48 protein-coding genes (2 of these 48 only partly in view) are annotated in these 57166 nt (G+C 64.0%); 20 read left to right on the top strand and 28 right to left on the bottom strand.

What is annotated here, in order from left to right; genetic code table 11:
* Positions 1 to 188: the 5' end (the start) of a tryptophan halogenase family protein gene (locus tag V6M89_RS15970; protein ID WP_332854082.1), read on the bottom strand. 1384 nt of this gene lie to the left of the window's left edge; only the first 188 of its 1572 coding nucleotides appear in the window; its start codon is at positions 186 to 188; the stop codon falls past the left edge of the window.
* Between the two features lie 252 nt (positions 189 to 440).
* Between V6M89_RS15970 and V6M89_RS15965 the strand changes: the two genes are divergently transcribed.
* Positions 441 to 2888 carry a TonB-dependent receptor gene (locus V6M89_RS15965; RefSeq protein WP_332854081.1) on the top strand — a complete coding sequence of 816 codons (2448 nt, stop codon included), beginning with the start codon at positions 441 to 443 and terminating at the stop codon, positions 2886 to 2888.
* 270 nt (positions 2889 to 3158) lie between these two features.
* Here V6M89_RS15965 and V6M89_RS15960 read toward each other — a convergent pair whose 3' ends face one another.
* Together V6M89_RS15960 and V6M89_RS15955 are read right to left on the bottom strand one after the other, a co-directional pair.
* Positions 3159 to 4535: an MFS transporter gene (locus V6M89_RS15960; RefSeq protein ID WP_332854080.1), complete on the bottom strand. Its 1377-nt coding sequence runs from the start codon at positions 4533 to 4535 to the stop codon at positions 3159 to 3161.
* 103 nt (positions 4536 to 4638) lie between these two features.
* A complete protein-coding gene (locus V6M89_RS15955) occupies positions 4639 to 5979 on the bottom strand; it encodes a GH1 family beta-glucosidase (protein ID WP_332854079.1) in 1341 nt (446 codons plus the stop codon).
* A gap of 231 nt (positions 5980 to 6210) precedes the next feature.
* On the opposite strand from V6M89_RS15955, the gene trmB reads away from it, so the two are divergent.
* Positions 6211 to 6891, top strand: coding sequence for a tRNA (guanosine(46)-N7)-methyltransferase TrmB (gene trmB, locus V6M89_RS15950; RefSeq protein ID WP_116992035.1), 681 nt, complete (start codon positions 6211 to 6213; stop codon positions 6889 to 6891).
* On the opposite strand, the gene V6M89_RS15945 is transcribed toward trmB, so the two are convergent.
* Genes V6M89_RS15945 through V6M89_RS15930 form a run of 4 tightly spaced genes read right to left on the bottom strand, consistent with a single transcriptional unit; the run spans position 6892 to position 10883 of the window.
* Positions 6892 to 7626: a substrate-binding periplasmic protein gene (locus tag V6M89_RS15945; protein WP_332854078.1), complete on the bottom strand. Its 735-nt coding sequence runs from the start codon at positions 7624 to 7626 to the stop codon at positions 6892 to 6894.
* The gene (locus tag V6M89_RS15940; protein WP_332854077.1) at positions 7626 to 8135 is read right to left on the bottom strand and encodes a hypothetical protein; all 510 of its coding nucleotides are present in this window, start codon (positions 8133 to 8135) and stop codon (positions 7626 to 7628) included. The genes V6M89_RS15945 and V6M89_RS15940 overlap by 1 nt, the downstream gene beginning before the upstream one ends.
* Before the next feature lie 40 nt (positions 8136 to 8175).
* Positions 8176 to 9957 carry an amidohydrolase gene (locus V6M89_RS15935; protein WP_332854076.1) on the bottom strand — a complete coding sequence of 594 codons (1782 nt, stop codon included), beginning with the start codon at positions 9955 to 9957 and terminating at the stop codon, positions 8176 to 8178.
* Between the two features lie 29 nt (positions 9958 to 9986).
* Complete coding sequence (locus V6M89_RS15930) at positions 9987 to 10883, bottom strand: DMT family transporter (RefSeq protein WP_332854075.1); 897 nt, start codon at positions 10881 to 10883, stop codon at positions 9987 to 9989.
* Positions 10884 to 11007: 124 nt separating this feature from the next.
* On the opposite strand from V6M89_RS15930, the gene V6M89_RS15925 reads away from it, so the two are divergent.
* Positions 11008 to 11931, top strand: a complete 924-nt coding sequence (locus tag V6M89_RS15925) for an AraC family transcriptional regulator (RefSeq protein WP_332854074.1) — start codon at positions 11008 to 11010, stop codon at positions 11929 to 11931.
* Here V6M89_RS15925 and V6M89_RS15920 read toward each other — a convergent pair.
* Positions 11928 to 13406 carry an FAD-dependent oxidoreductase gene (locus V6M89_RS15920; RefSeq protein WP_332854073.1) on the bottom strand — a complete coding sequence of 493 codons (1479 nt, stop codon included), beginning with the start codon at positions 13404 to 13406 and terminating at the stop codon, positions 11928 to 11930. The two genes, V6M89_RS15925 and V6M89_RS15920, sit on opposite strands and share 4 nt — an antisense overlap.
* A 71-nt stretch (positions 13407 to 13477) precedes the next feature.
* Here V6M89_RS15920 and V6M89_RS15915 point away from each other — a divergent pair, with 71 nt between their 5' ends.
* Positions 13478 to 14119, top strand: a complete 642-nt coding sequence (locus V6M89_RS15915; RefSeq protein ID WP_332854072.1) for a TetR/AcrR family transcriptional regulator C-terminal domain-containing protein — start codon at positions 13478 to 13480, stop codon at positions 14117 to 14119.
* On the opposite strand, the gene V6M89_RS15910 is transcribed toward V6M89_RS15915, so the two are convergent.
* Positions 14034 to 14627 carry a DUF1993 domain-containing protein gene (locus V6M89_RS15910; protein ID WP_332854071.1) on the bottom strand — a complete coding sequence of 198 codons (594 nt, stop codon included), beginning with the start codon at positions 14625 to 14627 and terminating at the stop codon, positions 14034 to 14036. The two genes, V6M89_RS15915 and V6M89_RS15910, sit on opposite strands and share 86 nt — an antisense overlap.
* Before the next feature lie 13 nt (positions 14628 to 14640).
* The gene (locus V6M89_RS15905; RefSeq protein WP_332854101.1) at positions 14641 to 15564 is read right to left on the bottom strand and encodes a LysR family transcriptional regulator; all 924 of its coding nucleotides are present in this window, start codon (positions 15562 to 15564) and stop codon (positions 14641 to 14643) included.
* A 123-nt stretch (positions 15565 to 15687) separates the two neighbouring features.
* Between V6M89_RS15905 and V6M89_RS15900 the strand changes: the two genes are divergently transcribed.
* Positions 15688 to 16335 carry an NADPH-dependent F420 reductase gene (locus V6M89_RS15900; RefSeq protein ID WP_332854070.1) on the top strand — a complete coding sequence of 216 codons (648 nt, stop codon included), beginning with the start codon at positions 15688 to 15690 and terminating at the stop codon, positions 16333 to 16335.
* 161 nt (positions 16336 to 16496) lie between these two features.
* Positions 16497 to 18230 carry a putative bifunctional diguanylate cyclase/phosphodiesterase gene (locus V6M89_RS15895; protein ID WP_332854069.1) on the top strand — a complete coding sequence of 578 codons (1734 nt, stop codon included), beginning with the start codon at positions 16497 to 16499 and terminating at the stop codon, positions 18228 to 18230.
* A gap of 12 nt (positions 18231 to 18242) precedes the next feature.
* On the opposite strand, the gene recQ is transcribed toward V6M89_RS15895, so the two are convergent.
* The 3 genes from recQ to V6M89_RS15880 all read right to left on the bottom strand — a co-directional run bounded on the left by recQ (position 18243) and on the right by V6M89_RS15880 (position 23239).
* Complete coding sequence (gene recQ, locus V6M89_RS15890) at positions 18243 to 20066, bottom strand: DNA helicase RecQ (RefSeq protein ID WP_332854068.1); 1824 nt, start codon at positions 20064 to 20066, stop codon at positions 18243 to 18245.
* 40 nt (positions 20067 to 20106) lie between these two features.
* A complete protein-coding gene (locus V6M89_RS15885; RefSeq protein ID WP_332854067.1) occupies positions 20107 to 20943 on the bottom strand; it encodes an undecaprenyl-diphosphate phosphatase in 837 nt (278 codons plus the stop codon).
* A gap of 178 nt (positions 20944 to 21121) precedes the next feature.
* Positions 21122 to 23239 carry a M36 family metallopeptidase gene (locus tag V6M89_RS15880; RefSeq protein ID WP_332854066.1) on the bottom strand — a complete coding sequence of 706 codons (2118 nt, stop codon included), beginning with the start codon at positions 23237 to 23239 and terminating at the stop codon, positions 21122 to 21124.
* Positions 23240 to 23442: 203 nt separating this feature from the next.
* On the opposite strand from V6M89_RS15880, the gene V6M89_RS15875 reads away from it, so the two are divergent.
* Positions 23443 to 23790, top strand: a complete 348-nt coding sequence (locus tag V6M89_RS15875; protein ID WP_332854065.1) for a hypothetical protein — start codon at positions 23443 to 23445, stop codon at positions 23788 to 23790.
* On the opposite strand, the gene V6M89_RS15870 is transcribed toward V6M89_RS15875, so the two are convergent.
* The 4 genes from V6M89_RS15870 to V6M89_RS15855 form a co-directional block, all read right to left on the bottom strand.
* On the bottom strand, positions 23742 to 26303 hold the full coding sequence (locus V6M89_RS15870) for a cation-translocating P-type ATPase (RefSeq protein WP_332854064.1): 2562 nt from the start codon (positions 26301 to 26303) through the stop codon (positions 23742 to 23744). The two genes, V6M89_RS15875 and V6M89_RS15870, sit on opposite strands and share 49 nt — an antisense overlap.
* A 136-nt stretch (positions 26304 to 26439) precedes the next feature.
* Entirely contained in the window at positions 26440 to 28845 is a 2406-nt protein-coding gene (locus tag V6M89_RS15865; protein ID WP_332854063.1) for a TonB-dependent receptor, read from the bottom strand.
* A 94-nt stretch (positions 28846 to 28939) separates the two neighbouring features.
* Complete coding sequence (locus V6M89_RS15860; protein WP_332854062.1) at positions 28940 to 31126, bottom strand: glycoside hydrolase family 88 protein; 2187 nt, start codon at positions 31124 to 31126, stop codon at positions 28940 to 28942.
* A 19-nt stretch (positions 31127 to 31145) separates the two neighbouring features.
* On the bottom strand, positions 31146 to 31967 hold the full coding sequence (locus V6M89_RS15855) for an NAD-dependent epimerase/dehydratase family protein (RefSeq protein ID WP_332854061.1): 822 nt from the start codon (positions 31965 to 31967) through the stop codon (positions 31146 to 31148).
* 157 nt (positions 31968 to 32124) lie between these two features.
* Between V6M89_RS15855 and V6M89_RS15850 the strand changes: the two genes are divergently transcribed.
* The 6 genes from V6M89_RS15850 (at position 32125) to gudD (ending at position 41212) form a co-directional block, all read left to right on the top strand.
* Complete coding sequence (locus V6M89_RS15850) at positions 32125 to 33120, top strand: LacI family DNA-binding transcriptional regulator (RefSeq protein ID WP_332854060.1); 996 nt, start codon at positions 32125 to 32127, stop codon at positions 33118 to 33120.
* Between the two features lie 204 nt (positions 33121 to 33324).
* Positions 33325 to 35199 (top strand): hypothetical protein, encoded by a 1875-nt coding sequence (locus tag V6M89_RS15845; RefSeq protein WP_332854059.1) that lies wholly within the window; start codon positions 33325 to 33327, stop codon positions 35197 to 35199.
* A 7-nt stretch (positions 35200 to 35206) separates the two neighbouring features.
* Positions 35207 to 35587: a 5-carboxymethyl-2-hydroxymuconate isomerase gene (locus tag V6M89_RS15840; RefSeq protein ID WP_332854058.1), complete on the top strand. Its 381-nt coding sequence runs from the start codon at positions 35207 to 35209 to the stop codon at positions 35585 to 35587.
* Positions 35588 to 35703: 116 nt separating this feature from the next.
* Positions 35704 to 37614, top strand: a complete 1911-nt coding sequence (locus tag V6M89_RS15835) for a glycoside hydrolase family 2 protein (RefSeq protein ID WP_332854057.1) — start codon at positions 35704 to 35706, stop codon at positions 37612 to 37614.
* Positions 37611 to 39848 carry a glycoside hydrolase family 3 N-terminal domain-containing protein gene (locus V6M89_RS15830; protein WP_332854056.1) on the top strand — a complete coding sequence of 746 codons (2238 nt, stop codon included), beginning with the start codon at positions 37611 to 37613 and terminating at the stop codon, positions 39846 to 39848. The genes V6M89_RS15835 and V6M89_RS15830 overlap by 4 nt, the downstream gene beginning before the upstream one ends.
* A 17-nt stretch (positions 39849 to 39865) precedes the next feature.
* Positions 39866 to 41212 (top strand): glucarate dehydratase, encoded by a 1347-nt coding sequence (gudD, locus tag V6M89_RS15825; protein WP_332854055.1) that lies wholly within the window; start codon positions 39866 to 39868, stop codon positions 41210 to 41212.
* Between the two features lie 6 nt (positions 41213 to 41218).
* Here gudD and V6M89_RS15820 read toward each other — a convergent pair whose 3' ends face one another.
* Together V6M89_RS15820 and V6M89_RS15815 are read right to left on the bottom strand one after the other, a co-directional pair.
* The gene (locus tag V6M89_RS15820) at positions 41219 to 41920 is read right to left on the bottom strand and encodes a substrate-binding periplasmic protein (protein WP_332854054.1); all 702 of its coding nucleotides are present in this window, start codon (positions 41918 to 41920) and stop codon (positions 41219 to 41221) included.
* 49 nt (positions 41921 to 41969) lie between these two features.
* Positions 41970 to 42866, bottom strand: a complete 897-nt coding sequence (locus V6M89_RS15815; protein ID WP_332854053.1) for a LysR substrate-binding domain-containing protein — start codon at positions 42864 to 42866, stop codon at positions 41970 to 41972.
* A gap of 413 nt (positions 42867 to 43279) precedes the next feature.
* Between V6M89_RS15815 and V6M89_RS15810 the strand changes: the two genes are divergently transcribed.
* Entirely contained in the window at positions 43280 to 44887 is a 1608-nt protein-coding gene (locus V6M89_RS15810; protein ID WP_332854052.1) for a M64 family metallopeptidase, read from the top strand.
* Between the two features lie 9 nt (positions 44888 to 44896).
* Here V6M89_RS15810 and V6M89_RS15805 read toward each other — a convergent pair whose 3' ends face one another.
* The 3 genes from V6M89_RS15805 to V6M89_RS15795 are packed head-to-tail and all read right to left on the bottom strand — an operon-like array spanning position 44897 to position 46965.
* Entirely contained in the window at positions 44897 to 45175 is a 279-nt protein-coding gene (locus V6M89_RS15805) for a YkgJ family cysteine cluster protein (RefSeq protein WP_332854051.1), read from the bottom strand.
* Between the two features lie 12 nt (positions 45176 to 45187).
* Complete coding sequence (locus V6M89_RS15800; protein WP_332854050.1) at positions 45188 to 45952, bottom strand: alpha/beta fold hydrolase; 765 nt, start codon at positions 45950 to 45952, stop codon at positions 45188 to 45190.
* Positions 45949 to 46965: a M14 family zinc carboxypeptidase gene (locus tag V6M89_RS15795; protein ID WP_332854049.1), complete on the bottom strand. Its 1017-nt coding sequence runs from the start codon at positions 46963 to 46965 to the stop codon at positions 45949 to 45951. The genes V6M89_RS15800 and V6M89_RS15795 overlap by 4 nt, the downstream gene beginning before the upstream one ends.
* A gap of 125 nt (positions 46966 to 47090) precedes the next feature.
* Here V6M89_RS15795 and V6M89_RS15790 point away from each other — a divergent pair, with 125 nt between their 5' ends.
* The gene (locus V6M89_RS15790) at positions 47091 to 47573 is read left to right on the top strand and encodes a hypothetical protein (RefSeq protein WP_332854048.1); all 483 of its coding nucleotides are present in this window, start codon (positions 47091 to 47093) and stop codon (positions 47571 to 47573) included.
* Positions 47570 to 48373, top strand: a complete 804-nt coding sequence (locus V6M89_RS15785; protein ID WP_332854047.1) for a DUF2145 domain-containing protein — start codon at positions 47570 to 47572, stop codon at positions 48371 to 48373. The genes V6M89_RS15790 and V6M89_RS15785 overlap by 4 nt, the downstream gene beginning before the upstream one ends.
* Here the strand turns inward: V6M89_RS15785 and V6M89_RS15780 are convergent.
* Positions 48357 to 49289: a LysR family transcriptional regulator gene (locus V6M89_RS15780; protein WP_332854046.1), complete on the bottom strand. Its 933-nt coding sequence runs from the start codon at positions 49287 to 49289 to the stop codon at positions 48357 to 48359. The genes V6M89_RS15785 and V6M89_RS15780 overlap by 17 nt on opposite strands.
* Before the next feature lie 95 nt (positions 49290 to 49384).
* Between V6M89_RS15780 and V6M89_RS15775 the strand changes: the two genes are divergently transcribed.
* Both V6M89_RS15775 and V6M89_RS15770 read left to right on the top strand, forming a co-directional pair.
* Positions 49385 to 49831: an ester cyclase gene (locus tag V6M89_RS15775; RefSeq protein WP_332854045.1), complete on the top strand. Its 447-nt coding sequence runs from the start codon at positions 49385 to 49387 to the stop codon at positions 49829 to 49831.
* 15 nt (positions 49832 to 49846) lie between these two features.
* A complete protein-coding gene (locus V6M89_RS15770) occupies positions 49847 to 50419 on the top strand; it encodes a flavodoxin family protein (protein WP_332854044.1) in 573 nt (190 codons plus the stop codon).
* A 40-nt stretch (positions 50420 to 50459) separates the two neighbouring features.
* Here the strand turns inward: V6M89_RS15770 and V6M89_RS15765 are convergent, their stop codons facing one another.
* The 5 genes from V6M89_RS15765 to V6M89_RS15745 form a co-directional block, all read right to left on the bottom strand.
* Positions 50460 to 51158: a substrate-binding periplasmic protein gene (locus tag V6M89_RS15765; protein ID WP_332854043.1), complete on the bottom strand. Its 699-nt coding sequence runs from the start codon at positions 51156 to 51158 to the stop codon at positions 50460 to 50462.
* Between the two features lie 209 nt (positions 51159 to 51367).
* The gene (locus V6M89_RS15760) at positions 51368 to 52201 is read right to left on the bottom strand and encodes a response regulator (RefSeq protein WP_332854042.1); all 834 of its coding nucleotides are present in this window, start codon (positions 52199 to 52201) and stop codon (positions 51368 to 51370) included.
* Positions 52201 to 54276 carry an ATP-binding protein gene (locus V6M89_RS15755; RefSeq protein WP_332854041.1) on the bottom strand — a complete coding sequence of 692 codons (2076 nt, stop codon included), beginning with the start codon at positions 54274 to 54276 and terminating at the stop codon, positions 52201 to 52203. Before V6M89_RS15755 ends, V6M89_RS15760 begins: the two co-directional genes overlap by 1 nt.
* Positions 54277 to 54322: 46 nt before the next feature.
* A complete protein-coding gene (locus V6M89_RS15750) occupies positions 54323 to 55054 on the bottom strand; it encodes a Crp/Fnr family transcriptional regulator (RefSeq protein ID WP_332854040.1) in 732 nt (243 codons plus the stop codon).
* Between the two features lie 263 nt (positions 55055 to 55317).
* On the bottom strand, positions 55318 to 55533 hold the full coding sequence (locus V6M89_RS15745; protein ID WP_332854039.1) for a cold-shock protein: 216 nt from the start codon (positions 55531 to 55533) through the stop codon (positions 55318 to 55320).
* 398 nt (positions 55534 to 55931) lie between these two features.
* On the opposite strand from V6M89_RS15745, the gene V6M89_RS15740 reads away from it, so the two are divergent.
* Both V6M89_RS15740 and V6M89_RS15735 read left to right on the top strand, forming a co-directional pair.
* On the top strand, positions 55932 to 56318 hold the full coding sequence (locus V6M89_RS15740; protein WP_332854038.1) for a response regulator: 387 nt from the start codon (positions 55932 to 55934) through the stop codon (positions 56316 to 56318).
* Between the two features lie 244 nt (positions 56319 to 56562).
* Positions 56563 to 57166, top strand: the 5' end (the start) of a protein-coding gene (locus V6M89_RS15735; protein WP_332854037.1) for a bifunctional diguanylate cyclase/phosphodiesterase. Its footprint extends 2279 nt past the window's final position; 604 of the gene's 2883 nt are visible here — the first part of the coding sequence; its start codon is at positions 56563 to 56565; the stop codon falls past the right edge of the window.

Here is a 57166-nt window from a genome sequence, read left to right as displayed (position 1 = left end):
ATCGAGGGGAAGGTGCCTTCGCCGACGCCGATGATGCCGATCTCCTTCGATTCCACCAGCGTGATGCGCACGCTGTCCGGGTCCGCGCCGGCGCCCAAAGTGCGGGCCAGGAAGGCTGCAGTCAGCCAGCCGGCGGTGCCGCCGCCGACGATCAGGACGTTTTTGACTGGTGCTGGTATCGATTTCATTTTATTTTTGTCTCCGTCCGTAGAGTGGGCCGCCCCGTGAAACGCCGTCTGGCATGTCAGGGAAACAACGCCGCTACAATTTTTAAATTGACATCCGTGATTTGAATTATGTACCATGAAATCGATTTCACAAATAACGAAATCGTTTTCAGTGAATTTGAAAACGTTTTCAAACAACATGAAATCGATTTCTACGATGATAAATGTGGCACCGCCCAACCCCCTCGGCGATCGCTACGCAAAAGGAGACTTATGAACGTCCACGTACCGCAGTCCGGGAAGCGCTTGCCGTCCCCGATCCAGTTGGCCATCCTCGCCCTGATGGCCGGCACCAGCGTCGCCGCCTATGCGGCCACCCCGGCCGAAACGCCGGCCGCCGAGCAGGCCTCCGCCGCTACCGCCGCCGCCGACAAAAGCTCCTCGACCATCACCGAGGTGTATGTCACCGCGACCAAGCGTTCCACTTCGCTGCAAAAGACCCCGGTCGCGGTGACCGCGCTGAACGCCGCGGTGCTGGACGATAACCACGTGCAGACCTTGCAGGACGTGGTCAACCTGGTGCCAGGCTTTGCCGCCACCGGCCAGGGCGACCACGGCGTGATCACCATGACCTTGCGCGGCATCGGCAACGACAGCGCCAAGACCGAATACGCCGATCCTGAAGTGGCCAGCTTCGTCGACGGCATCTACTCGCCGCGTCCTGAAGGCGCGACCGCGCTGCTGTTCGACCTGGACGCGATCGAAGTGCTGCGCGGCCCGCAAGGCACGCTGTGGGGCCGCAACTCGACGGTCGGCGCAGTCAATATGCAGACGGTGAAACCTGAAATCGGCAGCAACTCCGGCAACTTCGAAGCGGGCTACGGCAGCTACGCCCGCCTGGGCGCGCGCGGCGCGTTCAACATCCCGATCAGCGACACCATGGCGATGCGCGTGGCGGTGGTGCACGAGCAGCACAACGGCTACGTCAACTACCAGACCGCGCCCAACCTGTCGCTGGCGGACCAGCACACGGCGGCCGATCCGGTCATCGCCAAGTGGAACGCCGCCCATCCGGGCAACCCGATCGCCTTCCAGCCGATCAACACCAACCTGTTTGTCAACAACAATCAGAAGTACAGCGCGCAGGACCAGAGCGCGGCGCGCCTGAGCTTCCTGTGGCAGCCGGCGCCGGGTCTGAAGTGGAACGTCGCGTACGAGCACTATATGGACCGCGGCACGCCGAGCATGAACCTGATGCAGACCCCGCGCGCAGGGCAGGACTTCTGGTCGGCGCTGATCGATACGGCGCCTAGCGTCAACCGCGATTCGCACTCGCTGCGCAGCCGTGTCGACTACGAGATCAACAAGGACATCAGCCTGGCCTACATCGCTGGCTACTCGCGCTTCAATGGCTCGTCGACCTTCGACCAGGATGGCGGCGCCAACATCCCGACCAGCTTCACCAGCAACGGCAGCTACCAGGCCAATAACACCGTCTGGTCCAAGTACAAGAACTATAGCCACGAACTGGAAATCCAGTCGACCGGCAAACGCGATGTGGACTGGCTGCTTGGTTTGTACTACGCGAATGAAGACAATGGCATCCGCTTCGACATCCCGATCATGAACGGCACCCAGCAGGGCACCGTGGGCTGGCAGGGCTCCTTCATCCAGCCTAAGGAAACTGTGGAATCGAAGTCCGTGTTCGGCCAGACCACCTGGAATCCTAGCGATGCCTTGCACGTGACCGGCGGCCTGCGCTACACCTCGGACGAACGCAAGAACATCGGCGGCACCAACAACGGCTGGAGCAATTCGGATGCGCCGCAGATTCCTGTGAGCCCTTCGATGAATCCACTGGGCGGCGGCACCGGCTTCACGACTTATCAGCGTAACGACGGTGTGTTCAACGACCACAAGCTGACTGGCCTGGTACGCGTGAGCTACGAGATCGACAAGAACAACATGGTCTACGCCAGCGTATCGACCGGCTACAAGTCGGGCGGTTTGCAGGACGGCGGCGTGCCATATGGTTCCGAGACGCTGACCAATTACGAAGTCGGCTCGAAGAGCACCTTCCTGGGCGGTACGGTACGGATGAACAATTCGGCGTACTACGAGAAGTTCAAGGGCTTCCAGTTCAGCGCACCGGTGACCTATGCGGACGGCACCCGCGGCCTGGCGACCAGCAATGCCGAAGGCGCCAAGGTATGGGGCATCGAGACGGAAATCGCCGCCAAGATCACGCCTGTGGACCGTGTGCAGTTCACCGCCGCGTACACCAACGCCACGCTGAAGCATCTGATCGGCGGCAGTAACGACTATGTGCTGCCGGCTTGCACGGCTCCTGGCATCACCAATCCGTGCCTGGACGTCACCGGCAACACCATGCCGCACTCGCCGAAGTTCAGCGCGCAGATGATGTACCAGCACAGCTTCGCGCTGGCCAACGGCACGCTGATTCCACGTATCAGCGCGCACTATGAAACGGCCAGCTGGTTGAGCGTGTTCAACCTGGGTGAGCCGGACAAGCAGAAGGCCTACACCCGTACCGATCTTGGCCTGCGTTTCGACGCCGATTCGAAGTGGTACTTCGACGCTTACATCCGCAACGCGGAAGACGCGAAGATCAAGACCAGCGCGATGAACGCCAACGGCCCGTGGCAAGCGCAGTACCTGCCGCCGCGCACCTTCGGCATCAACGTCGGCAAGTCGTTCTAAGCAAAGAGTTTTTCATGTAGTTCCAGTGTTGTTGTAGTGGTCTTCCAGCCCCTCGTCCTGAAAAGGCCGAGGGGTTTTTTTATACGTTCACCCCGCACGTCGTTCCCGCGAAAGCGGGAACCCATACACAGTTTGCGATCGCAGTACAGGGCACGTAAGAGATGGCTCCGCATAGACCGCGACGGCGGACCGTCCCGCCTGCGCGGGAATGACGGAAAAAAAGGCCGGCGCTTGTTTGGCGCCGGCCTTTTTGTTTGCTGCCTTGCAGATTTAGTCTTTGTGGTGGAACGGTGCGTACCAGGTGACGATGAACGATGGGATCGTGGCGGCCATCACCAGCCAGAAGTAGTGCACATAGCCTAAGGCCTGCTGCAAGTGGCCGCTGACGATGCCGGTGACCATCATGCATAAGCCCATCAGGCCCGTGCCGAAGGCGTAGTGCGTGGTGGTGTATTTGCCCGGCGCCAGCTGCTGCATCAGGTAGATCATGAAGCCCACCGAACCGAAACCAAAGAAGAACTTCTCGATCGCCACGCCGGCGCTGATGATCAGCAGGTCGTGCGGCTGGTAGATGCTCATCAACAGGAAGGTGACGTTGGGGATGTTGACCGCGCAGCACAACACGAACAAGGTCGCCGGCAGCCCGCGTCGCGCGACGAAGATCCCGCCCAGCAGGGAACCTAGCAGCACCGCGATCAGGCCATAGGTGCCGTAGATCAGTCCCAGCATCTCGTTCGACAATCCCAGTCCGCCCTGCGCCACCGGATCGACCATGAAGAAGGGCCCGATTTTTTCCAGCAGCCCGATACTGAGCCGGAACAGGAACGCAAACGACACCATCAGCCACACGTCGCGCTTCTGGAAGAAGGTGACGAAGGAATCCTTGAGGATGAAGGCCGCTTCGGCCACCGACTTCGGTGCGTTCTCCGCCTTGGCGCCGTCCGGCATCACGCGCATATGCCACAGCGCCGCGACGATGGTGATCGCCGCGACGATGAAGAAGATGATGCGCCACGATTCGATCCACTCCGGCCCGAACACCCCGGCCTGGTGATGGAAGTAGTGCGTATGCAGCCAGCCGCTCAGATACACCATGCCGCCCGAGGCGACGATGGGACCGATGTTCCAGCTCAGGCTCTGGATGCCGCAGAACAGCGACTGCGTCTTGGCGTCCAGCGAGGTGACGTACACGCCGTCGGACGCGATGTCCTGCGTGGCGCCGACCAGCGACAGCACGCCGAACATGAACACCATCACCACCATGTAGTCCGGCAGCGACATCGCCAGCGCCACGCCGGCGAAACCCAGGCCGATGATCAGCTGCGCGCACAGCACGAAGAACTTCTTGGTGCGGTACATTTCAACGAAGGGCGCGAACAGCGGCTTGATGGTGTAGGCCAGGATCAGGTAACTGGCGTACTGCGCGGCCTGGCCGTTGTCCATGCCCAGGTTCTTGAACATGATGGAGGTGACGCTGGTGAGCATCATGTAGGTCAGCGCCATCGCGAAATAGCCGCTGGGGACCCACAGCATCGGCGTGCCGCGCGCGAACATGGCGCGCAGTAGCGATGGCGGTGGGCTGGCGGCGGCGGAAGCCTGCGGTGCTTGCTGTTCCTGCGGTGGCACGGCGGATGGTGCGGTTTGCATGATGTCGTCCTCGTTATTCTCGTTGGAGTGTAAAGCATCAGGCTCTGTGGCCTGTAGAAAGGAAAACGCCGGCATCTGCGCCGGCGGGGATAAAACGCTTGCTCTAGGCCGCGTGCGCGGTGCGCTGCGGCCTTTGTTTCAGCAGGTACTCGCGGTACCAGTGCGCGCTGTGTTTCAAGGTTCGCTTCTGCGTCGCATAGTCGACGTGGACGATGCCGAAGCGCTTCGCATAGCCGGAGTTCCACTCGAAGTTATCGAGCAGGCTCCAAAGGAAGTAGCCCTGGACATCCACCCCCTGCAGGCGCGCGTCGTTCAAGGCCTTCAGGTGGCGCAGCACGAAATCGATGCGCGCCTCGTCCGGGATCTCGCCGTCGACGATCACGTCCGGGTTGGCCATGCCGTTCTCGGTGATGTAGATCGGCGGCAGGTCGTACTCCGCCTTCAGTTTCAGCAGCAGCTCGGTCAGGCCGTCGGGGAAGATCTCCCAGCCCATGTCGGTGGTGCCCAGCTTCGCTTCCGGCTGGCGCGGCGGCGTCTCGGCCGAGCAGTAAGCGCGGAAGTAGTAGTTCACGCCGAGGAAGTCGATCTTGTGCTGAATGTCCTTGAAGTCGTTCTCGTGGATCTCCGGCGCGTTGTCTCCGTGGCCTTGCAGCGCCAGTTCCGGGTACTTGCCCTTGAAGATGGGGTCCATGAACCACTGCACCGAGCGGGCGTATTCGAATTCCGCCAGCGCCTTGTCGGCCGCGCTGTCGGTGGCCGCGTCGGCGGTCCACTGATTGAGCACGATGCCCAGCTGCGCCGGGCTGCCGACCGCGCGCATGGCCTGCATCGCCAGCCCGTGCGACAGCAGCAGGTGGTGCGATACCTGGATCGCTTGCTTCGGATCCGCCACGCCCGGCGCGAACTGCGCGTTGCCGTAGCCCAGGTTGGCCGTGCACCACGGCTCGTTGTGCGTTGCAATCGTTTTCAAGCGCGAGCCAAAACGACGCGCCACTTCGCCGGCATAGTCGGCAAAGCGGTAGGCGGTGTCGCGATTGAGCCAGCCGCCGTCGTCCTGCAGGCCTTGCGGCAGGTCCCAGTGGTAGAGGGTGACGTGGGCGTCGATGCCCTTGGCTTCCAGCTCGGACAGCAGCCGGTCGTAGAAAGCGAAGCCGGCTTCGTTCCAGGCGCCTTTGCCCGTTGGCTGCACGCGCGACCAGGCCATCGAGAAGCGGTAGGCGTCCACGCCCATGCCCGACATGATGGCTACGTCTTCCGGGTAGCGGTGGTAGTGGTCGCAGGCGATGTCGCCGTTGCTGCCGTCGATGACTTTGCCGGGCGAGTGGCTGAAGGTGTCCCAGATCGACGGGCCTTTGCCGTCGGCGGCAGCGCCGCCTTCAATCTGGAAGGCGCTGGTGGCGACGCCCCAGATGAATGAGGGAGGAAATTGAGTGAAATCGGTCATGGGTAGTCGTTTTTGTGGATTAACAGGGTGCGAAACAGGGCATTTTGACGTTTGAAAACGATTTCACGCCTCCTGACTCGATTAGACCTCAAGTCAAACGGGGTGTCAATCTTTTGCTGAAATGGGGCTGCGGGGCGGCTGCGAGGTGGCTGATATAATGCTGCCTCATAATTCATCGACTCATTTCATCCCATGTCTTCCGATACCCCTAAAGACGGCCCAGCGCGGCCGATGCTCTACGACCCGACCGAACACCGCATCCGCAGCTTCGTCACGCGTGCAGGCCGCCTGTCGACCGCACAGGCGCGCGCGCTGGAGGAATTGAGCCCGAAGTACATGATCGAATACGCCAAGACGCCGCTCGACTATGAGCAGGCCTTCGGCCGCAAGGCGCCGGTGGTGCTGGAGATCGGCTTCGGCATGGGCGGCACCACGGCGCACATCGCCGGCGTGATGCCGGAGAAGGACTTCATCGGCGTGGAAGTGCATACGCCCGGCGTGGGCAGCCTGCTCAAGCTGATCGAGGAACAGGGCCTGACCAACCTGAAGGCGATCCAGCACGATGCGGTGGAAGTGCTGAACCAGATGATCCCGGACGGCTCGCTGCACGGCGTGCATATCTACTTCCCGGATCCATGGCACAAGGCGCGCCACAACAAGCGCCGCCTGATCCAGTCGCCGTTCGTCAAGCTGCTGGTGCAGAAGCTGGCCGTGGGCGGCTACCTGCATTGCGCCACCGACTGGGAAGACTACGCGGTGCAGATGCTGGAAGTGCTGGGCGCGGAAGAGGGCCTGCAGAACACCGCCGACGGCTATGCGCCGCAGCCGGCTTATCGTCCGCTGACCAAGTTTGAAAACCGCGGCCTGAAACTGGGCCACGGCGTGTGGGACCTGGTCTTCACCAAGAAGTAGTTATTTGCGCAGCCGGACGATGGCGGCGTTCAAGCGTTTGAACGTCTCGTCCGGCACCGACTTGCTGCACCACAGGCGACGCTCGTAGCCTTTGTACAGGTCGGAGAAGTAGATGCGCTTGTAGTGCGAGGCCGGATAGCCCGAGGCCTTGATCGCTTCCTCCAGTTCCTCCTCCGTGATGAAGAAGTAATCGATGCTGTGCCGGCGCAGCATGTCCAGCAGCTGCTGGCTGTCCGCGCTGCTCGGGATGGTCGGCGTCTTGTAGCGCAGCAGTCCACGGTCGATCGTGGTGCCGTAGGATGTGCCTTTTTTTACCACCACGCGCAGCTGCTTGTTGGTCAGCGTATCCTTCAACGCTTCCTCGTCATGCATGGCGGGATTGCCGCTCCAGGTCAGCGCGAACGGGCGCTTGTCCTCATACACCACTTCCGAGAATTTTCCGGCGCGTTCGCGCTCCGGCGTTTGCAACCAGCCCAGCATGCAGGCGGGTTCCTGCTCGGCCGCCTGCATCAGCACCAGCTGCTGCTTGGCCGGTGTCTGGCGCACGACAAATGGGATTCCAGCTGCGGTGAGGGCGGCGATGGCAGGGGTGGCGGCATGGCCCGTCAGCACGCCGCGCGTGTCGGCGTATTGCAGCGGCGGGCTTTGCGCGTAGTGCAATACAAGCGGCTGGGCCGAGGGCTGGGCTGATACAGCGCCCGCCGCCATCAGCAGGGACAGGGTGAACACCTTCATCACTTCTCCAACTGCTCCATGTCCAATACCACGACATAGGCCAGGTGGCCGCTCTGCCATACACCGCCCCCGCGCACTTGCGCCTCGCAGCTGGTGACCTGGCCTTCGATGTCCTTGTGCTTCAGCAGCGCGCGGAAGGTCACGGATGCCTTGGGCGACAGGTAGCCCGTCATGCGGCCGTTGAGGAAGACCGCAACGGCGGCGCTTTCGTAGGGATTGACGTCGTCCGGCACCAGCGTGGCCAGGTAGGGCGTTGCGGCGGCCTGGTCGCCATGGTCGCCGGCCAGCGCCTTGAGCGTGGCCTGGTAGCGCGATTCGTTGACCACTTCGACCAGGAAGCGGCCGTCGTCGGACCAGTGCAGCGCGGGAGCGTCTTCCGGCAGCTTGGGTTCGTAGGGCGTGGCGGGACGCGCCGGCAGCGGCATCGGCTTGGCCGGATTGGTCTTGATGATCGCGTAGACCACCAGGCCGGTGACGGCAATGATCAGCAGGGAGATGACGAGTTCCATGGCGGGCCTGTTTATGCCTGTTTATCTAAAGGCCGACATCTTAACGCATGCCCTTGGCCTGATACACAATTTTGCCGCCCACCATAGTTTGTAGCACCTTGATGTTGGCGATGTCCTCGGCCGGAATGGTGAAGAAATTCCGGTCCAATACGATCATGTCGGCCAGCTTGCCCGGCTCCAGCGATCCGGTCAGCGCTTCCTGGCGCAGCGTGTAGGCGGCGTTGAGCGTGATGGCACGCAGCACGGCGGCGCGCGGCATGCCGGGTTGCGGCCCCAGCGTGCCGGTGTATTCCTTGCCGGCGTCGGGAGCTGCGGTGCGGGTCACGCCGACTTTCAGCGCGAACCATTCGTCGAGCGGATCGACCGGCCAGTCGCTGCCATAGGCGATGCGCGCGCCGGCGTTCAGCAGCAGCGCCTGCGGCTCGACGATGGCGTAGCGCTGTGGGCCCATGTAGTCCTTCAGGGCGCCCACGGTGTCGGGCGCCGGCTTCCCCCATTGGAAGGACAGCACCGGCGTCACATCCAGTTTGGCGAAGCGCGGGTAGTCGGCCGGGGCGACGATTTCGTCGTGCGCCAGCGCGGGGCGAATGTCCTTGCCTGCCGGCGTGGAGCGCAGGTATTCGATGGCGTCCAGCGATTCGCGCACGGCGCGGTCGCCATCGACGTGGATGTGCGGGTCGATGCGGGCGTTGGCCAGTTCCGTCAGCGTGGTCTTCAGCGCTTCGGGCGAGAAGTAGCTGGCCGGGCCGGTGCTGGGGCCCGGCTGCCAGTCCGGCTTGTCGGCCGCGCCCTTGTTGACCAGGTAGGGCTCCAGCATGGTGCCGGTGAAGGCCGGGGCGGAGATCACGCCGTCCATGAACAGTTTGGCGTGGCGCACCTGCATCGACGGTTTGACGGTGGTAGGCCCTTGGTCGAACTGCTTCTGCTGCTTGAGCAGCTCGGCCACTGCGCTTTGCGGCGTGGCGCCTTTATCGAGATCGATCAGCACCGCGAAGTGCGCGCGCGCCGTCAGCTTGCCCTGCTTGTGCAGATCGGCGAAGGCGGTCATGGTTTCGGGATCGGTGTAGGCGTCGAGGAAGCTGGTGATGCCCTGCTTGCGCATCGCCGCCAGCGCGGCCTTGGAGGCGGCCAGGTTTTCGGCCTCCGTCAGCGGCGGCAGCAGGTTCATCGCCATGTCCTGCGCTGCGTCTTCCAGCAGGCCGGTGGCCTCGCCCTTGGCGTCGCGGGTGATCTTGCCGCCGGCGGGATCGGGCGTGTCGCGCTTGATGCCGGCCAGTTGCACGGCTTTTGAATTGAGCAGCGCCGAGTGGCCGAAGGAGGAGCGCACGATGACGGGGCGTTCGGTCTTCAGCGCGTCGAGCGTGGCGGCGGTGGTCTCGACGCCGTCGGGCAGCATCCCTTGCTGGAACCAGTTGACCACCACCAGCCAGCGGCTGGCGTCGGATTTCTTGTCCTTGTCCAGGCAGGCCTGGATGCGCGACTGGAACTGGGCCACCGTCAGCGCGGCGTAATCGAGGCTGCAATTGAGCAGGCGGCTGCCGCCCGATTGCGGGTGCATATGGCCGTCGACCAGGCCGGGCATCAGCATGCGGCCGTGCAGGTCGATGACTTTGGTTTTTTTGCCGGTCAGCGGCTTGGCGCCGGCGTTGTCGCCGACGTAGACGATGCGGCCGGCGCGCACGGCCAGCGCCTGCCGCACGCTGTCCTTCGCGTCGACGGTGTAGATGTAGCCGTTGCGGTAGATGGTGTCGGCCGGCGCTTCGGCGGCCGTTGCCGCCGATGTCGCCAATGCCAGCGTGAGTGCAGCGACGTTTCTGTACATGCGTTCCCCTGTAGTATGCGGCTCACATCTTATGCGGCTCCCATCGCTTTGGTGCGCGGGGCCAGCGGCAGGAACGCCAGCAGATTCCCCGCCAGTACCAGCGCCAGCCCGGCCAGTGCCGTCGGCGTCCAGTGGTAGCCTTCATAGATCGTTGAAATGGTCAGTGCCACGATGGGGAATAATACCGTGGAATAGGCCGCGCGGTCCGGTCCTATGCGGCCGACCAGCAACAGATAGGCGGTGAAACCGATCACCGAGCCGGGGATCGCCAGATACAGCAGAGCGCCCACGTAGCGCGTGCTCGGCTCCAGCGCGAACGGCATGCCCAGCGCCAGCGCCGCCACGCCCAGCGTGGTGGAGCCGATCAGCATGGCCCAGGTGTTGGTCAGCCACGGCGTCAGGCCCAGCGACTGCATGCGGCTCGACAGCAGGTTCCCGCAGGAGAAGCACAGCGTGCCGCCCAAGGTCAGCGCAAGGCCCATCATCACCTTGCTGTCGTTCCAGTGGCCGGCCATCTGCGGTGAAAACAGCAGCACGATGCCGGTCAGGCCGAGCAGGGCGCCCATCATCACCTGGCGGCGTATCGGCCGGCCGAGGAAGATGCGGCCGTTGATGGCGTTCCAGATCGGCGCGGTGGAGAACACCACGGCTTCCAGGCCGCTGGTGATCCACTGACTGGCGTAGTAGAAGCACAGGAAATTCAGGCAAAACAGCGCCAGGCCTTGGGCGATCAGATAACGCCATGCCTGGCGCGGCGGCCACCACGGCTTGCGCGTGATGAGCAGAAATCCCATCAGCACGGCGGCGGCCAGCCAGAATCGATAGGCGATCGATACCGGCGCGGGGACAACGCCCAGCTGGAAGGTGATGGCGATCCAGGTGGTACCCCAGATCAGGACGGTGAGCAGGTAGAGGAAGATATTCATGCGTCCAGCATGCCGGGTGTGCGCGGGCGGCGCTTGTCTGAAATTGCGCATATCGGCCGGCCGCCAGCGGAGAGTGGGCGCTCCGTGCTAGACTTTAAGCCAACTCTTACTGAATGTTCGCGCCGTGCCAGCCCGCCCTTCCTACGCCACCGATGCCACCCCCGCCCGCGCGCCGGACGGGCTGATTTCGCACGCGGTGTTCCGCACCATGTCCGAAACGGATGCGGTGCTGGAGCGCTTCGCCTGGCTGGGCGACGAGCTGGCGGTGGCCATCTGGCGCCGCGACACCGAGGTGGCCGAGACCAGCTACAACAAACCGGGCCACCATACGCTGTCCTACTACATGGGCGGCGGCTATCGCACCGAGCGCGACGAGCTACCCGGCCTGTACGGCGCGCCGGAGCGCCTATGCACGCTGCCGGACTGGCACGAGTCCAGCTGGACGGTGCGCGGGCCGCTGCGCTTCCTGCACGTCTACTTCCTGCCCGAGCACTTCACGCGGCGCGCGGTGGTGGAGCTGGACCGCGAGCCGCGCGAAGTCACGCTGGCCGACCGCACCTACTTTGAAGATGAACGCATCGGCCGCCTGTGCGCGGACCTGGCGGACATGTCGTGGGAAGGCGCGGACGGCCAGCTGCGCGCCAACGAGACGGCGCATGAGACCTTGAGCCACTTGCTGCTGTCGCAATCGATGCCGCAGCAGCTGCAGCGCGTGCGCGGCGGGCTGGCGCCGGTGGTGCGGCGCCGGCTGGCCGACTACATCGAAGCGAACCTTGGGCAGAATATCTCGCTGGGCATGCTGGCGCAGCTGGCGTGCATGTCGGAGTACCACCTGGCGCGGATGTTCAGGATTTCATTCGGCATGCCGCCGTCGGCGTGGATCGCGGCGCGCCGCGTGGAGCATGCGCGCCAACTGCTGAAGACCACCGACCAGCCCTTGCAGCAGATCGCCGACGCTTGCGGTTATGCGGACCTGAGCCACTTCAGCCACCGCTTCCGCGATAGCGTGGGCGCGCCGCCCAGCCGCTACCGCAGCATCGTCGCCTAGGCTAACGCGTAGTCCGCGTAGCCATCCGGGCGTATCAGCAATGCACGCGGCCCTGCCGCCATCAGTTCCGCATGCGATGAGCCGGACGCGCCCGATACGTCCGACGTGTCCGACAGCGGCGCAAGTTCGCCGTCGGCGATGCGCAGCCTGCCGGGGCAAGCAACCGCCTGCGGTGCGTCGTCGCGCAAACGCAGGTAGAGCCACTCGCCTTCGTGCAGAAGCGCGTGCAGGCTGCCGCCGCCGGCCAATGGCATGTCGGGGATGCGGCGGCCGCTCCAGCCGGGCAATACCGGCGCCGGCGGTTCGCTCAACGCGGCGCCATAGCCTATGCCCAGGCCGGAGATCTGCAGCGCCAGTTTCAGGTTGGCCTCGGGCTGTTCGAGCAATCCGCTGATCTCGGCGCGCAGGGCCAGGCCGCGCTGGTCGAGGGACGTCATCAACGCGGTCTGCGCCATCGTGTTGCGGAACAGTTGAGCGCCGAGCGGATGGCGCTCGTTGTGATAGCTGTCCAGCAGCGCTTGCGGCGCCTGGCCCCGCACCACGGCCGCCATTTTCCATCCAAGATTGAAGGCGTCCTGCATGCCGACGTTCATGCCCTGGCCGCCGGCCGGCATGTGGATATGCGCGGCATCGCCGGCCAGGAAGATCCGGCCCTGGCGGTATTGCGCCGCGTGCCGCGTCTCGTCGGAAAATCGCGACAACCAGCGCGGCTTCGACGGCAGGTAGTCGCAACCCGCGATGCGCCTTGCGCCGTCGGCAAGCTCCTCCAGCGTGACCGCTTCGGTGACGGGCACGTGGCGGCGCCGCGCATCCAGCACGATTAGCCGGTGATGCACGCCGTCGCCCAGCGGTACGATCATCAGCAGGCCTTCCTGGTTCACCTTCATCAACGCCGGCGCCGGCAGCGGCGCGCGCAACTGCACGTCGCCCAGCATCGAGGTGATGCTGGCGTCCACGCCGTCGAAGGCGATGCCGGCCTGCCGCCGCACCGCGCTGCGCGCGCCATCGCAGCCGACGAGGTAAGCGCCGCTGACGGTGAAGCGTTGCTGATCCAGGGTGCCGGTTGCGTGGACGCCCGCGTCGTCCTGCCATGTTTCGTCGACTGCGGCGCCGCGATGCAAGTGCACGCCCAGTTCGCGCGCCCGTTCCTCCAGCAGTTGTTCCGTCAGCGATTGCGGTATCACCAGCTGAAACGGATAGCCGCTATCGAGCGCGGAAAAATTCAGCATGGTTTCGAGCGCGCCGTAGTGGCCGACGCCGAACGGCCGTCCGCGTTCCAGGAAGCGCTGGGCCAGGCCGCGCAGGCCCAGCGTCTCGACGGTGCGGGCATGCATGCTGAGCGCGCGCGAGTCGCTCACCGGTTCGCTACCGCGTTCCAGCAGCACCACATCCAGCCCGGCCAGGCGCAGTTCGCAGGCCAGCAGCAGTCCCACCGGACCGGCGCCCACAATGATCACATCGGTATCTGATTTCATTTTTTCTCCAATCTAACAGTGTTAGGTATAGTAAACTAACACCGTTAGATTCAAATGCAAAGGATTTTTTGATGGCCATACAAAAAGAGCAGGTTGTCGCCAAGGCGCTGGAATTGCTGGACGAGGCGGGGCTGGACGGCTTGACCATGCGTCGCCTGGCCGACGCCATGGAGATCAAGGCGGCCTCGCTGTACTGGCACTTCGTCAACAAGCAGGTGCTGCTGGATGCGATGGCCGATGCGCTGGTGGCGGATGTGGCGGTCACTCCGATGAATGCTGGGCAGTCCTGGCGCGAGCGGGTGGCCCAGGTGGCCGGCGAAATGCGCGGCGCGCTGCTGGCGCGGCGCGATGGCGCCCGCGTCTACGCCGGCACGTATGTCACGACCGACAATGTGCTGCGGGTCGGCGATGCGCTGATGGCGCCGCTGCGCGAGGCCGGCGCCGGCACGCGGCTGGCCTCGTGGGGCGCTTTTAGTGTGCTGTATTTCTTGCTGGGCTTTGTGATGGAGGAAAGCGGCCTCGCGCGGGACGCGATGCCGGCGGCCGAGCTGGATCAGCGTGCCGAGGCGTTCCAGGCGGCGGCGCTGGCCAGGTTTTCCCACCTGGCCGCGGCGCGCGAGGATATCTTCAATCCTGATTTCGAAGCCCGCTTCCGCTTCGGTTTGGATCTGCTGCTCGACGGTTTGGCGGTGCGCCTGGCGGCAGGGGAGTAGACGCCTGGCTCGCGGGACGTTCGAACGAGAAGCCGGGCGCGTACAGGTGGTAGCCGTCGAAGTCCTGCTTGCCGATGTCCGCGCCGTGGCTGCGCGCGATCGCGTAGGCCATGCTGAAGTGGAAGTAGAAGTTGGGCAGGATGTAGAGGTTCAGATATTCGTCGCCGGGCAGCGCGATGTCGGCGAAGCCGGCGCGGTCATGGCACAGGCGTTCGGCCGCGCCGTCAAAGCGCTGCGCAGGAATCGCGGCGATGTAGGCGATGGTGTCGTCGATCTGCTTGGCCAGCGTGGCCAAGGACAGCTCGGCGCCTTCGAAACCCACTGGCGGCAGGCCCGCCAGCGGACAGCAGCCGCGCAGCGCAAAATTGCAGGTGGCCCGCACCTGCGAGGCAAACGGCAGCATCTCCGCATGCAGCCGTGCCTTGAGGATCTCCGGGTGTGGCTTTACTTTCTCGACTATTCCGGCAAGCTGGCCGAGGTAACGGGTAAAAATTGTTGGTGTGTGCATAATCAAAGCCAGGTTATTTGGCGGAGAGGATTTGCGGCAGATTCTGCGCGCGGAATGCCTCGACAACAAAATCGATAAAGGCGCGTGTCTTCGCCGGCAGCAGTTTCTGGCTGGTGAAATACACGGAGATCGCCCCGACATCGCCATACCAGTTAGGCAGCAAGCGCACCAGCGCACCGCTTTCCAGGTGCGGCGCAGCGTGTGGAACTGGTATCAACCCAACTCCAAGGCCCAGCACCACGGCGCGACTGAGCGCATCCGGATCGTTGACCAGCATGATAGCCTGCTGCTTGGCCATGACTTCGGCGCCGGCGTTATTGCGCATGACCTGCGTCCGCAAACGACCCGTCAACGGAGAACGTATCACCACACTGGGGAACTCGGCAAGTCCGGATGGATCTCTAGGACGGCGCTTGCCCTGCAATAGCGCCGGCGCCGCCACCGCAATCAAATGTATGCGCGCCAGTTCGCGCGCCACCATACCGGGCGGCAGCTCAAAGCCTGCTCCGATCGCCGCATCGAAGCCGCCGGCGATCAGGTCCAGCGGACGGCTGTCGAACACCCAATCGGGTATCACGCCCGGATAACGTTCGAGAAACGCCGGCATCAGCGGCAACAGATAGTCCATGCCAAATCCCGGCGCGGCGCTCAGCTTCAACACGCCGGCCGGTTGCCCGGCATTGACCTTGATGTCGGCAATCGCTTCCTGAATATTATCCAGACCGCCCTGTACCGAGTGCCGAAAACGTTCGCCCGCTTCGCTCAGCGTCAGGCCACGCGTGCTGCGCATGAAGAGTCGCACACCGAGGTTGCGCTCCAGCAGCGCAACGTTCCGGCTCACCGCCGCCGGCGTCAAACCCAGCCGGCGGGCGGCGGCGGAAAAGCTGCCGCTCTCGGCGCTGCGCACGAAGGATTCCAGGTTGGCCAGGGTTTCCAAGACTTTACCTTCAAGTGATGATTGAAACTGATTATAGCCGGTTGCTACTAACGCTGGAATTAGCCTGGCCCTAGAATTCAACTCAGCAAACAGTTTATCCACTTAATCTTTAAAGGAAATATCATGACTATCGGCATCATTGGCTCGGGCGCCCTCGGCTCCAACTTCGCTCGCATTCTCGCTAAACAAGGACTCTCGGCCATCATCGCCAATAGCCGTGGGCCTGCCTCGCTGGCCGACCTGGTCAAAGAGTTGGGGCCGTCCGTGAAGGCTGGCACGGTGGAAGAAGCGGCAAGCGCCGACATGGTGCTGGTTGCGGTCCGCTGGGTCGATGCGGAGAAAGTGCTGGGCAGCCTGCCGGCGTGGAACGGTCGCATCGTGATCGACGGCACCAACCCGGTGGAGTTCTTCGATCCCGCGACGTCGCCCGATGCGAACGATGCCAGCAATCCGCTGGCGGCATATGGGATCAAGGCGGTCGATCTGGGCGGCAAGCACTCCAGCCAGGTCATCCGGCAATTCGTCCCTGGCGCACGCGTGGTCAAGGCGTTCAACCACAACGACGTCAATGTATTGAAGGAGCCGGAAACGGCAGGCGGCAAGCGCGTGTTGTTCTACTCGGGCGACGACGCCGCCGCCAAGGCCGAAGTGCGCGGCATCATGGAAGCCGCCGGTTTCTTCCCGATCGACCTGGGCGCGCTGGACGTCGGTGGTCCGTTGGCGTCGCTGCCTTTCGGCACGCTGTCGACGCACAACTTCGTCCGTATCTGATCCGGCGATGCCGGATATAGAGGTTCAGGGGGGGGGGCAGAGACGGCCGGTCGAGTTTAACTCGGCCGTTCAAAGGAAATGAGCGTCGTATTGATCTGGCATATAAATCGCACATCTTATTTACGGTACTCTGGCCGATCGTCCTACAGTGGGAGATCGTCATGGCCACCAGAAAAAACCGCAGCACATTTCCCCTTCAGCCGACCGACAAAGCCAACCCCGGCTTGCTGGATGCGATATTCGCCTCGGCAATTGAATATGCCATTATCACCACCGACACAAGAGGGAATATCGTCTCTTGGAATAAAGGAGCGGAACTGGTATTTGGCTACTTGCCCGGCGAGATAGTCGGCAAGCCACTCGCGCTCATCTTTACGTCGGAAGACAATGACAATGACGTGCCCGAGCGGGAGTTTAGCAACGCTCGCGATACCGGCCGCAGCGACGATGTCCGCTGGCACCGTCGCAAGGATGGTTCGGTTTTTTGGGCCGACGGCGTGATGACCCCGATCCGAAATTTCAACAGCGAGATCACCGGATATCTGAAAATTCTCCGTGACGAAACCGAACGCAGGCGGGTTGAAACGGAGCGTGCACAAATGGCGCGGATTGATCTGCTGACCGGTGTGGGCAACCGTTCGGAGCTGGAGGAGCGGCTGAACGAAATGTCGGCAGCGGCAGTTCGCAATGGCAATTTGCTGCTATTTCACATGATGGATCTTAATAATTTCAAGCAGATCAACGATCGTTGGGGGCATCAGACCGGGGACAGATTGCTGCAGCACGTGGCGCGCTGTATTCGCGACACCATACGCGACTCCGACTTTGTAGCACGCCTGGGCGGTGATGAATTTGTCGTCTTGCAGGCAAATGTGCATACACCCGAAGTCGGAGCAAGCCTGGCGATAAAACTGATCGAGGCGCTGTCCAATCCATTTCAACTCGATGGTCATGAAGTGGTCATCGGCGTAAGCATTGGTATCGCCGTCTATCCAAACGACGCAAACGACCAGGACGAGCTGATGCGCAAGGCTGACCTGGCCCTATACAAAATCAAAAATGAACGCAGTCATGGCGGCTACCATTATTACTCCAAGCAACTTGATGCCGAGGCACACAACAAGGCCGAGCTGATCGCCAGTCTGAAACGCTCGGTGCAGGCGCATGCGTTTCGCCTGGAATACCAGCCGCAAGTCGATGCCGGCAGCGAAAACATCGTGGCGGTGGAGGCTTTGCTACGTTGCGAGGACGCGGCGCTGGCAAGCCATCCCATCGAAGAGATTATCGCGCTGGCAATCGACTCGGGCCAGATGTTGGAGATCAGCTTATGGGTGGTGACGGAGGCTTGCGCACAGTTCGCGAAATGGCAGGCTCAAGGTCTGACGGATCTTAAAATGTGCATCAATCTGTGTCCGCGCGAGTTACTCTATGCCGAACTGTCCAGTCATGTCGAGCGCATCCTGGAAGAAAACAAGCTGTCCGGGGAGGACATCGAAATCGAAATTACGGAGCATCAGGCGGTCGAGACCGATGGACCGGGATCAGCGACGCTGGCGCGATTACGGTCGCTGGGCGTCACGATAGCCATTGATGACTTCGGGACCGGCTATTCGGCGCTCAGCAAGCTGCGCGGGCTGCCGGTGGACAAGGTCAAGCTTGATCGTTCTTTCCTGGAGCGCATTCCTGAGGACCAGGACAGCTGCTCGGTCGTCAGCGCGATCATCACGCTGGCCCACACCCTGCGACTGAAAATCATAGTCGAAGGGGTGGAGTCACCGGAACAGGTATCGTTTTTCAGACGCGAAGGCTGCGAGATTTTGCAGGGTAATTTTTTCAGCAAGCCAGTTCCTGCCGAGACCATTGCGAAACTACTCAAATTACAGGTTGCAGGCTGATGCTTGCCCGGCTTATTCCATCTCGCTGATCATGGCGACGATCTCGTCGCCATACGACGCCAGCTTCTTCTCGCCGACGCCGGAAATGCCGCGCAGGTCGGACAGCGTGGTCGGACGCGCCTTGGCGATCTCGCGCAGCGTGGCGTCGTTGAAGATGATGTAGGCCGCCACGTCGTGCGCGCGCGCCGTCTCCACCCGCCACCAGCGCAGCTTGTCGAAGATGGCCTGCTCGCGCGGCGACAGGTCGCTCTCCACGTAACCCTTGGACGCGCGGCCCGCGCTCTTCTGCTTGACCGGCTTCTGGTACTGGCGCAGCTGCACCTTCTGCCCGCCCTTGAGCACCGGACGCGCGGCGTCGGTCAGCTTGAGCGAGCTGTATTGTTCATGGTCGACCGTCACCAGCCCCAACGCGATCACCTGGCGCAGGATGGCGCGCCATTCCTGCTCGCTGCGGTCGGCGCCGATGCCGAACACCGACAGCGAATCGTGATGCCAGGTCTTGATACGGTCCGTCTCGACGCCACGCAGCACTTCGATCACATGCCCGGCCGCGAAGCGCTGGTCGACGCGGTACACCGCCGACAGCAACTTCTGCACCGGCACCGTGCCGTCGAACGACACCGGCGGGATCAAACAGGTGTCGCAATTGCCGCAAGGGCCGGACTGCTCGCCGAAATAATCCAGCAGGCGCACGCGCCGGCAGCTCAGCGTTTCGCACAGGCCCAGCATCGCATCGAGCTTGGTGCCCAGCACGCGCTTGAAGGTTTCGTCGGCCTCCGATTCGTCGATCATCCGCCGCTGCAGCACCACGTCCTGCAAGCCGTAGGCCATCCAGGCGCTGGACGGCTCGCCGTCGCGGCCGGCGCGGCCGGTCTCCTGGTAGTAGCCCTCGATACTCTTGGGCAGGTCCAGGTGGCAGACGAAGCGCACGTTGGGTTTGTCGATGCCCATGCCGAAGGCGATGGTGGCGCACATGACGATGTTCTCTTCGCGCAGGAACTTGGCCTGGTTGGCCGAGCGCTTGGCGTGGTCCATGCCGGCGTGGTAGGCCATGGCCCGCACGCCGTTCTCGTTGAGGAATTCGGCGGTCTCCTCGACCTTCTTGCGCGACAGGCAGTAGACGATGCCGCAGTCGCCGCCATGCTCGGTGGTGATGAAGTCCAGCAGCTGCTTGCGGCCGTTGGCCTTCTCGACGATCTGGTAGCGGATGTTGGGGCGGTCGAACGAGGACACGAACTGCATCGCGTCGCCCAGTTGCAGGCGGTGGACGATCTCGGCGCGGGTCTGCTGGTCGGCGGTGGCGGTCAGCGCGATGCGCGGCACGTTGGGGAACTGCTCGTGCAGCACCGACAGCTTGATGTACTCGGGCCGGAAGTCATGCCCCCATTGCGACACGCAGTGCGCCTCGTCGATGGCGAACAGCGCGATCTTCGACGCCTGGAACAGGTTCAGGCAGCGCTCCGTCATCAACCGTTCGGGCGCGACGTAGACCAGGTCGATCTCGCCGGTGCGCACCAGCCGCTCGATGCGGTTGGCTTCCTCGTAGGTCTGGGTGGAGTTGAGGAAGGCGGCGCGCACGCCGACTTCGGCCAGCGCGTCCACCTGGTCCTGCATCAGCGCGATCAGCGGCGAGATGACCACGCCGACGCCGTCGCGCACCAGCGCGGGAATCTGGTAGCACAGCGACTTGCCGCCGCCGGTGGGCATCAGGACCAGCGCGTCGCCGCCACCGCTGACATGGCCGACGATCTCCGCCTGCTGGCCGCGGAAGGCCGGGTAGCCGAACACGGTTTGCAGCAGCTGAAGGGCGCGCTCGTTATTTTCCTGATGATCCATTTCTACTACTCGATTCCGACAACAAAACTACGACTAAGGTTTAATCGGCCCAGACGATGGCGCCGGTGTAGCCGGTGACCAGCACCATCAGGCCGAAGGCGATGCGATACCACGCGAACGCGGTGAAGGTGTGCGAGCTGATGTAACGCAGCAGCCAGCGCACGCACAGGAAGGCCGACACGAAGGCCGCCACGGTGCCGATCGAGAACAGCGGCAGGTCGGTGGTCGACAGCAGCGCGCGCTCCTTGTACAGCGAATACACGGTGGCGCCCAGCAGCGTGGGAATCGCCAGGAAGAACGAGAACTCGGTCGCCACCTTGCGCGACAGGCCGAAGATCATGCTGCCCATGATGGTGGCGCCGGAGCGGCTGGTGCCGGGGATCAGCGCGAACGCCTGGGCGATGCCGATCTTGATGGCGTCCATCGGCGTGATGTCGTCCACCGAATTAATGCGGGACATGGCCGGATTGTCTTTCTCGCGCTTTTCCACCCACAGGATGACGAAGCCGCCGACGATGAAGGCCAGCGCCACCGGCACCGGCGCGAACAGCTTGGCCTTGATGGCCTTGTTGAACAGCACGCCCAGCACGGCGGCCGGCAGGAAGGCGATCAGCACGTTGAGAGCGAAACGCTGCTGTTTCGGGTCGCCCAGGCCGGTCAGCACGGCGGCGATGCGCGCGCGGTACTCCCAGCAGACGGCGAAGATGGCGCCCGCCTGGATGACGATCTCGAACACTTTCATTTTTTCTTCCATGCCGTGGAAGCCCAGCAGGTGTTCCGCCAGAATCAAATGGCCGGTCGACGAGATCGGCAGGAATTCCGTGAAACCTTCAACCAGGCCCATGATCAGGGCTTTGAGTGCGAGAACGATATCCATGAAGTAAGTTATAAGTTGGTGGGAGGGGAGGCTCTGTCACAGCGCCGGGGTCGAAGCTTACCATGTTCGCCGCCTGCTATTCTGAATCTCACTCAAGCGTAATGGGGTTTTGGGCGGCCAAACGAAAAAACGCCCCGGAACGGGGCGTTGAAAGGAAGATATTTCGACCGCCGGATGCTTACCAGCTGGCCTTGAGCGTGTACTTGCCGCTGGTGGCGCCGGTGCCGCCGCTGTAGTAGATCACCTTGGCGTACAGCGTGCCGGCGGTGCCGTAGCTCAGGCTGTCGGTCGCGCCGGTGCCGTTGGTGCTGGAGGCGACCTTGGTGCCGGCGCTGTTGTACAGTTCCAGGTCGTAGTCCGAGCTGGCGTTCGGGGCCAGCGTCAGCGCCAGCGTTTTACCGGACGGCAGCACGATCTTGTAGTAGTCGACGTCCGACGAGGCGCTCATGGTGCCGTTGACGGTGGTGCCGGCGGTGCTGACCGCTTGCGCGGTGGCGGTGGTGTTGTTGCTCTCCACTTCGCTGATGGTCGGGCCGCTGACCACCGACGACAGGATGTTCTGCGCCTCGAACTTGGCCTGGAAGGTGTTGGCGTAGGTCAGGTCAGCCGGGAACAGCGTCTTGGCGGCGTTGACGATGGCGGTGGCCATGGCCGGCATCTTGATGTTGCTGCCCAGGCCGAAGTGCGCTTCCAGGATGATCTGGTCGATATTGGCGCGCGGCTTGCCGGCGGCGATCAGCGCCACCATCGACTGGTACAGCGGCGCCGACCACAATTCATCCGACTGGAAGCTCACGCCGCCTTCGGTCACCGCCTGGTGCGCGGCGTAGGTCTTGCTGGCGTTGTACTTGGCGTCGGTGCGGTTCAGCATGCGGCCGTCCCAGCAGGCGCCGTGGCCGTCCCAGCTGAATGCCCACTCGGGGTGGTAGATCTTGCCGTTCGGGGTGCTGTAGGAGTAGGACGCGGCCCAGTAGTCGCCGAAGCCTTCGCCCATGGCGCCGGTGTCGCCGCCGGTCCAGCTGCTGTTGATGTTGGCCTGGATGCCATGGCCGTATTCGTGCAGGATCACGTCCGCGTCTTCGCTGTCGTTCACGCAGCCGTGGCCGAAGGCCAGGTAGTCGGAACCGGCGGCGCCGCCGCTGTAGTGCGAGTTGTCGTCGCCGTTGACACCGTCGGTGTCGACGTCCAGCGGACGGTTGATGATGGACTTGGTGCCGGTGAAGCCCAGCGACTGGATGTAGCGCTGGCTCTGGTCCAGGTGGAAGTAGACGTTGGTGTCGTCGAAGCCGTTGTTGCCGCGCTTGGCCGTCCACACGCCGTTGCTGGTGGTGCTGGGCGCCGTGGCCGGGGATTCGATGTTCTTGATGTTGACGAACGGGCCGCTCAGTTTGTAGACGCCGCCGGTCACGGTCAGGTCGCGCAGGGTCTTGGTCGAGTAGGCGGCGTCGAAGGCGGAGGCGGGCGAGGTGTCGGTCAGCGCGTCGGTGTTCAGCACCGTGCGCGGATCGGGATCGAAGGCGTAGCCGGAACCGTTGATGCCCGACGGCGTGACGGCCGCCACGGCGCCGCCTTGCAGCTTGCGGCCATGCGCGTCCTGGCTGTCGCTGACCGCCTTGGTGGCGGCGTGGCGGTCCAGCACCGGGCCGGCCAGTTCGGCGCGGGCGTCCAGCGTGCGCTTGCCGCGCCGCGGCAGCGAGGTGGAATAGGAGCCGATGACGGCGCCGTTATGCGCGTTCAGGTATTGCACGAAGCCGCCGGTCGGCATCTGCGCCTCGATGCGCACCTTGCGCGCCAGTTGCACGCCATCCTTGGTGGTCACCCACACCAGTTCGGAGGACGGCGCGGTCACCAGCGGGTGCTGCACCTTCATATTGGTCCAGGCCTTGTCCAGCGCCTGGTCGTCGGAGATCTGGGCCTGGTTGTACAGCTGGTTGACGGCGCTGGCGTCCACCTTGTCGGAGATGTAGCGGGTTTCGTTGAAGATCTTTTGCAGCTGGCCGTTCTTGCTGATGGAGACGACGATCTCGGCCCGGTCCACCGGCAGGCCGCGCAGCATCTGCTGATAGTGGTAGTGCTTGCCTGTGAGCGATTCCTGCACCTTCACCAGTCCCAGGTTGTTCAGCGATGCCGGCAGGCCGAATTGGGCCGCGTTCTGGCGCAGCGCGTCTTCGGCCGTGGTGGCGGTGGTGCTCGAGTACAGCGTCAGGTTGTCAACGGAATAGCTGCCGGCGTGCGCGGAACCCGCGTAGGCCAGGACGATCAGGGATGCAATCAGGGGACGGGCGAATTGGCGCATGCTGCATGAACTCCTATAGGTATTGGTTTATTGGTTTCGGTATGCGAGCCTTGTGGGTGCCAAACGAGTATATCCACGACTTTTTGCCATTTGTAAAATCGGGCGTTTTTAGACAGTTTTTCGGATTCTGTTAAAAATGAGACATAGCGGCGCTCCGCGTGCGGCGCTAAGATGGACCCCAAATCACCCACCAAAGGTAGCTTATGCACAGGTTGTTTTCCCTGCTCTTGCCGGTAATGCTGGCGTCCGGCTGCGCGATGGCGCAGGCGCCCAAGCCGATAGAAGATGTGGAGCCGGAGGTGACGCAGCAGGTGGCCGCCGCCGTGGCGAACATGGCGCTTGATCCGGCGGCCGCGCCTGCCGCTGAAGGAGCGTCGCTGCTGCGCGCCTGTCCGGCCCAGGCCGCGCCGCCGCTGGAGCTGCTGCAACGCACGGTCGACGGCGAAGAGCGCACCTATCTGTACCGCACCCGCTGCGGCAAGGCGTTGCTGGTGTCGGCCACCTACGGCAAGAACCGCGCCATCAAGCGCCTGACGGTGAAGGCGGAATAAGACCAGCGCTTGATCAATTCGAACCAGGCGATGCTCGACGCCGTCGCCAGGCCGCACGCCAGCAGCAATGCCGGGCCGGGCCGCGAAAAAGCGAACAGCTCGCGGATGGTGTCCAGGCACAGCACCGCCGTCAACAACAGCATGGTCGCCAGGCTGATCCAGGCGAACGAACGGCCCGACGCCGGCCGCCGTTGCCAGGACGGCTGCGACCAGCTGCGATTGGCATGGATCAGTCCCAGGTTGGACAAGACCAAGGTCAGGAAGGTCGTGGTGCGCGCCATGTCGTCGGATTGGCCTGACCATTTGACGGCCAGGTAGAAGCCGATCAGCATGGCCAGCAGGCCGCCCCCTTGTAGCAGGCCGCGCGCCAGGATCTCGCGGTCGAACAGGTGCATGTCCGGCCGGCGCGGCTTGCTGGCCATGGCGCCCGCTTCGATGGGCTCGGCCTCGAAGACGATGGAGCAGGCGGGGTCGATCACCATTTGCAGGAACAGTATATGCACCGGCATCAGCAGCATCGGCCAGCCCAGCAGCACCGGCAAGATGGACAGGCCGACGATGGGCACGTGCACCGCGACGATGAACACGATGGCCTTGCGCAGATTGGTGAACAGGCGGCGTCCGTGCCGGACCGCCAGCAGCAGCGAGGAGAAGTCGTCCTTGAGCAGCACCAGCGCCGCCGCCTCGCGCGCGACGTCGGTGCCGCGCGCGCCCATCGCCACGCCGATGCTGGCCGCCTTCAACGCCGGCGCGTCGTTGACGCCGTCGCCGGTCATGGCGACCACTTCGCCGCCGTGGCGGAACGCTTGCACCAGGCGCAGTTTCTGCTCCGGCGCGATGCGGCAAAAGACGTCGGTGTCCTTCAGCCGCAGCTGCAGCGTCGCATCGTCCATGGCCGCCAGGTCGGCGCCCGACAGCAGGCCGCCCTGCGCGCCGGTGATGCCGGCCTGGCGCGCGATCGCCAGCGCGGTGGCGGGATGGTCGCCGGTAATCATCACCACCCGCATGCCCGCCGCGTGGCATTGCGCCACCGCCTGTGGAACTTCCGGCCGCAACGGGTCTTGCAGCGCGACCAGGCCGAGGAAGACAAAATCGAACACATGCTGGTTGTCCGGCAGACTGGCCGCCGGGAAGATGGCGCTGGCGACGCCGATCACGCGCAAGCCGTCATTTGCCATCGCCGCGACTTGCGCCTCAATGCTGGCCGCGCGCGCCGGTTCCATATGACATAGATCGATGATGGCCTCCGGAGCACCCTTGGCGGCGATCAGGTATTCCGAACGGTCCGGCGATTGCCAGACGCGCGACATCGCCAGCATCTGCCGCGACAGCGGGTAATCGTCGATCAGCGCCCAGTCCGAATGCAGGTGTTCGGTGTTTGCCAGCAGGCGGGCGCCGGCCTGGCCGATGGCGGATTCCATCGGATCGAACGCCTGCCGGTGGCTGGCCAGGACGGCGTATTCCAGCAAGCCGTGCAGCTCCTCCTGCAAGGCAGGGGCGCCTGGCGCCTGGCAATCATAGTCCGACTGCTCCGACCACAGCTGGACCACTTCCATGCGGTTGACGGTGAGCGTGCCGGTCTTGTCGACGCACAGGATGGTCGTCGCCCCCAGCAGCTCGATCGCGGGAATGCTGCGCGCCAGGACTTGTTCGCGGCCCAGCCGCCATGCGCCCAGCCCGAGGAACAGCGTCAGGATGACCGGCAATTCCTCGGGGAGTATCGCCATGGCCAGGGTCAGTCCGGCCAGCAGGCCCTGCAGCGCATCGCCGCGCAGCCACCAGTAGGCCAACGCCAGGCCGGCGGCCAGGCACAAGCCGCCGGTGGCGACGGTCTTGACCACGCGTCGCGTTTCCAGCTGGATCGGCGTCAGTTCGCTGTCCGTTGCGGCCAGCGCCGCGCCGATGCGGCCGAGCGCGCTGTTCGGCCCGGTGGCCATCACCAGGCCGCTGGCCGTTCCTTGCGTGATCAACGTGCCGGAGTACACGCGGCTTTCCCTGGCGTCAACCGCGTCGGCGCCGTGCTTGGTCACCGGCACGGATTCTCCCGTCAGCATGGATTCATCGACGGTCAGATTCGATGCGGTGAGCAGGTCGATATCGGCGGGAACGCGATCGCCTTCAGCGAGCAGGACCAGGTCGCCGACCACCAGTTCCCGGCCGGCGACGCGCTCTTGCCTGCCGTCGCGTATCACCAGGGCACGCGGGGAGGAAAGGTCGCGCAATGCGTTCAGCGAGCGCTCCGTGCGCCGTTGCTGAAAGTACGTCATGCCGATGACGATGCCGACAAAGGCCAGCAGCATCAGCGCTTCGTTGCGGTCGCCCAGCAGCAGGTAAATGCCGCCGCAGGCGACGAGCAGCAGGAACATCGGCTCGGAAACCACGTCCAGCAGCAGGCGCCAGGCGCTCTGCGGGCGCGAGGTGGGAAGTTCATTCGGGCCGCCGGCGCGTAGCTTTTCCGCCACCTGGCCGGCGGTCAGGCCTTCGTTGTTCCGCTGCGTTGCTGTGGTGTCCATAGGAGGGTAAGCCTTACCGAACGAATATCGTTATCTTAAGTCACTTTAAAAAAAAAGCCCTCCGTCTGCGCAGGGGAGCCGCGCGGACGGAGGGCGAAAGAGCGACCTGATGGCAGGGTCGCGAGGAGATGAACTTTTAGAACGTCAGGTCGAGGCGGGCGCCGAAGTAGCGCTGGTAGTCGCGCGGCGGCAGCCACTCGGTGGTGTTGACCACCAGCGGCGTGTTGGGCGCCTTGCTGCTCCAGTTGCTGTTGGCATAGCCGTTGTTCAGGCCGGCCGCATAGCGCTTGTCGAACAGGTTGTTGACCAGGAAGGTGAACTTGTAGCGGTCCTGCTTGTCCTTCACGCCGAAGCTCAGGTTGGTGATGCTGTAGGCACCCTGTATCGTCATCGGATCCTGGTTCAACGAGAACTGCGTGCGGCTCTGGTAGCGCGTGGTGGCTGCGACAAAGCCGTTGTAACTTTGCGACGGCAGCACCAGGTCGTACTGCCCGCCCAGGTTGATCTTGATCTTGGGCGCGTTCGGCAGAGTCTTGCCGGCCAGGTTCTGCACATTGCTGTTGTTGTACTTCGGGCTGACCACGCAGCCCGGTCCGATCACGGTACCGGTGCCGGTGGCGTTGAGCACGTTGTAGCACGGGCCGTTCTCGAAGGACTGGATGGTGGCCTCGGTGTAGGCGAAGCTGCCGTTCAGTTGCAGCTCGCGCGTGATGCGGATGCTGCCTTCCGCTTCCACGCCCTGCGTGCGCAGGCCGCCGATGCTGTTCAAGCCGGTGCGATAAGTGCCGTCGGCGTCGAAGAAGCTCGACGATTGCTGGAAGTTCGAGAAGTTGGTGCGGAACAGCGCCATGCTGAGCATCGCACGGTTGTCGAGCAGGCTTTGCTTGAGGCCGATCTCGTAACTCTTCGCGGTTTCCGGCTTGACGGCCGGCAGCTTGGCGGTGGCTGCCGTGAAGCCGGACGTCAGGTCGTAGGCCACGCCCTTGTGGCCGGTCGAAGCCATGGCGTAGACCATGCTGTCCTGGTTGAGGCGGTGCTCCAGGCCCAGCTTGCCGGTGAAGCTCTTGTCGTTGTCTTCCTTGTGGTAGTACTCGGTCAGCGCGTGCACTTGCGGCGGCACCGTGTAGCGGCGGAAGTTGTAGCCGGTGTCTTCGTCGTTGTAGCGGCCGCCCAGGATCAGGCTGGTGTTCGGCACGAAGTCCCACGAACCCTGGCCGTAGATGGCCTTGCTGATGTTCCAGGCGTCGGCACCGTAGGAGGTGCCGTAGGCCTGGATCAGCGGCGCCTTGGTCAGCTCGCGGTTCAGCCAGTTCTTGCCGTACCACAGGCCGGCGACGTAGCGCACCGCGCCCTTGTCCGGCGAGGTCAGGCGCAGTTCCTGCGTGGTCGAGTGGACGTCGAACGAACCGTACTGGAACAGGCCGCCGTGCATGCCGGTTGGCTGGCCGTTGGGCAGCAACAGGAAGGGCAGGATGTCGATGTCGGTGTTGTCGTTGTCCTGGTAGTCGTCCATGTGATAGCGGCCGTAGGACGAGATCGAGCTCAGCGTGTGGCCTGCCAGCGGACCGTTGGGGTCGAAGGCCCAGTCCAGCTTGACGCCGGTGCCGATGTCGTGGAACTTGCCGCCGGTCGGGTAATCGTTGCGCACGTCGCGGTTGCCGGGGCCGATGGTGATGCCGTTCAATACCAGCGAGGCCGGCAACTGCGGCGCGTTGCGGTAGATGCCGCCCGGCGACATATAGCTGTAGGCGTTGGAGCAGCAGAACTTCTCGGTGCGGTTGTAGTGCGGCGTCAGCGTGACGGTCAGCTGGTCGAGCGGGTTCCACTCCAGTTTGCCGCTGAGGTTGTCGCCCTTGCTGCCGTTCAGGTGGCCGCCGGTGCTCAGGTCGTTGAGCGTGCCCTGGTAGCTGGTCTTGCTGGCGGCCAGGCGCATGCGCAGCGTGTCCGACACGGCGCCGCCGACGCTGAAGCCGGCCCGCCATTCATGGTCGTCGGTCAGGTAGGTGCTGACGGTGGTCTTGATCGGGCCGCCGATCGGCTTGGTGGTGATGTTGAGCGCGCCGGCGATCGAGCTCTTGCCGAACAAGGTGGACTGCGGTCCCTTCAGCACTTCGATGCGGTAGACGTCGGCCAGGTCCTTGAAGGCGCCGGCCTGCATGCCCTGCGGGATATCGTCGACGATCACCGAGACGTCGGCCTCGACGCCGATGCCCAGCGAGAAGGTGCCGATGCCGCGCATATTGATGCTGAAGTTGCCCGGCTGGCTGCCGTAGGACAGCGTCAGCGCCGGCGACAGCGACGGGATGTCTTCCAGGTCGCGTACGTTGGAGCGTTGCAGCACGGCGTCGCCCAGCACGGTGATCGAGGCCGGTACGTCCTGCAGGTTCTGGGCGCGCTTGTTGGCGGTGACGACCACCGATTCGAGCTTGCCGCTGTCGGCCGGGGTGGCTTGTTGGGCGGAGGCGGCGCTGAGGCCGAGCAAGGGTAGGGCAAGTGCGACTGCGGCCGTGATGGGCCGCAGCGCAGGGATGGCAGGTTTCATGAGGTCTCCAGTTTATTAAGTGCTTTGTGGAATCGCTTCCACTTATGGTCAAAAAATACGCCGGCAATCTCATGGACTGCCGGCGGTGGTGCGCTTACTTGGTACTGACCTTCAGTGGCGCCTTCAGCTTCTGCGCGTAGTTGCGCACGTAGGCTTGCCATGCCGCGCCGTCGGCGAAATCGCCGCTCTTGTTCCACCCCGCGCCGAAGTAGTAGACGAAAGGCTTGCCCGCTTGGGCCATGCCCAGCGTCAGTTGCTGGCCGTCGGTGACGGCGTAGCCGCTGGCGCCGGCCGGCAGGATCACGCCGCAGCCGATGATGCCGTCGTCGCCGTGTTGCGGTTCCCAGTAACTGGCCCAGCCGCCGGCGGCGTCTGTCACGTATTCGCCCTGTCCGTCGCGCTGCACGATGCCCACGCCTACTGTCAGCGGGCCTTTGCCGCCGGCGCTGTAGCGGCTTTCGACGCGGGTCATGTTGGATCCGGCGTCGATCGAGAAGCGCTTCACCTCGGAGACCATGCGGCCGTTGCCCGCGTCCCATTTGCCGAAACTGAGTTCGAACACGGAGCGCAGCGGACCGTCGGCCAGCACCTTCCAGCTCTGGTAGTTGGAGGAGTTATGCAGTGCATTGCCGGTATAGATGGTGGTGCCGCCGCAGCCGCGGTTCTGGCCCACGTGGTAGTAGTCCAGGCCTTCGCCGGCATCCTTGTGATAGGCGCCGTTCTGGTACCACTTGTCCACCACCGGGTAGCGCACGCGCTTGACCCACACGTCCACGCCGCTGCTGATCAGGTGTTCCTTCGGATCCTTGATGATGGCCGGACCATAGACACGGTGCACGGTGCGGTCGCTTTCCCACGCGAAGTCGTCCAGCCGTTCCGGTACGAAGCGCGCATGCGTCTTCACATCGGCCGGCGGTACGGCGGCCACGCGTTCGGCCGGCAGCACCAGGTAGCGGCGCGTATCGCCGGCCGGCACGTTCACGGAGAACAGCAACTGCTTGCCTATCACCTGGGAATTGAGGATCGCCGACGTCGCGGCATCCATCACCACCGGCGCCTTGACGCCCGGGGTGACTTCCACCAGTTCATCGCCGCGCAGGCCGTCGGTGCCGTTGGCCACGCTGACCGTCTGCGGCCTGGCCTTGTCCAGCACCGCCATGCGATACACCTCGCTGCCGGCCAGCAGGAAGCCGCCGACGCCATAGACCTCGGTGGCGTCGTTGTCGAACGACTTGGGATCCTGGCCGATCGGCTGCACGTGGGTCAGCTTGCCGTCGGCCTGCACGTTGGCGACCAGCGCGCTCCACACCTTCTGCACGGCGGGCTTGTAGGTCCTGGCGTCCAGCAGGCCTTGGTTGACGCCCCAGGCAAAGGCATAGGCATACAGCGCCGAGCCGCTCGATTCCTTCAGCGGATAGCTGGCCGGGTCCAGCAGGCTGGCGCGCCACAGGCCGTCCGGCTGCTGCAGCGTCAACAACTTGGCCGACATCTCCTTGTACTGCTGCTCGAAGCGCGGACGGGCAGGGTGCTTGGCCGGCAGGTATTGCAGCATGCGCACCAGGCCACCCATCACCCAGCCGTTGCCGCGTCCCCAGTAGACCTTCTGGCCATTGGCTTCACGCTTGTCGAAGTATTTACTGTCGCGGAAGTAGAGGTGCGCTTCCTTGTCGTACAGGTAGTCGGACGTCGCCCACCATTCGCTGACGGCGAAGTCCAGGTAGCGCTGGTCGCCGGTGATGGCCCACAGGCGCAGCCAGGTCGGAGGGCCCATGAACAGCGCGTCGCACCACGACCAACGGTCCTGGTTGCCCGGCACGGTGAAGTCCAGCGTGCCGTTGCGGCGGTTGGCTAGGATGTCGTCAAAGCTGGCGCGCATGGCGGCGATCATCTTCGGATCGCGCAATTGCAGATACAGCTCGGCGTAGGTCTGGCCGATGATGTGGTCATCCGCGTGGTAGTGCTTGGGGCCCAGCGCCCATTGGTTTTTGTCGCCGATGGCGATCATGGCGTCGCGGTATTTGCGGTCGCCTGAGATACCCACCAAGGCCATGAAACCGGTATCGCCTACCGCCTGCGTCCAGTCGTCGGTGCGGTGCTTGCTGGGGTTGGCCAGCTGCCAGTCGGCCACGCGCTCCATCGCGTTCAACACCGCTTTCGGATTGATGGCGGCAGATGGCGCGGCCGTTTCGGTGGCCGGTGCTTCGCCGGCGAATACTGGTGTTGCGGGCAGTGCGGCCACGAAGGCGGCCAGCACGGCGGCGTGCAGATACGTTGGTTTCATGTAGGTGTCTCGTTGAGTTTTATTTGTACATGGGTCCTGCGGTGACGAACGGGCCTCCCTGGTAGATGGTCGGCGCATCGCCGGCGGCCGGATAGGCTGCGCTGTCGGGGAAATTGCCGGCGAACTGGCCGGAGCTGTGCTTGGGCACATAGCCCAGGTGCGAGGCGTGCTTGTTGTCCCACCACTTGGTCGGATTGTCCGAGGTGCCGAAGGTGATCGTGTGGCCGACGCGCGGCGTGAACAGCGAGCAGCGGATCAGTTCCACCAGGTCGTCGTAGGCCAGGTAGGTGACCATCATACGGCTGTTCTTCGGTTCCGGGAAGGAGGAGCCGATGCGCAGGCACACGGTCTCGGTGCCGAAGCGGTCGTAGTAGTAGCGCGACAGCGCTTCGCCGAAGGCCTTCGACACGCCGTAGAAACCGTCGGGACGCAGCGGCATGCTGGCGTCGACCAGCTGCGTGGTTTCGTAGTAGCCCACCACGTGGCTGGAGCTGGCGTAGATCACGCGCTTGACGCCGCACTTGTGCACCGCCTCGTACAGATGATGCAGGCCGAGGATGTTGGCGTTCATGATGGGTTCGAACTTGTCTTCCACCGAGATGCCGCCGAAGTGCAGCACGGCGTCCACGCCTTCCATCATTTTTAGCACGCCGTCACGGTCGCCCAGGTCGCCGATGACGATCTCCTCGCCTTCGCGCGCTGGGCCCAGGTCCTTGACGTCGTTCAGGCGCACCACGTCGGCCCAGGCCTTGGCGCGCTCGCGCAGGATGGTGCCCAGGCCGCCGCCGGCGCCGGTCAGGAGGATGCGTTTGAATGGTTTTGCGCTAGAGGTATTGGTCATTTTTGTGTTTTGTAGTTAAACGTTTAATCGCAAGTATATCGATTTTATTTTCGTGGTCAATCGCTTTCGTGTCAGTGAGAGCATGGTGTGTGGCGGATTTGCCGTGCTAAGATCGAAGTGGATGGCCCATTAAAATAGAAATCGATTGACTGGATTGATGAAAAAACCCGTACCCACCATCCGCGACGTGGCCGCCGCCGCCGGCGTTTCCACCGCCACCGTGTCCAAGTTCGTCAACGGCGCGCAGCGTTTTTCGGCGGGCGTGGAAGCGACCATCACGCAGGTCATCGCCGACCTGGGCTACCGTTCCAACCCGCTGGCGGCGTCGATGATCACCGGTCGCACCAAGAGCATCGGCCTGTCGTTGCTGGACCTGGCCAATCCGCACTTCGCCAGTGTGGTCAAGGGCGCCAACCGCGTGGCGCAGGAGCACGGCTATACCCTGCTGCTGGTCGATACCGATGAAGACCCGGACCGCGAACGTCCCTTGCTGGAGGCGCTGAGCCGCCGCGTGGACGGCATGTTCGTCATCTCGCGCATAGCGGAATCGGAGATGGAGTGGATGATGGAACTGGGGAAGCCGATGGTGTTCTTCGGCCACCTGGCGCAGCACGATATTCCATGGGTGGCGGGCGACGACCGTCGCGGCGCCTGCATGCTGGCGCGGCACCTGGTGGCGCAAGGGCACCGCAGGATCGCCTACCTGGGCTTCTCCAAGTCGAGGCGCGACGAGGAGCGTCTGGCCGCCATCCGCGAGTGCCTGTCGGCGCACGGCCTGCCGCTGGAGCTGCATGACGCCGGCGCGCCGTCGGCGCCGGAAGGCGCGCGCCTGTGCTCGGCCATCATGCTCGGCGCCGACCATCCGGATGCGCTGATCTGCTACAACGACCTGATGGCGCTGGGCTTCATGAAAGCCGCGCAAACACTGGGCTTCCGCCTGCCGGAGGACATCTCGGTGGCGGGCTTCGACAACATCCAGTTCGGCGCCTACACCTCGCCGCCGCTGACCACCGTCGACCTGCAAAGCGAGCGATTGGGCGCCGCCGCGATGGAGCAGCTGATAGGCCAGATCGAAGGCAAGCCTGCCGCCGCATTCAGCATGATCGAGCCGCAGTTGATACTGCGCGGCTCCATCGCCAACCGCCAGCCCTGAGGCCGTCATTCCCGCGAACGCGGGAATCCATGCACTGCATGAATTCCCTCCATAGAACGCGTCATTAGCAAACTCAGCATGGATTCCGCATCGGCGGACCGCCGCTTTCGCGGGAAAGACGCGGGTTTTTTCACATGACGCTTTACGTCTCCGGAAAAATCACATAACATCGGTTAAACGTTTTCCAAGAAGAGTCTGCCACCCATGATTTCGACCCGATTCCGTCTTTCCTCGTTCGCACTGGCCGCCATGCTGGCCACCGGCGGCGCAGCTGCGCAAACCGCCGCCAACTACGTGCCGCCGCAGGCGACCGCGCCGATGAACCGCATCGTGCAGGACCACGCTTACCAGCAACTGGACTATTTTTTCAAGAAGCTGGTGGCGGAAAAGGAGGCCATCGTTATCGACGGTTACGCGCCGTTCAAGGCGGGCGACAAATTCTTGCCGGGTAAAGTGGCGGCGGGCCTGGGCCACGTGCTGCTGAACAGCGCCAAGGACGATCCGGCGTTGCCGCAGAAGCTGCGCGACTATCGCGACATCGCCGATATGACGGTCGGCATGGACAACCACACCTGGGGCATCTACTACTACATCGGGACGCTGGTCAAGCTGAAGCAAGCGGGCCTGCTGGAGCGGGCGGTCAGCCCGGCCACGCTGGAGAAGCTGCGCAAGCAGCTGGACTGGCGCACCTTTGTCACCGTACCGCAGTATGACTTGATCAACCTGCCGACCAACTACTACGGCGTGGCGTTCAGCATCGCGCGCCTGCGCATGTTGATGGGCTGGGAGGACGACAGCGGCAGCAAGATCCTGCTCGACAAAATGCTCGTGCATTACAAAAAATACTCGGGCAAGTTCGGCTTCTCCGACGAGACCGACGGCGAAGGGCGCTTCGACCGCTACAGCATCCTGTTGATCGCGGAAATCTGCGAGCGCTTCCTGGAGACCGGCATGGAGCCGACGCCGGAGCTGAAAGGCCTGCTGCGCAAGGCGGCCGACATCGCGCTCAACGTCAGCAACACCGCCGGCGACGGCTTCAGTTTCGGCCGCAGCCTCGGGCCGTATGGCGAGACGGCGCTGGTCGAGATCCTGTCCGTGTCCGCCTACCTGGACGTGCTGACGGCGGAAGAGAAGCAGTACGCGTATGCCTTTTCGTCGCGCGTCGCCGCCCGCTACATGGACTTCTGGTACGACCCGGCGATGCACTCGCTGGACATGTGGGGCAAGGGCCGCCGCACCGACGCCTATCGCGGCAAGCACCGCATCCTGGGTGAGAACTTCTCGCTGCTGCACCAGCTGATCTACACCAACGACACCTGGAACAAGGCCGGCATGAAGGACGCGCCGCCCAAGGCCGACCTGCAAGCGTGGCTGGACAAGAACCGCCCGCAGTTCAGCACCACCACTTTCGCGCAGGGCGATTACGACCGCGCGCTGACCGTTTTCCGCGACGGCAACCATGTCGTCAGCCTGAACATCATCAACGGCGGCATCAGCCAGCATGACAACAGCCCGTACTATCCGCTGCCGTTCGCGCCGGGCATCGTCTCCGGCATCGCCGACAGCGGCAGTGCGCATCCGCAGCTGCTGCCGAAGTTCACCATGGCCGACGGTTCGCAATTGATTGGCACGGCGTGGATCAAGGACATCAAGACCAGCCAGGCCGGTCAGCGTTACACCGTCAGTTATCGCCAGGATGAACTGGACCGGCTGGGCAAGAAAAGCCCGGTCAAGGACGGCCGCATCAAGCTGCAAACCACCTACACGCTGGAACATGGACAGCTGACCCGCAACGACGTCTATACGCCGGTGGGGACGCAGGAGGTGGAGAAGATCACGCTGGAATTCGCGTCCTTCTCCGAGCAGCCGGCTATTGACGGCAGCACCGTCACCTTCGCCAAGGGCGATGTCGGCGAGTACAGCGTCTCCGGCCTGCAGCAATGCCAGGTCGCGCCGACCAATGGCAGCAAGGATTATATGGCGCCGTATGGGGCGATGAAGACGCTCGTCACCTGCAGCACCGGCAAGCTGACGATGAAGGAACCGCTGACGATCAAGTGGATCATCAAATACCACTAAGGACACCATGCCGCACTTAAAAATCGAATACACCGCCAATCTCGACGCGCACGCCGACATCGGCGAATTGTGCAGGAAGCTGTCGCACACGCTGGTCACCTTGAAGGATGCTGGCGGAACGCTGGTGTTCCCGCTGCTGGGCACCCGCGTGCTGGCCTATCCGGCCGCGCAGTACGCGGTGGCGGACGGCGAGCAGGGACGCGCCTTCGTCTACATGAACATGCGCATCACGCCCGGCCGCAGCGAGGAACTGGTCAATGCGGTCGGCGACGCCGTGCTGGCCGCCGCGCGCGCGCACCTCGCTCCGGCGCTGGATAAACTGCCGTTGCGCCTCACCCTGCACATCGATGCGACACCGCCTGCTTACGAAGGCAAATTCAGTAGTTGACACAACCGCAAGTCATTCCCGCGAAAGCGGGAATCCATGCTGAGCCGGCCAGGACGCGGTCTATGGATTCCCGCCTACGCGGGAATGACTTCGGTGTCAAATAAGTTGGAGACATAATGCGTAGTGTATTGAAGCTGTTGATGGTAGCGGGCTGCCTGTCGGCGATTGCGGCGGCGTGGGCGCAGGACGACCAGGCCCCTGGCCAGGCGATGGTGGTGCCGGCCGCCGGCGCCCGCGTCGTTTCGGCAGCGGCGGCGAAGCAGCCGCCGACGCTGCACAACATCTACGGCCGCACCCACCTGCTGCTGGACGGCCGCTGGAACTACATCGTCGATCCCTACGAAGCGGGCTACTACAACTACCGCCACCAGCCGTTCGACCAATCCGCCACCGGCTCCGGCGGCTTCTACGACGACCGCAAGCCCAAGGACAAAACCGAATCGGTGGAATACAGCTTCGACGGCTCGCCGACGCTGGCCATTCCCGGCGACTGGAACTCGCAGAACGCCAAGCTGGAAAACTACGAAGGCACGGTCTGGATGCGCCAGCAATTCCAGGCCGCGCCCAAGGACGGCAAGCACTACTTCCTCTACTTCGGCGCGGTCAATTACGAAGCCCACGTCTACCTGAACGGCAAGAAGGTTGGCAGCCACAAAGGCGGCTTCACGCCGTTCCAGTTCGAAGTAACGGGCCGCCTGCTGAAGGGCCAGAACACCGTGATCGTCAAGGCCGACAACACCCGCCACCAGGACGACATCCCGACGCTCAACACCGACTGGTGGAACTACGGCGGCATCACCCGCGACGTGCTGCTGGCCGAAACGCCGGACACCTACATCGCCGATTACCAGATCCAGCTGGCCAAGGGCGACATGGGCCGCATCGAAGGCTATGTGCAGATGACCGGCGCGCAGCGCTCGCAGGACGTGACGATCACCATCCCCGAGGCGGGCGTCAAGGCCACCGTGCACACCGGCGCCGACGGCCGCGCGGCGATCAGCATCCCGCTGGCGAAAAACAGGATGCGCTACTGGTCGCCGGAAGATCCCAAGCTGTACACCGTCACCATCGCCGGCGCGACCGACAAGCTCAATGACCGCATCGGCTTCCGCACCATCGAAACGCGCGGCCAGGACCTGCTGTTGAACGGGAAGTCGGTGTTCCTGCGCGGGATCTCGCTGCACGACGAGAACCCATTGATACCGGGCCGCCTGCGCGGCGAAGGCGATATGCGCATGATGCTGCAATGGGCCAAGGAGATGAACTGCAACTACGTCCGCCTGGCGCACTATCCGCACAGCGAGGAGATGATCAAGCTGGCCGACGAGATGGGCATCCTGGTCTGGGCCGAGGTGCCGGTGTACTGGACCATCTCGTGGGAGAAGCCGGAAGTCTATGCCAACGCCAGCCAGCAGCTGACCGACCTGGTCACGCGCGACCGCAACCGCGCCAGCGTCATCATCTGGTCGATCGGGAACGAGACTCCGGTCAGCGATGCGCGCAATGTCTTCATGGGCAAGCTGGCCGACACCGTGCGCTCGCTGGACCATACCCGCCTGGTCGCCGCCGCGCTGGAAGTGCACCGCAAGGGCAACGAGGTGACGGTGGAAGATCCATTGGCCGACAAGATCGACCTCGCCAGCTTCAATGAGTACGCCGGCTGGTACTGGTCCGACAACAAGGAGATGCTGAAGTTCTCGTTCAAGGTCAATTACAACAAGCCGGTGATCATCACCGAATTCGGCGCCGACGCGTTGGGCGGCCTGCATGCCGACGACGACACCCGCTGGAGCGAGGAGTACCAGGACCTGCTGTACAAGAACCAGTTCAAGCTGCTCGATGCGATCCCCGGCCTGCGGGGCATGACGCCGTGGGTATTGACGGACTTCCGTTCGCCGCGCCGTCCGCACCCGTACTACCAGGACTTCTGGAACCGCAAGGGCCTGGTCTCCGAAACCGGCAAGAAAAAGCTGGCCTTCTACACGATGAAGGCTTACTACGACCAAAAACAGCAGCAGTACAAATGACCATGAAAAAAACCACGCTTGCCCTGGCTGCGGCCTTGCTGCCGTTGTTGGCCCATGCGCAGGACGCGCAGATCGAAAGCAAGGTCGCCGCGCTGATGAAGCAGATGACGGTGGCCGAGAAGGTCGGTCAGCTGCACCAGATTTCCGGCCGCCTGGTCACCGGCCCGACCAGCAGCGACTACGCCGCCACGCTGGCCGATATCCGCCTTGGCAAAGTCGGCTCCATGCTCAACGTGAAAGGCGTGGCAGACACGCGCGCGATCCAGGCATTGGCGCTGCAATCGCGGCTGCATATTCCGCTGCTGTTCGGCCAGGACGTGATCCACGGCTACCATACGGTGTTCCCGGTGCCGTTGGGCGAGTCGGCATCGTGGGACATGGAGGCGATCGAACAGTCGGCTCATATCGCCGCGCGCGAGGCCGCAGCCGCCGGCATCCACTGGACCTTCGCGCCGATGGTGGACGTGGCGCGCGATCCACGCTGGGGCCGCGTGATGGAAGGCGCCGGTGAAGATGCCTTCCTCGGTTCGGCCATCGCGCGCGCACGCGTGCACGGCTTCCAGGGCAAGCAGTTGGGCGCCACCGATTCCGTGATGGCCACCGCCAAGCACTTCGCGGCATACGGTGCAGCCGTGGCGGGCCGCGACTACAACGCGGTCGACATGAGCAACCAGCAGCTGTTCGAAGTCTATCTGCCGCCGTTCAAGGCCGCGCTGGATGCGGGCGCGGCGACGTTCATGAATTCCTTCAACACGCTGAACGGCATACCGGCCACCGGCAACGCCTTCCTGCAACACGACATCCTGAAAGACAGCTGGAACTTCAAGGGCTTCGTGGTCAGCGACTGGGGCTCGGTGCGCGAGATGGTGCCGCACGGTTATGCCAGCGACCTGGCCGACGCCTCCGTCAAAGCCATCAACGCCGGCAGCGACATGGACATGGAGAGCTACGCCCACATCAAGCACCTTGAGGATGCCGTCAAATCCGGCAAGGTGAACATGAAGACGCTGGACGACGCCGTCCAGCGCATCCTGTACAAGAAATTCGAGCTGGGCCTGTTCGACGATCCGTACCGCTACTCGGTCGCCGCGCGCGAGAAGGCCGTGCTGGCCGATCCGTCGCACCGCGCCGCCGCGCTGGACGTGGCGCAGAAATCGCTGGTGCTGCTGAAGAACGGCGTCGCCGGCGCCAAGCCGCTGCCACTCTCGCGCGCCGCGCAAAAGATCGCCGTCATCGGGCCACTGGCCGATGCGCGGCGCGACCTTGAAGGCGGCTGGGTGGTGGAGGGCGACCGCGCGCCCGTGGTCAGCATCCTCGAAGGCATCCGCAGCCACGCCGGCAAGGCGGAGGTCAGCTACGCGCCGGCTTGCGATACCCGCTGCAGCGGCACCGAAGGCTTTGCCGAAGCCGTCGCCACGGCATCGAAGGCGGATGTCGTCGTGTTGGCAGTCGGCGAGACCTGGGACCTGAGCGGCGAAGCCAAGTCCCGCACCGACATCACGCTGCCCGGCCATCAGGAACAACTGTTCGCCGCGCTGAAGGCGACCGGCAAGCCGATCGTGGTGGTGATGCTGGCAGGCCGTCCGCTGGTGTTCAACACCATCGCCGAGCAGGCGGACGCCATTGTCTACGCATGGTTCCCCGGCAGCGAAGGCGGCAACGCCGTCGCCAACGTGCTGTTCGGCGACTACAACCCGTCCGCCAAGCTGCCGATCACCTTCCCGCGCAGCGTCGGCCAGATTCCGTTGTCCTACGCGCAGTACAACACCGGCCGTCCCGTCACGGACGAAAAGAACGTGGTCTACAAATCGGCCTACATCGATTCCGTCAACACGCCGCGCTATGCCTTCGGCCATGGCCTGAGCTACACCGATTTCAAATACTCCGGCCTGACCGTCAGCAGCAAGGAGATGTCGCCATCGCAGCAGGTCACGCTATCGTTCGACCTGGCCAACACCGGCAAGGCCGAGGGCACCGAGATCGTCCAGCTCTACCTGCGCGACATGGTTGCTTCGGTAGTGCGGCCGGTGAAGGAGCTGAAAGGCTTCCAGAAGATCCATCTGCAAGCGGGCGAGCAGCGCCGCGTGAGCTTCACCATCGACCGTGAGCTGCTGTCGTTCTTCAACAGCCAGCTGGTATGGGGTGCCGAGGCCGGCGACTTCAAACTGATGGTCGGCAGCGCCTCCGACGATATCCGCCTTGAGGGTGCAGTGAAACTGCTTCCATCCAAATAACCAGAAGACACCGATACATGAACCAATCCCTTCAACGTAGCGCCACGCCCGTCGTCACCGCCATGCGCGTGATCCCGGTCGCCGGGCAGGACAGCATGCTGCTCAACCTGAGCGGCGCGCACGCGCCTTACTTCACCCGCAACCTGCTGGTCCTGACCGACAGCGCCGGCAACCAGGGCGTGGGCGAAGTGCCGGGCGGCGAAGCGATACGCGCCACGCTGGAAGACGCTCGGGAGCTGATCGTCGGCCAGCCGGTGGGCCACTACAACGCGGTGCTCAACAAGGCCCGCGCCGCCTTCGCGGACCGCGACAGTAGCGGCCGTGGGTTGCAGACCTTCGACTTGCGCATCGCGATCCACGCTGTTACCGCTATCGAGTGCGCGCTGCTGGATTTGCTGGGCCAGCACCTCGACGTGCCGCTGGCCGCGCTGCTGGGCGACGGCCAGCAACGCGCGCAGGTGCCGATGCTGGGTTATCTGTTCTTCATCGGCGACCGCACCCGCACCGACCTGCCTTATGCCAGCGATCCCGGCGCGGCCGACCGCTGGTCGCGCCTGCGCCATGAGCCGGCGATGGATGCGCAAGCCGTGGTCGCGCTGGCGGAAGCGGCGTATGAACGCTACGGCTTCAAGGACTTCAAGCTGAAGGGCGGCGTGCTGCGCGGCGAGGAGGAAATCGAAGCCGTCACCGCGCTGGCTGAGCGCTACCCCGATGCGCGCGTCACGCTCGATCCGAACGGCGGCTGGCTGCTGAAGGACGCGATCCGCCTGTGCCGCGACCAGGGCCACGTGCTGGCCTACGCCGAAGACCCCTGCGGCGCGGAGAACGGCTATTCGGGCCGCGAGGTGATGGCGGAGTTCCGCCGCGCCACCGGCCTGCCGACCGCCACCAACATGATCGCCACCGACTGGCGCGAGCTGGGTCACGCGATCCAGCTGCAATCGGTGGACATCCCGCTGGCCGATCCGCACTTCTGGACCATGCAGGGTTCGGTGCGCGTGGCGCAGCTGTGCCATGAGTGGGGCCTGACCTGGGGCTCGCATTCGAACAACCACTTCGACGTTTCGCTGGCGATGTTCACTCACGTCGCCGCCGCCGCGCCGGGCAAGATCACCGCCATCGATACGCACTGGATCTGGCAGGACGGCCAGCGCCTGACCAAGGCGCCGCTGCAAATCAAGGGCGGCATGGTCGATGTGCCGGCCAGCGCGGGCCTGGGCGTGGAGCTGGACATGGTGGAGGTGGACGCGGCGCACCAGCGCTACCTCAACATGGGCCTGGGTGCGCGCAACGACGCGGTGGCGATGCAGTTCCTGATCCCCGGCTGGAGTTTCGATCCCAAGCGTCCGTGCCTGGTGCGTTAGCGCCGACTAGCGCAGGCGCAGCAGGCGCGCCAGTTCGCCGCTTTTCTCGATGGCGTCGATGGCGGTGTTGACCTCGTCGATGCCGGCGTTGCCCTGCTTGGCCACCGCGCACATCGACTGATACTCGTTGACCACCAGCAGATGGTAGCCGTTCGGCAGCGCGCCTTTGGCGGCCTGGCTGTCGATCATGTTGCGGGCGGCCAGAAAATAGTCGTAGCGGCCGGCCTTCCACTTGAGCAGCGTGAGGTCGGAGGAGGGCGCGTCGTCGCGGACGAACTCCGTGCCCAGGCGTTGTTCGACTTCCGGGTAGCGGAAGCCCAGCACCGTGCCTATGCGCTTGCCTTTCAACTCGTCCAGCGTGCGCGGCGCCGGCACCCGGCTTGACGACACCAGCACTTCCGAGGTGGGGATGAAGGGGCGGCTCCAATACACGTCGCCCTTGACCCAGGCCGGCACATAGCCGCACAGGATGTCGCCTTCGCCGCTTTCCAGCGCGCCTATCATGCGTTTGCGCGGCAACGAGAGGAAGCGCACCGGCCGGCCCATCTGCCGCGCCAGCGCCGCGCCCAGCGCCTCCTGGAAGCGGCTCAGTTCACGTTTGCCGGGGGCGGGGCGCTCTTCGCTCTTCTGCACATAGCGCAGCTCCTGCGCGGCCGATGCCGACGTCGCAAGCAGGGAAAGGACGAGGAATCTGGCGGTTGAATTCATAAGCGCACCGGTTGAGGTTCATTCAAGGTAGATCAATCGGGCCTCGCCGTCAATCCAGCGAGCGTTGCATCTCGTCGATCTCGTCCTTCAGCCAGGCGCGCAGGCGCGCGATCTTGGTCATGCCTTCCTTGCTGGGGCTGACCACCAGCCGGTAGCCGCGCTGGTAGGGGGCGCTGAAGCAGGCGATCCGCCTCAGGGCGCCGCTGCAGAGGTCTTCGTAGGCGATCGCATACGAAACGAGGCTGATGCCCTGTCCCGCCAGCGCCGCCTGCGCCAGCACGGCGAAGTTGCTGTAGCTGCGGGAGAAATCGTAGGTCCCTTTCAGCGCGCTGTTCTTCCGCAGCAGCTGTATCCATTCTTCGTTGCTGTGTTCATGCAGCAGCGGGAAGCGCTGCAGGTCGGCCAGCGTCAGCGCCTCCTGGCCGGGCGCCAGCAACGACGGGCTGTAGACCGCCACCAGCCGTTCGCGGAACAGCAGTTCGGGATCGCCGTCTTCGATCGGATGGAAGCGCAGCGCGGCGTCGGTGCTGCCGTCCTCCAGGTCGGCCAGGCGGTCGCTGGAATCGATGCGGATGTCCAGCTCCGGATATAGCTTGGTGAAGCGGTGGATGCGCGGCACCAGCCACTTGATCGCCAGCGAATGGGTGGTGGAGATGCGCAGTATCTTTTCGTCGTCGCCGTCCTGCAGCGCCACCACCTTGGTGCGCAGATCCCCCAGCGCGCGGGCCACGGCCGCCGCCAGTTCCTGCCCCTTGTCGGTCAACGTTATGTGGCGCGGGTGGCGCGTGAACAGCTCGAAACCCACCGCCGCTTCCAGCTGCTTGACCTGGAGGCTGATCGCCGCCGGCGTCTTGTGCAGCTCCTGGGCGGCCAGCTTGAAGCTGCCCCAGCGGGCGGCGCAGTCGAAGTCGATCAGGCCGGAAAGGGAGCGCAGCGGTTTGTTCATGTCGGGCTTAGGCTAAGTTTTTCTTATTCATCGATAGAAAATTACTCGTTTGATCACGGCAGTACGAGAGAGGAAAATATACCTCATACGCTGATAAAACTCCATGAGTAAGGAATTTTCGATATCGGCGCCACATTCAACAGGAGGTTGCCATGTCCCAGACTCAGACCGTCATCCCGAAACCGGCTGTTCCATGCCCGGCGCCCAAGTTTTCGGCCGAATTGATGCGCATGCTGGCGCAGTTGGTGATGTTGCGTTGAGGTTGCGTTGATGTTGCTTTGACGCAGCGCAGCGGCGGCGCAACAGCCGGCGACGATGGCAGCAGGTTTGTGCAAGTTGCGCTGCATTGCACATCTGCGCCGCCGGCGACGGCGTGACAATCGGTGCTCCACTTAAAAAAATACGGAGACACCATGACCTATCTACGCATCACGGCGGCGCTGGCAGCGCTGCTGGCCGCCGGCGCCGCCAGTGCCGACAATATCTCGCTGCGCCTGAGCTATGCCGACGGCCGCAGCGGCCCGGTGTTCAGCGCCCGCCACGCGGAAATCGGCACCTTCGCCTTGACGCCGGACGTGCGCAACCAGGCGCCGGGCGCGCAGTGGCGCGTGGTTGCGCGCGATGCGCAGGGCGACATCCTGCATGAAGTCACCGTGGCCGCCGCCCAGCAGCGCCACGTCGAAGCGTTCAACCCCAGCACCGGCGCCATCGACATTGCCGAAACCGTGCGCCAGGCGAGCGGCTCGTTTGAAGTGTCGCTGCCGTTCGACAGCGCCACCGCCAGCGTCGAGGTGTTGCCGGTGCAGGCCAGCAGCGGCAAGGGCATGAGCGCCGCCGTCGCCGCCGTCGCGCCGCTGGCGCGCTTCGACCGCGCCACCCTGGCCAAGCTGGCCGCCACCTCGCGCACCGCGCGCGCCGCCGCGCTGACCCCGGCCGCCACCGCAACCACCATCCTCAGCACCGGGCCGGCCGCCGCACGCATGGACTACGTGTTTATCGGCGACGGCTACACCGCAGCCGAAATGGGCAAGTGGCGCACCGATGCGCAAAAAGTCATCGACGGCTTCCTGGCCGACCCGCTGTTCGCCGCCAACCGCGCCAACATGAACGTGCGGCGCGTGGACGTGGCCAGCAACCAGTCCGGCGTGGATGAACCGGACAAGGGCATCTACCGCGACACCGCGATGGACGCCGCCTTCAACTGCTACAACATCGACCGGCTGCTGTGCGTGGACACCGACAAGGTGCACGATATCGTCGGCTCGGTGCTGGCGCCGGACGAACGCGACGTGATCATCGTGGTCGCCAACTCGACGCGCTACGGCGGCTCCGGCGGGGAAGTGGCTACGTTGTCGATGGCGGCCCAGTCGATCGAGATCGCGCTGCACGAGATCGGCCACACCGCGTTCTCGCTGGCCGACGAATACGACTACGGCACCTGCAGCCTGGACGGCGAGCCGGGCGAGCCCGATGTGACGATGAACGCCACCCGCAGTGTCAAGTGGCGCAGCCTGATCTCGGCCAGTACGCCGGTGCCGACCACTGCCGGCGTCTATCCGAACGGCACCGTGGGCGTGTTCCAGGGCGCGCAGTACTGTACCAGCGGCAAATACCGTCCGACTGAAAACTCGCGCATGCGCATGCTGGGCTATCCGTGGCACGCGGTCAACGAGGGCGCGGCGCGCAAGGTGTTCGCGCAATACAGCGGCGGCGCCGCCGGCGTGACGCAAACCGGCACCATCCCGGCCGGCGGCAGCGTCAACGTGCCCAATGTGAACCCGGGCTGGATCCAGGCTGCTGCAGGAAAAATCAGCTTGCAGTTGACCGGCAAGGTGGGCACCACCTACCAGCTCTATCTGTACCAGTACGGCGCGAACGGGTGGGCGCAAGTGGCGACCGGCACAGGTGCGGCGGCCAGTCCGTCGATCTCCTACAACGCCGCGGCAGGCTACTATTATGCGTTAGCCACCAGCGGCACCGGCGGCGCGTATTCGCTGACCTACAGCTATACCAAGCCTTAAGCGCAAGCCTTAGGCGGGTGCGGTGGCGCGTTCCAGGTCGGCCAGCCACAGCATGGCCGATTCGCGGCTGGCGCCGCACATCTCGGTCGACGGTTGCAGGCCGCCGCAGAAGGCCGGGCGTTCGGGACGGCCGAAGATCTTGCAGCGGTTGTCGTCGGCCAGCTGGATGCAGCGCACGCCCGCCGGCTTGCCGTCGGGCATACCGGGGATGGGGCTGGTGATCGAGGGCGCCGTGCAGCAGGCGCCGCAGTTGGGACGACAGTCCAGGGTTGGCGATGAAATATGCATAGGGGCGGTATTTTACGCCCCTTTTTCTCCGGCCAGCCATTTTGCGATGGACGCCGCCACCCACGGGCCGTCGTCCAGCGGCAGGTCGTGGCCGGCGCCGGGGTGCACCAGCAGCGGCGCATCCCATGCCTGCGCCAGCCGCAGCGAGCAGCGGTGATCGACCAGCTGGTCGCCGGCGCCGGCCAGGACCAGCAGCGGCACGGCCGGCCGCGTGGCCGGCGCGCGGAAGCGGGCGGCCGACCACAGCTGGCGCAGCGCGTTGGCGCGCGTGACGGGAAACTCACGCTGGTAGCCCAGCCAGCGTTGCAGCAGCTGTTCGCGTTCGGCGGCTGCGCCGGTGCGGCTGGTCAGGCGCAGGATCAGGCGCTCCTGGCGTTCGACGCCGCCGCGCAATATCAGCTCGACGATGGACGGATAGTTTTGCCAGCGCAGCCGCTGGTGGAAGCGGCTGTACGGCCGCATGCTGGTGTTGACCAGCACGCAGCGTTCCACTTCGTCCGGATAGCGGCTGGACCATTCCACCGCCGCCATGCCGCCCAGCGACAGCGCCAGCAGCGAGTAGGGCGGCTGGATGCCGCGCGCCTGCAGGTCGCGGCGGCAGTACTCCACCATCTGCGCCACCCGCGTGACGCTGCGCAGGGCGTGGCGTTCGCCGTTGCCGGGCAGGTCGGGCGTGACGATGGCGGCGTCCGGCAGCGCGGCGGCCAGCTGGCCGGGAAAGCTGCCCCAGTGGCGCTGTTCGCGCATCAGGCCGCGCAGCAGGATCCAGCTGCTCATGTGTCGTACCACTGCGCCAGCGCGCGCCGGTGCTGGACCTTGCGCGCCATCCCTTCCGGCATCCAGCGCCCGTGGCTGTTGGCCGCGCGCATCAGGAAGTCGAACCAGATCAGGTGGCGCCGCAGCACGCGCTGCAAGCGGTGCTTGGCGGTCGGATTGAAGATGGCGATGCGGTCGAAGATCTGGCGTGGATTTTTCTTCACCCACAGCCACGAGCCCATCTCCAGCGTCAGCGGCAGGAACACCCGATCGCTGTAGCTGGTGCCGTTCAGGTACAGGTAATCCCACAGGTCGCCGTGGGTGCGGTACTGGCGGCTCTGTGGTTCGAATACGTAGTTGTGGTTCGGGTAGCTCTGGCTGAACAACTGCTCCAGCGCGCCGATGTCGGCCAGGTGCGGAATCGGCGCCGTGGTGTGCGCGTGCGGGAACCAGATGCGGTCGCGCAGGCCGAAGCCGGAGTGGCAATCGAGCGCCATGCTGAACTGGCGCGACAGCAGCTCGCGTTCGACCAGCTCGCACACGGCCTGGCTTTCCGCTTCCATCGGCGCGCCGGCCTTGCCGCGATACCACGGCAGGTGATGGCTGTAGCGCTGGCCGCCCAGCATGAACGGCACCTTGTCGACCGCGCTCAATGGCGCGTTGCGCATCAGGTCCACGCCCTGCGGATTGCAGCGCGTGGCCTGCCACATGCCGCCCGGGTTCACCAGCGGCATGAACACCAGCCGCATCGATTCGAGTTGTTGGTGCAAGGTGCTGTCCCAGCGCAGCCGCGCCAGCAGGCTTTCCATGAACGACAGGATGATCTGGGTGCCGATGCGTTCCAGCCCGTGGATGCCGCCGAAGAAACCCAGCGCCGGCACGTCCGGGCTGGGGTTGCCCAGTGCGATGGTGTAGACCGGGAACTGGCGGCCGTCCATCGCCACGGTGCAGGAGGTGCCGACCTCCAGATGCCGCCCGCCTTCGTCGATCAGGCGCTTCAGGGTGATCAGTTCAGGCAGGTTCTTCTCGGGCATGGAGGCGGACGCAGAAAGATGTGATCGACAGTGTAGCCCACTCGCCGCCGCTTGGCGATTCGTATAAATGTTGGTCATATATTAATGTTATGCTTCGGGCACCAAGAACTCTAAGGGAGACGGAATTGACAGCACATGCAGTACTTCGTAACACCATCGCCGGCGCCGCGTTGGCGCTGAGCGCCGCCGCCGCGCTGGCGCAGAACGGCGTATCCAACTTCACACCCTCCGAAAAAATCTCGGTCGGCACCATGTCCATCCTGGCCGCGCCGGTTGTCAGCGTGGCTGGTTCGGGGCATGGCGATTCCGGTCCGGCCGCCGGCTCGGTCGCGGTGGTCGCCGGTGGCGCGTACGTCGTCAGCGGCATCGCGCAGAGCGTGGCGGGCGGGGTCGAAGTGGTGCTGACATCGGTCGGCTCGGCGGCCAAGCTGTCGGTCAAGCTGGCCGGCAAGACGGTCGATGCGATCGGCCTGTCGGTGGGCAGCACGGTGCAGGTGGTGTCGGAAACCACCGGCACCCTGCTGGTCGCATCGGGCAAGGTCGTGGCCTTTATTCCTAACGCACTGGGCGAGGCGCTGTTGTCGCAAAAGCGCCTGCCGCCGCAATGAGGGTGCGGGCGCTGTTGGGCGCGGCGGGGCTGATCGCCATGCTGGGCGCCGCGCCGGCGCATGCCGGTCGTTCTTGCGAAGAGCATCCGGTGACGCAGGCTTCGCTGACCGAGGCGCTGGCCACCGGCCAGGCCTTGCAGGCGGCGCTGGACGCAAGCGGCAGCGAGGTGGCCTTGATCGCGCGCCAGGGCCAGGACCTGTCCAAGTATGGTCTGAAGTACAGCCATGCCGGCCTGGCGTTCCGCAGTGCGTCCGGGCAGCCATGGCGCGTGTACGAATTGCTCAACGAGTGCGGCACCGCCGATTCCGCGCTGTGGGTCGACGGCCTGGCGAATTTTTTCCTGGAGAACCCGTACACGCTGGACGCGCTGATGATCGTGCCGCCGCCTAAGCTGGCCGCCAAACTGGGCGAGGCATTGCGGGATCCGGCGGCGCTGCATGGCTTCCACGGCAGCCGCTACAGCATGGTCGCATATCCGTTCTCGACCAAGTACCAGAACTCCAACCAGTGGGTGCTGGAGGTGCTGGCCTCGGCCGAGGCCAGCGACTTCCGCATCCGCACGCGCGAGCAGGCGCAGTCGTGGCTGAAGATGGCCGGCTACACGCCGACCGAGATGCATATCGGTCCGTTGACGCGGCTTGGCGGCCGCGTGTTCAAGGCCAATATCGCGTTCGACGACCATCCCAGCGCGCTGCGTTTTTCCGACCGCATCAACGCCGTCACGGTCGATTCGCTGCTGGCCTTTTTGCGCGCGCGCGACGAGGGCTGGACCGTGCAGGAACTCAAGGGGCGCCGCTGACCCCATACCGCTCGCGGCACACCAGCGCGATCTGCTCGCGCAGCCAGCGCTGGGCCGGATGGGCGTCGTTGCGGCGGTGCCAGTGCAGCACGAACGGCACCGGCGCCAGCTCCAGGTCCGGCAGCGGCAGCACCGCCAGCGCGCCGGCCAGGCCGCTGGCATGCACCACGCCCTCCATCAGCGTGGCCAGCAGGTCGCTGCCGGCGACGATGGCCGGCGCCGCGTACATCTGCGGCAGCGTCACGGCGATCTGGCGCCGGCGCTGCAACTGCGCCAGCTTGACGTCGACATGGCCGACGCCATCGCCCTCGGGCGACACCAGCAGGTGCTGGCAGCTTAAAAAACGCGCCAGCGTCATTTTCTTTTGCGCCAGCGGATGGTCCTTGCGCGCCACGCAGACGAAGCGTTCCTCGAACAGCGGCAGCGTCGGGATGCGTGGCGTGCTGCCGCCGGGTACGCCGACCGCCGCGTCGGCCTCGCCGGCGTCGAGCAAGGCCAATGCATCCTCGCGCGCGCTGTAGGCCTTGATCCGCAGCGTGACGCCGGGCGCCTGCTGCGCCAGCCGTTGCAGCAGGGCCGGCAGCACGATGAAGGCCGGATGATCGGACAGCGCCAGCGTGAAGCGCACCGTCGCGCGCGCCGGATCGAAGGCCTGCGTGAACTCCAGCGTGCGCTGGATGCTGGCCAGCGCCTCGCTGAGAGGGCCGGCCAGTTCCAGCGCGCGCGGCGTCGGCTGCAGGCCGCTGGCGCTGCGCACGAACAAGTCGTCCTTCAGCAGCAGGCGCAGGCGCGCCAGCGCCGCGCTCATCGCGGGCTGGGTGCGGCCGATGCGCACGCCGGCACGCGTCACGTTGCGCTCGCAGATCAGGGCGTCGAAGGCGACCAGCAGGTTGAGGTCTATTCCATGTAAATCCATGTGGTGGATGATACTGCATATCAATTATCGATTGGACTTGCGTTGGTGGGGATTGCTACAGTGGCCGGGTCATTCACCGCTACAGAAAGTCCAACATGACCATGCAGACCATGCACGACAACGGCCTGACCACGGCCCAGCAGCAAGCCATCGAAACGCTATACCGCGCCTTCAACGAGCGCAACCCCGACCTGCTCGACCAGGCGCTGATGCCGGACTGGCAGGACACGCCGCTCGGACCCGGCCAGCAGCCCGGCCTGGCCGGCATGAAGCCGGTGGTCGCGATGTTCGGCGCCGCCTTCCCGGATGTGCACATCGCCATCCTCGACATGTTCGGCCGCGACGGCCGCGCCGCCGTGCGCGCGCAAATCACCGGCACCCATCGCGGCGAGTTTTTCGGCATCGCCCCTACCAATAAGGGTATTGCAATTGCCATCCATGAGTTTCATTATCTGGGGGCGGACCGCATTACCCATACCTGGCATCTGGAAGACTGGTTCGGCATGCTGAACCAGGTGGGCGCCTGGCCTCCTGTCCATTAATTTTTTAAGGAAATCATGACTTCTATCGCGATCGTTTACTTCAGCGGCTACGGCCACACCGTCAAACAGGCCGAGGCCGTGCAGGAGGGCGCCGCCGGCGTCGCCGGTGCGGAAGTGCAGGTGTTCCGGATCGACCAGAACGGCGACCTGTCCGAGGATGCGCTGGCCGCCATCGGCAAGGCCGACGCCATCATCTACGGCAGCCCGACTTACATGGGCGGTCCGGCATGGCAGTTCAAGAAGTTCGCCGACAAATCGTCCGCCTCGTGGTTCGGGCAGAACTGGAAGAACAAGGTGGCCGCCGGCTTCACCAATTCGGCGTCGGTCAACGGCGACAAGTTCTCGACGATCCAGTATTTCTGGACGCTGGCCATGCAGCACAGCCAGATCTGGGTCGGCACCGGCGTGATGCCGTCGAATAAAAAGGAACACGGCCCGGCCGACGTCAACTGGACCGCCGGCTTCGGCGGCGCGCTGGCGATCTCGCCGTCGGACGCCTCGCCGGACGAAGCGCCGCGCAGCGGCGACCTGGAAACCGCCCGCCAGCTGGGCAAGCGGGTGGCCGAACTGGCGGCCCGCCTGGCCTGACCCGCAGGCGGCGCAGGTGGGCGCGGCCGCGCCCACCCTGCTAGAACCATTTCTTTTGCAGCGCGGCGAACGTGCCGTTGGCCTTGATGACTTCAAGGCCCTTGCGAAAACGTTCGACCAAAAGATCGTCGGTCCTTGGCCCGAACGCCATGTAGCTGCCGCCGCTGCCCAATTCGCTCAACTGCAGCGCCCGGACCAGTATTTTGGACGGGTCGTTCCCTTCGCGCCGCACAATGTCCGTCGCCACCATGTCGCTCATGGCCCACAGATCGACGCGCCCCAGCTTCAGTTTTTCGTAATTGGTTTTTGGCTGGGCGTTGCCATGCAACTGGCGGCCCTTGACGAAGCCCTTCGACTCCAGGTATTGCTCGCGCACATCGCCGTTGATGGTGGCGATGTTGTAGCGCAGCGCGTCGGCCAGATTGTCGAGCTTGAGATTGCGTTCGCGCAGGGCGAACAAATAGGAACCGTCGGGCGGCGAGACCACGCCGACCCACTTGAACAGATGCTCGCGCTCGGACGTCCGCATGATCGAGAAGATCAGCACGTTTTCCCCGTGCAAGGCGGTCGCATAGGCGCGCGCCCAAGGCATGACCTGGATGTCGGCCGCCACGTCGATTTCCTTGAGGACGGCTTCGACGACCTCGGTGCTGAAGCCGGTGACCTTGCCGTTTTCCAGGAAATTGACGGGGCGATTTTCCTCCGTTACGCAGGTGACCGTCGTGGTGGTCGCGCTCACGGTGCTCGCCCAACATATCAAGCTCGTCCAGAGCAGCAAACGAAACATCTTCATTTCCAAATGGTCCTCTGGTGTGGCGTCAAGAAACTTGTGCGCCTGAGGCCATTATACGAGTGTTTGCGTGGTTCCTTTAATGGCCGTGCGGGCAGCGCGCCGACGCGCAATCCGCGCGCCGTTTGATTTTTCGGATCGCCGGCGCGCGCGCCGGCTTACGGCAGCGTGTCGGGCGCCCGCGCGGTGATGTCCAGGCCGATGCCGCGATAGCCGATGAAGCGCCCGGCCTGGTCGAAGCGCGGTTCGCCGCTGACCTGCAGGTACTGTCTGGCGCCGGCGGCATCGATGCGGTGGTAGACGAAATCGATGAAGGGCTCGCGCCGGGCGATCAGCTCATCGAGTTCCCGGCGTTGCCCGGCGTCCCGGCCGCCGGGCGTGGCGATCGCGGTCAGGCCGTCGTCCGCCAGTTGCAGGTCGAGCATTTCCAGCACCGGCCCGGAGATATTGGTGAAGCGTCCCTTGGCGTCCTGTTCCCAGTACCAGTCGGACGACAGTTCGGTGAAGCTCTTGAAGCGCGCCTCGCTCTCCCTCAGTTCGGCGGTGCGCTCGGTCACCGTCTGTTCCAGCAGCTGGTTGTGCTGCGCCAGCCGTTGGTACAGCAAGCGCACTTCCAGCATGTTGCGGATGCGGGTTTCCACCTCCACCAGGTCGAACGGCTTGCTGATGAAGTCGCGCGCGCCCGCTTGCAGCGCCCTGAGCTTGTGATTCGGCTGCGCCGTCAGCACCAGCACCGGCAGGTAGCCGCTCGGTTCGACGGCCTGCAGCTGCGCCATGACGGCAAAGCCGTCCAGCACCGGCATCTGCAGGTCCAGCAGGATCAGATCGTAGCGGTGCGCGGCATGCAGGCCGGCGACCTCGGTCGGATCCATGGTGCTGCTGACGCGGGTGTAGCCCGCATTGCGCAGCAACTCGCACAGCAGCAGCACGTTGGCGTGCTGGTCGTCGACGATCAGCACATGCGCCTGCAGCATTTCCGATAGCGCGATCATCAGCCTTGCTCCTTGTGGTCCAGCGCCTTGCCGGCCGCGTAGTCCAGCGCCACGTCGAGCGCCGTCATGAATTCGTTAATATTGATCGGCTTGGTCAGATAGCGGAAGAAGCCCGCGCTCAGGCCGTGATCGATGTCGGTTTGTATGGCGTTGGCGGACAGCGCCAGCACCGGGATGTGCGCGGTCAGCCGGTCGGCGCGCAGCATCTTCAGCGCATCCAGGCCGCTGATGCCCGGCAGATTGATATCCATCAGGATCACGTCGGGCAGCGCGCTGCGGGCGATATCGATGCCGCCCTGGCCGTCGACCGCGGCCAGCAGCCGCAGATCGCTGCGGCGCTCGATCAGCTGCTCCACCAGATTCAGGTTGGCCGGGTTGTCCTCGACATACAGCAGGGTGCGCAAGGCGGCGTGGGCTGCGCCGCTGGTGCGCTGCTCGGGCGCGGGAGCCACCGTCGGCGGCGCGGCGGCGTTGCCGGCGGTGGTGGCCAGTTCGAACCAGAACGTGCTGCCTTCGCCCACCACGCTGTCGACGCCTATCGTGCCGCCCATCAGCTCCACCAGTTGCTTGGTCACCACCAGGCCGATGCCGGTGCCTTCGGCGCTGCCGGCTTCCTGCCCCAGGCGGTTGAACGGCTGGAACAGCTGCTTGAGCTGCTCGGCGGACAAGCCGATGCCGGTGTCGGCGACGCTGACGCGCAGCCGTCCGCCGGGCAGCGGCGTGCAGCGCACGCTGGCCTTGCCGTCGTCGCGGTTGTACTTGATGGCGTTCGAGAGCAGGTTGATCAGCACTTGTTTGATGCGGGTGCGGTCGGCGTGCACGTAGTACGGATCGGCGCCGGCCGGGAAGTCGATCGCGATGCCGTGTGACAGGGCTTGCGGCGCGATCATCACTTCGCAATCCTTCAGCACATCGGACAGCGACATCGATTCCAGCACCATCGACAGCTTGCCCGATTCGATCATCGCCAGGTCCAGGATCTCGTTGATCAGGCGCAGCAGATACCAGCCCCCTTTCAGGATTTGCTCGATGGACAGCTTCTGCGCCGGCGACGGCAGCGGCGTCGCGGTCTCCATCAATTGCGCAAAACCGAGCACGGCGTTGAGCGGCGTGCGCAGCTCGTGGCTCATATTCGACAGGAATTCGGATTTGGCCAGGTTGGCCTTCTCGGCCGCCGCGCGGGCGCCTTCGAGTTCGACGTTTTTCTCCTGCAGCACGCGCTCGAGCTCCTTGCGCTCGGCGATGTTGCGGGCGGCGGCGAACACGCCCTGCAGGGCGTTGTCGCGGTCGTGGAAGGTGGTGGCGTTGTAGGACACCGGCGTCGCTACGCCGTCGCTGCCCAGCGCGACCAGTTCGCAATCGATGACCTTGCCGTCGCGCAGCACCTGGCTGATCGCCGCGTCGGCCTGCGCGGGGTCGATGAAATACGTCTTGAACGGCGTGCCGATCAGCTGTTCACGGCTGCGTCCGGTCAGCAGCACCATCTGGTGATTGACGTCGCTGATCAGGCCTTGCGGATCGCAGGTCATCAGCGCGTCCATATTCGATTCGATCAGGCTGCGCGTGTAGAACTGCTGGTCGCGCAGGCGCTGGTCCAGCACCGCCTGTTCCGCTTCGGCGCGCTTGCGCTCGGTGTTGTCGGTGCCGATCAGCAGATAGCCGATGATGGCGGCTTCCCCGTCGCGCAGCGCGCTGATCGAGACGCTGGCGGCGAGGCGGCCGCCATCCTTGCGCAGGAAGGTCAATTCAACGACGTCCTCGACGCCTTGCGCGGCCTTGGCCAGCAGCGCCGGCAGGCCCGCCGGCAGTTCGATGCCCAGTTCGCTACGCAGCGCGGCGGCGCGCTGGCGCATTTCTTCGGCGTCGGCCAGGCTGTCGGGGGTGACCATGCCGACCACCTCGCCGGCGTGGTAGCCCAGCATGCGCTCGGCGCCGACGTTAAATATCTGAATCACGCCAGCCGCGTCGGTCGCGATGTAGGAAAAATGCGCGTTGTTGAAGATGGCATGCTGGAGCACGTCGGTCTGCAACGGCGGGGAGAGGCGGCGGTCGCCGGTGTGCTGGTGAGTGTCCATAGCGCTTTCGCTGAAAGGGTGTGGTGGGTGACGTCCGCTCGGGCGGCTATCGGAGAGCGCCGGCGGCGGGCGCGGGAGGCAGCAGGCGGGCGAATTCCCGTTTGACGACGTCGTAGCATTCGCAGACATCCTGCTCCAGCCCGGCGCGCCGCACCACCGTGATATGGCCGCGCCGGTAGCTGATGTAGCCATTGCTCTGCAACTTGCCGGCGGCGACCGTCACCCCTTCGCGCCGCACGCCCAGCATATTGGCGATGAGCTCTTGGGTGATCTTGAGTTCATTGGTCGGCAGGCGATCCAGGGTGAGCAGCAACCACCGGCACAACTGCTGTTCGACGGTGTGGTGGCGGTTGCAGACCGCCGTCTGCGACATTTGCGTCAGCAATGCCTGGGTGTAGCGCAACAGCAGACGCTGCAACGGACCGCTGCGTTCGAACTCTTGCAACAGGATCGCGGCGCTGAGGCGGTAGGCGACGCCGCTGGCCTGGACCACGGCGCGGCTGGGCGTCGAGTTGCCGCCCATGATCAGCGCCACGCCCAGCATGCCTTCATTGCCGACGCCGGCGATCTCGGACGAGCCGCCGTTTTCCAGCAAGTAGTGCAGCGAGATCACGGCGCTGACCGGAAAGTACACATGGTGCTGGCGGTCGCCCGATTCGTACAAGGCATCGCCGACCAGCAGCGGAACCAGTTCCAGATGGGGCGCCAGGCGCGCGTAGTCTTCGGCGGGCAAAACCTTCAGCAGCAGGTTGCGTGTGGGATCGTTCAGATGAGTCATTAAATATTCCTAGAGCGGAATATTTCAAAAACGAAAGACTCCTTGCCCAGCGTACCACGTAATTATTATTTCGCCCGCACAATAGGCGGTACCAGCTTTGACTTCCGGATACCGCGTGCATGCGCGGGACGTGTTGTTTCCAAGCGTCAAAAAGCCCGCGCAACGCGGGCTTTTTAAATGCACAAGCCGTGCTAAACCATTTTCCCCGCACCCTGGCTATCTGCCAGGTGTCCGCGGCCGGTTGGAGCGTGGCCGGTCAATAATTAATTGACGACCTGGATATTGCCTGCTTTTTCGCCCTTGGGGCCGACGCTGCGCTCAAACGAGACGCGCTGATTTTCGGACAGGCTCTTGAAGCCGGTCGATTGGATATCCTGGAAGTGGGCGAACAAGTCTGCGCCACCTGCATCCGGCGTGATAAAGCCGAAGCCCTTGGCGTCGTTGAACCATTTGACGATACCGGTTTGTTGAGTGCTCATGAGTTTTCCTTCAATTGTAAAAATATAGGCGACATTGCCATACAGGCACTTGGAACCAAGAAATTAAAACCGAAGGAGATAAAACTGAACGGCTTGGTATAAAGCCATGCGGAGTTGAGACCAACAAAATTACGACTTGATGCAAGTACGGGATGCACTATACATGGCTAGCGGCGAATTGCCTAAGGTTATATATATATTTAATTCAAAAAAACGACGCAGCCATTGGCTCGCGGCACAAGGATTTTATATTTCCTGTCCCGCCGGAAATTCTCTTGGTCGAATGTACGCTAGCGTACGGATCTTGTTTTGATAATGGGTAACTCTATGTAGTAGGGCTCAGCTTGTTCCCGGCCGATCATTTTCTTCGGTACCCAAGGCTATAACCGGAGATGGCGATGATTTTAATAGTGGAAGACGATATCGATCTGGCGGAAACCCTCGCGATGTTATTGGAGAGTTCCGGCTACGATGTGCAGGTGGCCCACGACGCCGAGGAAGCGCTGAGAAAAATCGGCGAGCAAAAGCCGGATTTGCTGATCTCGGACTGCATCATGCACGGCCGTACCGGTTTGGAATTAAGCCAGCAATTGCGCCAGCGTTATAGCCGCAGCGCGTTGCCGATTCTGCTGATGAGCGGATCGTTGCGCAGTCAGGTCGCTTACGGCGACAGCTATGATGCTTTTATCGGCAAGCCGCTTTTAGCCGAATCCTTGCTGCTGCAGATAAAGAAACTATTGAACGAAGGCGATGCCGCCTTGGAGGCAAGTCTGGGCGAGAAATAACGTTATCCGCGTTTATCCGGTCGAATCTTGAACCGATATTCAAAGATTGGAACGATCATGCGGCGGCCGTGCCGCGCGGCGGGAAATTCAAATAATGCCTTGCCCCCAGGCTGAACTGTGCAAGAATGAAACACGCGTCGGAGCGCGCAAGATATTGTCCTTCTATTGCCAACTTGGAAATGTGTCGCTCTCACCATTTTCCGCCCATCCGCTGAACCCGCGGAGCTAGAACAAGGAGAGCGCAATGGAAAAGCTCATGCGGCGGGTGCGCTTTTCCGTGTCGCTGTCAGCCCTGCTGACCCTGCTTATCGGCCTGGCCTTGACGGCGGCCCTGTTCGTCACCGTCCGGCAAATCGAGGCGGCCCGGCAAAATGCCCAGTTCCAGCAAAACGCCAAGCTGCGCATCAACGCGGTGGTCGGCGGCATGCGCGACGCGGTGGCCCAGATCGACGTGCTCAATCAGTTGTTCGCCACCTTTGGCATCATCAGCCGTGAACAGTTCCATCGCTTCACCGCGCCGCTGCTGGAGCGCTCGCCACAAATCCTGGGGCTGTCCTTCCAGCGTCTGATCCAGTCCGGCGACCGCGCCGCCTACGAGGCGGCCATGCGCCGCCGCTATCCGGGCTTTGCGCTGACGGAGCTGGCGGACGGGCGCGTACGCGGCGCCGGCCCGCGCGACGCCTACCTCGTCATCGACTACCTGGAACCGCTGTTCGGCAATGAAGGCATGCTGGGACTGGATACGGCGCCGATGCCGGAAGTGGCGGCGGCGCGGCGCCTGTCGCGCGAGCGCGGCGGCATGGCCGCCACCGGCGTGCTGCCGCTGCTGTTCGCCGGCGGCCGGCAGG

The sequence above is a fragment of the Duganella sp. S19_KUP01_CR8 genome (genome assembly GCF_036688705.1).
GTDB lineage: Bacteria > Pseudomonadota > Gammaproteobacteria > Burkholderiales > Burkholderiaceae_D > Rugamonas.
Note: the sequence above shows the minus strand (reverse complement) of the source record. Positions and strands in the feature narration are given on the sequence as shown.

What these genes read in the sequence shown, in the direction of transcription:
- V6M89_RS15965 (WP_332854081.1), top strand. Translation starts at nt 441, where the DNA reads ATGAACGTCCACGTACCGCAGTCCGGGAAGCGCTTGCCGTCCCCGATC.
- V6M89_RS15835 (WP_332854057.1), top strand. Translation starts at nt 35,704, where the DNA reads ATGCGTAGTGTATTGAAGCTGTTGATGGTAGCGGGCTGCCTGTCGGCG.
- V6M89_RS15895 (WP_332854069.1), top strand. Translation starts at nt 16,497, where the DNA reads ATGGCCACCAGAAAAAACCGCAGCACATTTCCCCTTCAGCCGACCGAC.
- V6M89_RS15745 (WP_332854039.1), bottom strand. Translation starts at nt 55,533, where the DNA reads ATGAGCACTCAACAAACCGGTATCGTCAAATGGTTCAACGACGCCAAG.
- V6M89_RS15800 (WP_332854050.1), bottom strand. Translation starts at nt 45,952, where the DNA reads ATGAGCAGCTGGATCCTGCTGCGCGGCCTGATGCGCGAACAGCGCCAC.
- V6M89_RS15935 (WP_332854076.1), bottom strand. Translation starts at nt 9,957, where the DNA reads ATGTACAGAAACGTCGCTGCACTCACGCTGGCATTGGCGACATCGGCG.
- V6M89_RS15900 (WP_332854070.1), top strand. Translation starts at nt 15,688, where the DNA reads ATGACTATCGGCATCATTGGCTCGGGCGCCCTCGGCTCCAACTTCGCT.
- V6M89_RS15910 (WP_332854071.1), bottom strand. Translation starts at nt 14,627, where the DNA reads ATGCACACACCAACAATTTTTACCCGTTACCTCGGCCAGCTTGCCGGA.
- V6M89_RS15795 (WP_332854049.1), bottom strand. Translation starts at nt 46,965, where the DNA reads ATGCCCGAGAAGAACCTGCCTGAACTGATCACCCTGAAGCGCCTGATC.
- V6M89_RS15885 (WP_332854067.1), bottom strand. Translation starts at nt 20,943, where the DNA reads ATGGATATCGTTCTCGCACTCAAAGCCCTGATCATGGGCCTGGTTGAA.
- V6M89_RS15775 (WP_332854045.1), top strand. Translation starts at nt 49,385, where the DNA reads ATGACCATGCAGACCATGCACGACAACGGCCTGACCACGGCCCAGCAG.
- V6M89_RS15875 (WP_332854065.1), top strand. Translation starts at nt 23,443, where the DNA reads ATGCACAGGTTGTTTTCCCTGCTCTTGCCGGTAATGCTGGCGTCCGGC.
- V6M89_RS15920 (WP_332854073.1), bottom strand. Translation starts at nt 13,406, where the DNA reads ATGAAATCAGATACCGATGTGATCATTGTGGGCGCCGGTCCGGTGGGA.
- V6M89_RS15870 (WP_332854064.1), bottom strand. Translation starts at nt 26,303, where the DNA reads ATGGACACCACAGCAACGCAGCGGAACAACGAAGGCCTGACCGCCGGC.
- V6M89_RS15780 (WP_332854046.1), bottom strand. Translation starts at nt 49,289, where the DNA reads ATGGATTTACATGGAATAGACCTCAACCTGCTGGTCGCCTTCGACGCC.
- V6M89_RS15940 (WP_332854077.1), bottom strand. Translation starts at nt 8,135, where the DNA reads ATGGAACTCGTCATCTCCCTGCTGATCATTGCCGTCACCGGCCTGGTG.
- V6M89_RS15810 (WP_332854052.1), top strand. Translation starts at nt 43,280, where the DNA reads ATGACCTATCTACGCATCACGGCGGCGCTGGCAGCGCTGCTGGCCGCC.
- V6M89_RS15860 (WP_332854062.1), bottom strand. Translation starts at nt 31,126, where the DNA reads ATGAAACCAACGTATCTGCACGCCGCCGTGCTGGCCGCCTTCGTGGCC.
- V6M89_RS15820 (WP_332854054.1), bottom strand. Translation starts at nt 41,920, where the DNA reads ATGAATTCAACCGCCAGATTCCTCGTCCTTTCCCTGCTTGCGACGTCG.
- V6M89_RS15880 (WP_332854066.1), bottom strand. Translation starts at nt 23,239, where the DNA reads ATGCGCCAATTCGCCCGTCCCCTGATTGCATCCCTGATCGTCCTGGCC.
- V6M89_RS15850 (WP_332854060.1), top strand. Translation starts at nt 32,125, where the DNA reads ATGAAAAAACCCGTACCCACCATCCGCGACGTGGCCGCCGCCGCCGGC.
- V6M89_RS15750 (WP_332854040.1), bottom strand. Translation starts at nt 55,054, where the DNA reads ATGACTCATCTGAACGATCCCACACGCAACCTGCTGCTGAAGGTTTTG.
- V6M89_RS15770 (WP_332854044.1), top strand. Translation starts at nt 49,847, where the DNA reads ATGACTTCTATCGCGATCGTTTACTTCAGCGGCTACGGCCACACCGTC.
- V6M89_RS15960 (WP_332854080.1), bottom strand. Translation starts at nt 4,535, where the DNA reads ATGCAAACCGCACCATCCGCCGTGCCACCGCAGGAACAGCAAGCACCG.
- gudD (WP_332854055.1), top strand. Translation starts at nt 39,866, where the DNA reads ATGAACCAATCCCTTCAACGTAGCGCCACGCCCGTCGTCACCGCCATG.
- V6M89_RS15830 (WP_332854056.1), top strand. Translation starts at nt 37,611, where the DNA reads ATGACCATGAAAAAAACCACGCTTGCCCTGGCTGCGGCCTTGCTGCCG.
- V6M89_RS15855 (WP_332854061.1), bottom strand. Translation starts at nt 31,967, where the DNA reads ATGACCAATACCTCTAGCGCAAAACCATTCAAACGCATCCTCCTGACC.
- V6M89_RS15760 (WP_332854042.1), bottom strand. Translation starts at nt 52,201, where the DNA reads ATGATCGCGCTATCGGAAATGCTGCAGGCGCATGTGCTGATCGTCGAC.
- V6M89_RS15840 (WP_332854058.1), top strand. Translation starts at nt 35,207, where the DNA reads ATGCCGCACTTAAAAATCGAATACACCGCCAATCTCGACGCGCACGCC.
- V6M89_RS15955 (WP_332854079.1), bottom strand. Translation starts at nt 5,979, where the DNA reads ATGACCGATTTCACTCAATTTCCTCCCTCATTCATCTGGGGCGTCGCC.
- V6M89_RS15865 (WP_332854063.1), bottom strand. Translation starts at nt 28,845, where the DNA reads ATGAAACCTGCCATCCCTGCGCTGCGGCCCATCACGGCCGCAGTCGCA.
- V6M89_RS15815 (WP_332854053.1), bottom strand. Translation starts at nt 42,866, where the DNA reads ATGAACAAACCGCTGCGCTCCCTTTCCGGCCTGATCGACTTCGACTGC.
- V6M89_RS15930 (WP_332854075.1), bottom strand. Translation starts at nt 10,883, where the DNA reads ATGAATATCTTCCTCTACCTGCTCACCGTCCTGATCTGGGGTACCACC.
- V6M89_RS15805 (WP_332854051.1), bottom strand. Translation starts at nt 45,175, where the DNA reads ATGCATATTTCATCGCCAACCCTGGACTGTCGTCCCAACTGCGGCGCC.
- V6M89_RS15945 (WP_332854078.1), bottom strand. Translation starts at nt 7,626, where the DNA reads ATGAAGGTGTTCACCCTGTCCCTGCTGATGGCGGCGGGCGCTGTATCA.
- V6M89_RS15915 (WP_332854072.1), top strand. Translation starts at nt 13,478, where the DNA reads ATGGCCATACAAAAAGAGCAGGTTGTCGCCAAGGCGCTGGAATTGCTG.
- V6M89_RS15755 (WP_332854041.1), bottom strand. Translation starts at nt 54,276, where the DNA reads ATGGACACTCACCAGCACACCGGCGACCGCCGCCTCTCCCCGCCGTTG.
- V6M89_RS15785 (WP_332854047.1), top strand. Translation starts at nt 47,570, where the DNA reads ATGAGGGTGCGGGCGCTGTTGGGCGCGGCGGGGCTGATCGCCATGCTG.
- V6M89_RS15845 (WP_332854059.1), top strand. Translation starts at nt 33,325, where the DNA reads ATGATTTCGACCCGATTCCGTCTTTCCTCGTTCGCACTGGCCGCCATG.
- V6M89_RS15740 (WP_332854038.1), top strand. Translation starts at nt 55,932, where the DNA reads ATGATTTTAATAGTGGAAGACGATATCGATCTGGCGGAAACCCTCGCG.
- recQ (WP_332854068.1), bottom strand. Translation starts at nt 20,066, where the DNA reads ATGGATCATCAGGAAAATAACGAGCGCGCCCTTCAGCTGCTGCAAACC.
- trmB (WP_116992035.1), top strand. Translation starts at nt 6,211, where the DNA reads ATGCTCTACGACCCGACCGAACACCGCATCCGCAGCTTCGTCACGCGT.